At 64.4% G+C, this 57671-nt stretch carries 46 protein-coding genes, 1 other RNA gene and 7 pseudogenes (1 of these 54 running past the window's edge); 30 read left to right on the forward strand and 24 right to left on the reverse strand.

What is annotated here, in order from left to right; translation table 11 throughout:
- A partial coding sequence (locus tag E4K64_RS28855; protein ID WP_209311893.1) for a transposase occupies positions 1 to 382 on the forward strand: 382 nt, incomplete at its 5' end.
- Positions 383 to 531: 149 nt separating this feature from the next.
- Here the strand turns inward: E4K64_RS28855 and E4K64_RS28860 are convergent.
- Positions 532 to 1004, reverse strand: a pseudogene (locus tag E4K64_RS28860) (MarR family winged helix-turn-helix transcriptional regulator).
- A gap of 96 nt (positions 1005 to 1100) precedes the next feature.
- Here E4K64_RS28860 and E4K64_RS28865 point away from each other — a divergent pair.
- The 4 genes and pseudogenes from E4K64_RS28865 to E4K64_RS28880 form a co-directional block, all read left to right on the forward strand.
- On the forward strand, positions 1101 to 1469 hold the full coding sequence (locus tag E4K64_RS28865; RefSeq protein ID WP_235884807.1) for an antibiotic biosynthesis monooxygenase family protein: 369 nt from the start codon (positions 1101 to 1103) through the stop codon (positions 1467 to 1469).
- A 30-nt stretch (positions 1470 to 1499) separates the two neighbouring features.
- Entirely contained in the window at positions 1500 to 2147 is a 648-nt protein-coding gene (locus E4K64_RS28870) for a hypothetical protein (RefSeq protein ID WP_126261891.1), read from the forward strand.
- 75 nt (positions 2148 to 2222) lie between these two features.
- A pseudogene (locus tag E4K64_RS28875) lies at positions 2223 to 2408 on the forward strand (IS256 family transposase); the annotation flags it as partial.
- A 16-nt stretch (positions 2409 to 2424) separates the two neighbouring features.
- Positions 2425 to 2967 (forward strand): annotated as a pseudogene (locus tag E4K64_RS28880) (transposase); the annotation flags it as partial.
- Here E4K64_RS28880 and E4K64_RS41920 read toward each other — a convergent pair.
- From E4K64_RS41920 to E4K64_RS28900, 4 genes and pseudogenes are all read right to left on the reverse strand, one after another.
- Positions 2961 to 3542 carry a helix-turn-helix domain-containing protein gene (locus tag E4K64_RS41920; RefSeq protein ID WP_430642534.1) on the reverse strand — a complete coding sequence of 194 codons (582 nt, stop codon included), beginning with the start codon at positions 3540 to 3542 and terminating at the stop codon, positions 2961 to 2963. The pseudogene E4K64_RS28880 and the gene E4K64_RS41920 sit on opposite strands and share 7 nt — an antisense overlap.
- Before the next feature lie 431 nt (positions 3543 to 3973).
- Complete coding sequence (locus E4K64_RS41925; protein WP_126261892.1) at positions 3974 to 4129, reverse strand: adenylate/guanylate cyclase domain-containing protein; 156 nt, start codon at positions 4127 to 4129, stop codon at positions 3974 to 3976.
- Positions 4122 to 4703, reverse strand: a pseudogene (locus E4K64_RS28895) (ParB/RepB/Spo0J family partition protein); the annotation flags it as partial. The pseudogene E4K64_RS28895 and the gene E4K64_RS41925, both read right to left, overlap by 8 nt.
- A 173-nt stretch (positions 4704 to 4876) precedes the next feature.
- Positions 4877 to 6057, reverse strand: a pseudogene (locus tag E4K64_RS28900) (DUF932 domain-containing protein).
- A 154-nt stretch (positions 6058 to 6211) separates the two neighbouring features.
- Between E4K64_RS28900 and E4K64_RS28905 the strand changes: the two are divergent.
- From E4K64_RS28905 to E4K64_RS28915, 3 genes and pseudogenes are all read left to right on the forward strand, one after another.
- Entirely contained in the window at positions 6212 to 7138 is a 927-nt protein-coding gene (locus tag E4K64_RS28905; RefSeq protein WP_235884808.1) for a DUF6088 family protein, read from the forward strand.
- Positions 7119 to 8095, forward strand: a pseudogene (locus E4K64_RS28910) (nucleotidyl transferase AbiEii/AbiGii toxin family protein). The gene E4K64_RS28905 and the pseudogene E4K64_RS28910 overlap by 20 nt, the downstream one beginning before the upstream one ends.
- An 810-nt stretch (positions 8096 to 8905) precedes the next feature.
- Entirely contained in the window at positions 8906 to 10609 is a 1704-nt protein-coding gene (locus E4K64_RS28915; protein ID WP_126261893.1) for a recombinase family protein, read from the forward strand.
- On the opposite strand, the pseudogene E4K64_RS41930 reads toward E4K64_RS28915, so the two are convergent.
- The 6 genes and pseudogenes from E4K64_RS41930 to E4K64_RS28945 all read right to left on the reverse strand — a co-directional run.
- Positions 10591 to 10671, reverse strand: a pseudogene (locus E4K64_RS41930) (acyl-CoA thioester hydrolase); the annotation flags it as partial. The gene E4K64_RS28915 and the pseudogene E4K64_RS41930 sit on opposite strands and share 19 nt — an antisense overlap.
- Before the next feature lie 70 nt (positions 10672 to 10741).
- A complete protein-coding gene (locus E4K64_RS28925; protein ID WP_135166509.1) occupies positions 10742 to 11662 on the reverse strand; it encodes a metallophosphoesterase in 921 nt (306 codons plus the stop codon).
- A gap of 123 nt (positions 11663 to 11785) precedes the next feature.
- A complete protein-coding gene (gene ruvB, locus E4K64_RS28930) occupies positions 11786 to 12844 on the reverse strand; it encodes a Holliday junction branch migration DNA helicase RuvB (protein WP_126261895.1) in 1059 nt (352 codons plus the stop codon).
- Positions 12845 to 13002: 158 nt separating this feature from the next.
- On the reverse strand, positions 13003 to 13620 hold the full coding sequence (ruvA, locus tag E4K64_RS28935) for a Holliday junction branch migration protein RuvA (RefSeq protein WP_135166510.1): 618 nt from the start codon (positions 13618 to 13620) through the stop codon (positions 13003 to 13005).
- A 234-nt stretch (positions 13621 to 13854) separates the two neighbouring features.
- Entirely contained in the window at positions 13855 to 14382 is a 528-nt protein-coding gene (gene ruvC / locus E4K64_RS28940) for a crossover junction endodeoxyribonuclease RuvC (RefSeq protein ID WP_135166511.1), read from the reverse strand.
- 233 nt (positions 14383 to 14615) lie between these two features.
- Positions 14616 to 15362 (reverse strand): YebC/PmpR family DNA-binding transcriptional regulator, encoded by a 747-nt coding sequence (locus E4K64_RS28945; RefSeq protein WP_126261898.1) that lies wholly within the window; start codon positions 15360 to 15362, stop codon positions 14616 to 14618.
- Positions 15363 to 15580: 218 nt separating this feature from the next.
- Here E4K64_RS28945 and E4K64_RS28950 point away from each other — a divergent pair, with 218 nt between their 5' ends.
- The 5 genes from E4K64_RS28950 to E4K64_RS28970 all read left to right on the forward strand — a co-directional run bounded on the left by E4K64_RS28950 (position 15581) and on the right by E4K64_RS28970 (position 23587).
- Complete coding sequence (locus E4K64_RS28950; RefSeq protein WP_135166512.1) at positions 15581 to 17329, forward strand: methyl-accepting chemotaxis protein; 1749 nt, start codon at positions 15581 to 15583, stop codon at positions 17327 to 17329.
- Between the two features lie 108 nt (positions 17330 to 17437).
- Positions 17438 to 18862 (forward strand): methyl-accepting chemotaxis protein, encoded by a 1425-nt coding sequence (locus E4K64_RS28955; RefSeq protein WP_135166513.1) that lies wholly within the window; start codon positions 17438 to 17440, stop codon positions 18860 to 18862.
- A 743-nt stretch (positions 18863 to 19605) separates the two neighbouring features.
- A complete protein-coding gene (locus E4K64_RS28960) occupies positions 19606 to 20070 on the forward strand; it encodes a (2Fe-2S)-binding protein (protein WP_209311998.1) in 465 nt (154 codons plus the stop codon).
- 8 nt (positions 20071 to 20078) lie between these two features.
- Positions 20079 to 22247 carry a xanthine dehydrogenase family protein molybdopterin-binding subunit gene (locus tag E4K64_RS28965; protein WP_167772315.1) on the forward strand — a complete coding sequence of 723 codons (2169 nt, stop codon included), beginning with the start codon at positions 20079 to 20081 and terminating at the stop codon, positions 22245 to 22247.
- Complete coding sequence (locus E4K64_RS28970) at positions 22244 to 23587, forward strand: c-type cytochrome (RefSeq protein ID WP_135166516.1); 1344 nt, start codon at positions 22244 to 22246, stop codon at positions 23585 to 23587. Before E4K64_RS28965 ends, E4K64_RS28970 begins: the two co-directional genes overlap by 4 nt.
- 207 nt (positions 23588 to 23794) lie before the next feature.
- On the opposite strand, the gene E4K64_RS28975 is transcribed toward E4K64_RS28970, so the two are convergent.
- The 5 genes from E4K64_RS28975 to E4K64_RS28995 form a co-directional block, all read right to left on the reverse strand.
- On the reverse strand, positions 23795 to 24619 hold the full coding sequence (locus E4K64_RS28975; RefSeq protein ID WP_167772316.1) for a TIGR00282 family metallophosphoesterase: 825 nt from the start codon (positions 24617 to 24619) through the stop codon (positions 23795 to 23797).
- Complete coding sequence (locus E4K64_RS28980; protein WP_135166517.1) at positions 24597 to 25193, reverse strand: 5-formyltetrahydrofolate cyclo-ligase; 597 nt, start codon at positions 25191 to 25193, stop codon at positions 24597 to 24599. The genes E4K64_RS28975 and E4K64_RS28980 overlap by 23 nt, the downstream gene beginning before the upstream one ends.
- 190 nt (positions 25194 to 25383) lie before the next feature.
- Positions 25384 to 25544: non-coding RNA, 6S RNA (ssrS, locus tag E4K64_RS28985), on the reverse strand.
- 266 nt (positions 25545 to 25810) lie between these two features.
- On the reverse strand, positions 25811 to 26194 hold the full coding sequence (locus E4K64_RS28990; protein ID WP_028138455.1) for a cell division protein ZapA: 384 nt from the start codon (positions 26192 to 26194) through the stop codon (positions 25811 to 25813).
- The gene (locus tag E4K64_RS28995) at positions 26191 to 26511 is read right to left on the reverse strand and encodes a DUF4164 domain-containing protein (RefSeq protein WP_018318703.1); all 321 of its coding nucleotides are present in this window, start codon (positions 26509 to 26511) and stop codon (positions 26191 to 26193) included. Before E4K64_RS28995 ends, E4K64_RS28990 begins: the two co-directional genes overlap by 4 nt.
- A gap of 374 nt (positions 26512 to 26885) precedes the next feature.
- Here E4K64_RS28995 and tkt point away from each other — a divergent pair, with 374 nt between their 5' ends.
- From tkt to E4K64_RS29035, 8 genes are all read left to right on the forward strand, one after another.
- Positions 26886 to 28871, forward strand: coding sequence for a transketolase (gene tkt, locus E4K64_RS29000; protein ID WP_135166518.1), 1986 nt, complete (start codon positions 26886 to 26888; stop codon positions 28869 to 28871).
- Positions 28872 to 29019: 148 nt separating this feature from the next.
- The gene (gene gap / locus E4K64_RS29005) at positions 29020 to 30027 is read left to right on the forward strand and encodes a type I glyceraldehyde-3-phosphate dehydrogenase (protein WP_126261904.1); all 1008 of its coding nucleotides are present in this window, start codon (positions 29020 to 29022) and stop codon (positions 30025 to 30027) included.
- A 150-nt stretch (positions 30028 to 30177) separates the two neighbouring features.
- On the forward strand, positions 30178 to 31374 hold the full coding sequence (locus E4K64_RS29010; RefSeq protein ID WP_135166519.1) for a phosphoglycerate kinase: 1197 nt from the start codon (positions 30178 to 30180) through the stop codon (positions 31372 to 31374).
- A 54-nt stretch (positions 31375 to 31428) separates the two neighbouring features.
- Positions 31429 to 32496, forward strand: coding sequence for a class II fructose-bisphosphate aldolase (gene fba, locus E4K64_RS29015; protein ID WP_135166520.1), 1068 nt, complete (start codon positions 31429 to 31431; stop codon positions 32494 to 32496).
- Between the two features lie 298 nt (positions 32497 to 32794).
- Positions 32795 to 33820 carry a class I fructose-bisphosphate aldolase gene (locus E4K64_RS29020; protein WP_135166521.1) on the forward strand — a complete coding sequence of 342 codons (1026 nt, stop codon included), beginning with the start codon at positions 32795 to 32797 and terminating at the stop codon, positions 33818 to 33820.
- Between the two features lie 3 nt (positions 33821 to 33823).
- Positions 33824 to 34513: a thiamine phosphate synthase gene (locus tag E4K64_RS29025; protein WP_167772317.1), complete on the forward strand. Its 690-nt coding sequence runs from the start codon at positions 33824 to 33826 to the stop codon at positions 34511 to 34513.
- Positions 34514 to 34521: 8 nt separating this feature from the next.
- Positions 34522 to 35598 (forward strand): tetratricopeptide repeat protein, encoded by a 1077-nt coding sequence (locus tag E4K64_RS29030; RefSeq protein ID WP_135166522.1) that lies wholly within the window; start codon positions 34522 to 34524, stop codon positions 35596 to 35598.
- A gap of 99 nt (positions 35599 to 35697) precedes the next feature.
- Entirely contained in the window at positions 35698 to 36489 is a 792-nt protein-coding gene (locus tag E4K64_RS29035; RefSeq protein ID WP_135166523.1) for an inositol monophosphatase family protein, read from the forward strand.
- Between the two features lie 76 nt (positions 36490 to 36565).
- On the opposite strand, the gene E4K64_RS29040 is transcribed toward E4K64_RS29035, so the two are convergent.
- The 3 genes from E4K64_RS29040 to E4K64_RS29050 all read right to left on the reverse strand — a co-directional run bounded on the left by E4K64_RS29040 (position 36566) and on the right by E4K64_RS29050 (position 42177).
- Positions 36566 to 39724 (reverse strand): multidrug efflux RND transporter permease subunit, encoded by a 3159-nt coding sequence (locus E4K64_RS29040; RefSeq protein ID WP_135166524.1) that lies wholly within the window; start codon positions 39722 to 39724, stop codon positions 36566 to 36568.
- Positions 39725 to 39730: 6 nt separating this feature from the next.
- Complete coding sequence (locus E4K64_RS29045) at positions 39731 to 40924, reverse strand: efflux RND transporter periplasmic adaptor subunit (protein WP_135166525.1); 1194 nt, start codon at positions 40922 to 40924, stop codon at positions 39731 to 39733.
- A 233-nt stretch (positions 40925 to 41157) separates the two neighbouring features.
- Entirely contained in the window at positions 41158 to 42177 is a 1020-nt protein-coding gene (locus E4K64_RS29050) for an SAM-dependent methyltransferase (protein ID WP_135166526.1), read from the reverse strand.
- Positions 42178 to 42343: 166 nt separating this feature from the next.
- On the opposite strand from E4K64_RS29050, the gene E4K64_RS29055 reads away from it, so the two are divergent.
- From E4K64_RS29055 to E4K64_RS29070, 4 genes are all read left to right on the forward strand, one after another.
- Positions 42344 to 43360, forward strand: coding sequence for a flagellar motor protein MotA (locus tag E4K64_RS29055; protein ID WP_167772319.1), 1017 nt, complete (start codon positions 42344 to 42346; stop codon positions 43358 to 43360).
- Positions 43361 to 43521: 161 nt separating this feature from the next.
- Positions 43522 to 44550 carry a peptidoglycan -binding protein gene (locus tag E4K64_RS29060; protein ID WP_135166528.1) on the forward strand — a complete coding sequence of 343 codons (1029 nt, stop codon included), beginning with the start codon at positions 43522 to 43524 and terminating at the stop codon, positions 44548 to 44550.
- 124 nt (positions 44551 to 44674) lie between these two features.
- The gene (locus E4K64_RS29065) at positions 44675 to 45115 is read left to right on the forward strand and encodes a GNAT family N-acetyltransferase (protein WP_135166529.1); all 441 of its coding nucleotides are present in this window, start codon (positions 44675 to 44677) and stop codon (positions 45113 to 45115) included.
- A gap of 79 nt (positions 45116 to 45194) precedes the next feature.
- Positions 45195 to 45401: a hypothetical protein gene (locus tag E4K64_RS29070; protein WP_135166530.1), complete on the forward strand. Its 207-nt coding sequence runs from the start codon at positions 45195 to 45197 to the stop codon at positions 45399 to 45401.
- A gap of 97 nt (positions 45402 to 45498) precedes the next feature.
- On the opposite strand, the gene E4K64_RS29075 is transcribed toward E4K64_RS29070, so the two are convergent.
- Positions 45499 to 47349: an ABC transporter ATP-binding protein/permease gene (locus tag E4K64_RS29075; RefSeq protein ID WP_135166531.1), complete on the reverse strand. Its 1851-nt coding sequence runs from the start codon at positions 47347 to 47349 to the stop codon at positions 45499 to 45501.
- 197 nt (positions 47350 to 47546) lie between these two features.
- Here E4K64_RS29075 and rpmE point away from each other — a divergent pair, with 197 nt between their 5' ends.
- Positions 47547 to 47774 (forward strand): 50S ribosomal protein L31, encoded by a 228-nt coding sequence (gene rpmE / locus E4K64_RS29080; protein ID WP_011084323.1) that lies wholly within the window; start codon positions 47547 to 47549, stop codon positions 47772 to 47774.
- Positions 47775 to 48160: 386 nt separating this feature from the next.
- Here the strand turns inward: rpmE and rcdA are convergent, their stop codons facing one another.
- Positions 48161 to 48670 carry a protease adaptor protein RcdA gene (rcdA, locus tag E4K64_RS29085; protein ID WP_135166532.1) on the reverse strand — a complete coding sequence of 170 codons (510 nt, stop codon included), beginning with the start codon at positions 48668 to 48670 and terminating at the stop codon, positions 48161 to 48163.
- A gap of 588 nt (positions 48671 to 49258) precedes the next feature.
- Positions 49259 to 49450 (reverse strand): DUF1192 domain-containing protein, encoded by a 192-nt coding sequence (locus E4K64_RS29095; RefSeq protein ID WP_135166533.1) that lies wholly within the window; start codon positions 49448 to 49450, stop codon positions 49259 to 49261.
- Positions 49451 to 49565: 115 nt separating this feature from the next.
- Between E4K64_RS29095 and E4K64_RS29100 the strand changes: the two genes are divergently transcribed.
- Together E4K64_RS29100 and E4K64_RS29105 are read left to right on the forward strand one after the other, a co-directional pair.
- Positions 49566 to 50564 (forward strand): NAD(P)H-quinone oxidoreductase, encoded by a 999-nt coding sequence (locus E4K64_RS29100; RefSeq protein WP_135166534.1) that lies wholly within the window; start codon positions 49566 to 49568, stop codon positions 50562 to 50564.
- A gap of 139 nt (positions 50565 to 50703) precedes the next feature.
- Positions 50704 to 53580 carry an EAL domain-containing protein gene (locus tag E4K64_RS29105; RefSeq protein ID WP_167772320.1) on the forward strand — a complete coding sequence of 959 codons (2877 nt, stop codon included), beginning with the start codon at positions 50704 to 50706 and terminating at the stop codon, positions 53578 to 53580.
- 162 nt (positions 53581 to 53742) lie between these two features.
- Here E4K64_RS29105 and E4K64_RS29110 read toward each other — a convergent pair whose 3' ends face one another.
- Complete coding sequence (locus E4K64_RS29110; RefSeq protein WP_126259784.1) at positions 53743 to 54006, reverse strand: DUF7662 domain-containing protein; 264 nt, start codon at positions 54004 to 54006, stop codon at positions 53743 to 53745.
- 154 nt (positions 54007 to 54160) lie between these two features.
- Here E4K64_RS29110 and E4K64_RS29115 point away from each other — a divergent pair, with 154 nt between their 5' ends.
- Positions 54161 to 55657: a sensor domain-containing diguanylate cyclase gene (locus tag E4K64_RS29115; RefSeq protein ID WP_135166537.1), complete on the forward strand. Its 1497-nt coding sequence runs from the start codon at positions 54161 to 54163 to the stop codon at positions 55655 to 55657.
- 188 nt (positions 55658 to 55845) lie between these two features.
- Here the strand turns inward: E4K64_RS29115 and E4K64_RS29125 are convergent, their stop codons facing one another.
- A complete protein-coding gene (locus E4K64_RS29125) occupies positions 55846 to 56721 on the reverse strand; it encodes a UTP--glucose-1-phosphate uridylyltransferase (protein ID WP_135166538.1) in 876 nt (291 codons plus the stop codon).
- A gap of 222 nt (positions 56722 to 56943) precedes the next feature.
- Here E4K64_RS29125 and E4K64_RS29130 point away from each other — a divergent pair, with 222 nt between their 5' ends.
- Positions 56944 to 57671, forward strand: partial view of a lytic murein transglycosylase gene (locus E4K64_RS29130; RefSeq protein ID WP_135166639.1) — the 5' portion only. The gene runs 667 nt beyond the window's last position; 728 of the gene's 1395 nt are visible here — the first part of the coding sequence; the start codon lies at positions 56944 to 56946; the stop codon falls past the right edge of the window.

Here is a 57671-nt window from a genome sequence, read left to right on the forward strand (position 1 = left end):
TACGCATTCAAAACGCCGTCGCCGTGTCGAGTTTCTCGATTTCATGAACAGCCTCACCGCGGCCTTTCCGGGCCGGAAGCTTCACGTCATCCTCGACAACCTCAACACCCACAAGAAGAATGAGAACTGGCTCAAGGCCCATCCCAATGTGCAATTCCATTTCACGCCGACCAGTGCGTCGTGGCTCAATCAGGTCGAGGTATGGTTCTCAATCTTGCAGGGACAATCGCTCAGCGGCACCTCCTTCACAAGCCTCAAGCAGCTTCAGGAACACATCGATGCCTACGTCAACGCGTACAACGACAAAGCCGAGCCCTTCGTCTGGACCAAGAAAAAGGTCCGTCAACGCCGTTTCAAAGGCCGCCGTCTCACTCAGCTCTGATTCCGGGTACTAGGGTAGCGGTAACTGGGATTTCAGGGCTCAGTTTGAGAATGAAACGCTGCCGGGGCATGTATTTCGAGCCCGGCTGCGCGGCGGCGATCAAGGTGACGCGCTCTCATCCTGATTGTCGCGCCATACCCGGCAGCGTTCTATTTCGAGAAACTGGAGGCACAGCCGCCCGCGCCCTCAAGCTTATCTCGCAAGGCCGTGATCACGCGATGGACAATCCGTATATCCTTGACCGACAGCCCTTCTGAAAGATCGTTGATCCAGGGAGCCTGCATTCCATTGCGGCTTCGAAGGCGCGCTGTCCATTCTCAGTGAGCACGACGAGCTGCGCCCGTCGGTGATGCGGGTTGACCTCAAAAGATACGAGGCCCTCTCTGTGCAGATCATTGATAACGTTTTGACGATTGCCGCCGAGGTCACGTGCGAGCCAAGCGACCGGTTGGGGACGTTCGGCGGACACAATGGCGCCAAGCACCTGCCAGCGTGCGCTTGTTAGGCCAAGCGGGGCGACCAGACGGTCGCCGGCCGTCAGAAGTAGGCTGTGGAGCCTGAATAGATCGAAAACAAGGTCGGTCAGGGCGTCACTCTCGGGGGTTCGCTCGGCTTTTTTCATTTGTCACCATTGCTTTAATTGACATCATAATGGCGATCTGTTATGTAATCATAATACCAATTAGGCATCACATATTAAATAGCGATGGAGGCACTCATGTCGTTAATACGCCCACTGGACCCTTCCTTTCCGATCGACCGCCAGATTGCTATCGAGGCAAATTCGGTCGTCCTGGTGAACTTATTCACTCTCGACAAAGCCGATGAGGCGGCTTTTCTCAAAACCTGGCAGGACGACGCAGCGTTCATGAAGCGACAGCCGGGCTTCATTTCCACTCAGCTGCACAGAGCTCTCGGCGACAGCTCGACCTATCTGAACTACGCCGTCTGGGAATCCACCGCACACTTCCGCGCGGCCTTCACCCATCCTGACTTTCTAGCAAAAATCGCCACCTATCCGGCCTCGGCGATAGCTTCCCCTCATCTGTTCCAGAAAGTTGCCGTGCCCGGCATCTGCGTTGCCTAGCCCTGCTGTTTTTAGGAAGGGAAGATACTCATGATCAAGTTGATCCATCCTGTCGCTGGCGCCTTGGCTATCGCAACGATCGGCACTTTCGACGGTACTCAGCGAGCTGTTCGCGTCCCATCGACGTTGAAACGGTTCCCCCGGCCGACAGCGCCGAGGCGTTCTCATGATCCAATAGAGGAGCGCGCTATGTCCTGGAAGTGGAAGCCGAGTTGGTACATCTTGGGCGGCAAGGCCAGCATCGTGCAACCGGCCCTTCAATGTCTTGTCACAAAACGCTCGACTGTCCTTAAGATCGACGGCCGCCGCGCCCCCAAGCGGGCCCAGCCCGACCTGGTACTCGATCTGATCCGCAAGGCTGCAAACGCCCTTCTGCACCTAAGGCCGCGCAAGGTGCATCGCAGCCGGTTCAGCGAACCAAAAGGAAATCCGCGCAAGGCGAAGGGCGAAGCGCCATTGCAGACGTCAGCAGAGGTTGTGCGCACCTATAGTGCTGTCGTCGACGCGCTCACAGCCGCGATTCTCAATGCAGAGGCCGCCTTAAACTGGTTGGGCACTCAACCGCCAGATCTGGAAGAAGCCCGGCGAGCACTTAGTACTATCGCTAAGGACGGTAAGCGAGCAGGCGAAATTATCGCTCGACTTCGAGCGCCGAGAGCTATCGCTGAAAGTTGGTGACGGCGGGAATCGGAAAGGCGGCATATCGTGGGGGTGCTTGACGCCTCCACTTCTCCACCGAAGGAACGATATGCCGTGTCCAACGATAGCGTCATCCAGCTGATTCAGCCAGGAATCTTCGACGATCAACTCACAGAAGTCTTGCGCAACGGGGCACGTGCCCTTCTCGCCAAGGCGGTCGAGGCCGAAGTCGCAGACTTTCTCGGCCAGCATGCCGATTTGAAGACCGCGGACGGCCACCAGCGCGTCGTGCGCCACGGTCAAAGGTCTCCACCGGATCGAAGTCCAGGATAGCAAGGGCAATCCAGACCAGGCTGTCCTTGAAATCCGGTATCGTAAAATCCGTATTCTGCCACCGATAGGTAAGCAGTCGCGGTATCCAGCTTTGACTTTGACCGTGATCCACGCTGATGAAAGAGGAGCGCCAAAGAACAGAAAGAAGATTGAATGGAAACTCCTGACCGATCTTCCAGTGCAATCGCACGGGGATGCGATCGAGAAACTCGAATGGTATTCCTTGCGATGGAAGATCGAGGTCTTCCACAAGATACTCAAATCCGGCTGTAGGGCAGAGGACTCGCAACTGCGGACCGCTCAGCGATTGACGAATCTGATCTCGGTATTCTGCATTGTGAGCTGGCGCATTTTTTGGATGACGATGCTTAACCGTTCAGCACCAAATGCCTCACCGGAGTTTGTGCTGACCAAAGGTGAGATCCAATTGCTTGATCGGCTCGTCAAAGACAAGAATCCAGTCAGCACACAACGAAAGACATTGTCGCATTATCTCATCAAGATCGCCAGGCTCGGCGGCTATCTCGCCCGTGCCAACGATCCGCCACCAGGGAATCTGATCATGTGGCGCGGATGTCGCGATTCATCGATATCGCAACGGGAGCGACACTCTGACTCAAAAATGTGGGTAATCGTAAGCTTCATCGTATGCGTACCGTGCTTGCGCTTGAGCTCGCGGTGCACGGTCGTCCAATCAGGTTCGGCGATGCGGCGGTGACCCTGCCGGTTGCCATTGCCGGTCTTGGCGAACAGGCAAAGTTCCAGGGCCGCGTCCGTGAGCTCGTCGGGCAACGGCCAGGTCAGACCCGCGGCCTCGAACCGCCGGATCGCCAGCCGCACCGTCGAGGGCGCAGCTCCTACCCGTCGCGCAATCTCGCGGCTCGGCAGCCCGGCCGCCTTCATCCTGATCACATCGCGCACACGGCGCATCGCAAGCCTCTCCGTCGGCATCCAGGGTCCCCCTTCGCAAAGCCGAAAGGGTTGACCTATGGGAGCCAGAAGAGGCCTCGTCACCCGGGCGACATCATCTCGGAATGGGTGGGCGACTTCAAATCGGAATGCTGGGCGACATCGAGCGGAATCCACACGCGGTTTGCTCATCGCCTTCCCCAATGCCGACGACCCGCCGTCAGGGAATCACGAATCGCTCAAAAGCAAAATCCCAAAACGCAAGAAAGCATGGCCCAACACCCAGCTTTCCTGCAAAATCGAATACTTTATCGTGACAACTTCTGCCTATCTCTCAGGTCAATCCGCATTCTTCACGGACGACCCTTTAGCACTTGTTCTGCTGGCGCTTTGCCCGGTCCGGATTTGGCTTCAACTTCGCTCCTGGTGGCTACCATGAACCAGAAATCCTCCCTCCGCAAAACCATTCAATTTGTCTCACAGAGACCTGACGGCGAACAGCCGTGTGGTCAATCTCGAATCACGGCTTGAATGTCGTTTTTGCTGCTGCGGTTGCTGGCGCTGTCCAGAATCCGCAGTAGACCGCTCGTCTCAGAAGGCCCACAATAGGACGCTGGGTTCGATCAGTATCGTCCCTTCATCAAATAGGCGAGCATCTCACCCTTTCCTTTCAGTTCGACTGCGCCGCGTTCGACGAACAGGAACTGGTCTTTCAGCAATTTTCTGACATGGGCGGATACTTGGATCTCGCCGGGGAGGCCGCGTGACTCCTTGCGCATGATGGGAAGTCACCGTGAAGGCCATGAGCTGCTCGAGCGACATGCCGTCCTCGGCATAGATCTCGAGCAACGCGGGCGAGACCGCGGCGAGGCGCAGGCGCTGCTTCACCACGTTGACCGAGGTGAAGAAGGCGGCGGCGATGTCCTCCTCGGTCTGGCCCCTCTCGCGCAGAGCCTGGAAGGCACGGAATTGGTCGAGCGGGTGAAGCGGTGCGCGCTGGATGTTCTCGGCGAGCGAGTCGTCCTCGGCGAGAATGTCGGTCGCGGGATCGCGCACGACGCAAGGCACCAATGCGGGTCTTGGCGAGGCGCTTCTGCTTTACGAGAGCTCCAGCGCGCGGTACCGGCGCCCGCCGGCCGGTATCTCAAAAATGCCAGTCTCAGTGCCTTCGGAGTCGAGGACCGGCCGCACGTTGATGCTTTGGAGCAAGGTACGCCGAGCGATGTCCTCGGCCAACTCCTCGATGGAAATGCCGGCCTTTACGCGCCGGTCGTTTGACTGGCTGAGCACGAGCTTATTGAAGGGAATGTCGAGCGAGGACGAGAGGGTGATCTTCTGAACGGTATTCGCCATGGGTGATACTCCGCGACGGGCGGCCCAAAGACTCTCCTCTGGGCCTCCAACCCGTCACGAAGCGCAGCACCGCCCTCTTCCTCTGAGGGCAGCACCGGCCAACCGACGATCAGGAAAAACGGAAAGGCACGAAGCCGGAGACACGCCGTTCCGCATCTCAGGCTTTCCGGGTATCAGGCTGCGCGGTCGAGCAGCTTTTTCGCGCGCGCCTCCAGATCGAGACGTGCGTCCTGATGGGTCTTGCCCCGCGCAACCGCTGTGATGCCTTGCACGAAATCGAAGACGCTCTCGGGCTTGCGTCCTTCCTCGGACAGCACCGTTTCGATGAACTTCGCTGTCTCAGTCTTCGAGAAGCCGCGCTTGCGCAGGAACTCGCTACGGTCGTCGTCGGTGCGGGCGACGATCATTTCTCGCGCGGCCCTGATGCCATTGACGAAGGGGCATTGATTGGGAATTGGCAAAGCTCGTCAGCGCCGGCACCGCCTCGTGCGCGAAGCGTGAGGCGGCGTATTTGGAGTGGCGGATGGTGATCTCCTCGAAATCCTCTACACCCCAGAGATTGCTGTTCTGGCAGACGGCGCGGAGATAGAAGCTCGCCATCCCGAGTGTCTTGGCACCCACCTCGGAATTCCAGCAGTAGAAGCCACGGCGAGCCATCACGCAGCCGGCCGGCCTCGATCGGGTTGAGGTCGTCGACCAGGAACAGGAAGACGTCGCGGTTCGACGCGTAGAGAGTCGTCGTATCCTCGCTGATGTCGACATGCGGATTATAGACGCCGGTCGACCAGTCGAGCACGCCCGGGACTTTCCAGCGCGTGTCGCCCGAGCCATTGCCGGCGATGCGCTGAACGGCCGCCACGAGTTCGTGGTCAAAAATGCGCCCGTATTCGGGCCCCGTAACCGCGCGAAGATCGACGCGACCGTCTTCGATCTCGAGCGTCTTGACCTGCTCGCCTCGATGAGAGCTGAGGCCAAATTGGAGATTGATGCCAGCGAGCGGCGCCGGAAGCTGCCGGAGGTAGGCGGCCGGCGCGCCGACCAGGCTCGCGAGTTGGCCGAAGCTCCAGTGGGTCGGTGCGATAGGCGTATCGGAGCCGGGCAACGTTAGCACCAGCCGTTCCGCGTCGTTACGATCCGCCTCGACGCGGATCGCTGCGCTCTCCACCGTCCGGGTCCGGCTATGCGGGTCCGTCCGCGCACGGCGGCATAAAGGTCCGACAGGGACAGATAGCGCTCGTCCGCCGGCCGCGAGAACCACTCCGAGGATACGCGGCCAACGCTCACCGCGGGTCAGGTCCACCTTGTAGCCGCCGATGCGGTCGCGGCCCGTGCTAAGAACTTCGACTTGGGTCATGGGTCGTCTCCATGACGGGCGCCGGAGGCCTCTTCTCCAGCCCTCAACCCGTCCCGGAAAACCCGGTCAGCGCCCTCACTCTTTCGGGAGCATTGCGGGAACTCGGATGCCAGGGGAAGGCGTTCCCCCTCAAGTGACCTAGATTGTCCGAAATTTGTATACCTATTTCGGACAAGAAACTTGCCCTGTGTCCGAAAAAGAGCTGCAATTTTCGGACATGAACAGCCACCCGCCCGACCTCAAGACCGTCATGCTTGACCGCATCCGTGAGGACGCGCCGCGGAAGGTCTGGACGCCCAGTGACTTCGTCGACCTCTCCTCGCGGGACGCCGTTGATAAGACGCTGCAGCGGCTAGCGAATGCCGGAACCCTGAGGCGGATCGATCGCGGGCTCTACGATCAGCCTGGCTTCAACAGGCTCACCCAAAAACCTAACCCTCCCGATCCGCGCTCGGTCATCGACGCAGTCGGAAGACGCGACCGAACGCGGATGCTTGTCGACGGCATAACCGCGGCGAACGATTTGGGTTTGACTGACGCCGTCCCGGCCAAAATCGTGGTGCACACCGAGGCGTGTCGTCGCGCGATAAAGCTTGGTAACGTGACGATCACCTTTCGTCCGACCGCAGCCAGCAAGCTATTCTGGGCCGGGCGACCGGCCATGCGCGTTGTCCAAGCGCTTCATTGGCTGCGGGATCTCTTAACACGAGAGGGCGAGAACGATCAGGTCGAGCGCAAGCTCGCCAGGCTTTTCGAGGGTCCGACAGCGGGGCCGCTGCTCAAAGCCGATCTCACCGCCGGCATGTCGGCTCTTCCGACATGGATGCGGGTGTTTCTCAAACCGCTCATCGAAACCGATGCTGGCCTTGGTCGCCGGCATAACGATGATGATCGTGATGATGCTAATCATGCTGGCGGTGATCATGATCGTCATCGACAAGGAAGAGGCGACGGTGATGATGGTCAGCGTCACCCTGCCGTCGCACGTCCGAAGCCGAAACCACGCTCCACGCGGAAGAAGCCAACCGCCAATCGCGCGGCACAACTCGGAGGGTGTAGGCATGAACCCGGCTTTCGATGAGGTTCTCGTGGCCGGGTCGGGGCTGCGCCTCGGTACGGCATCCCAGAATATCGAGAAGGACTTTTGGGTCTGCTGGACGCTGGATGCCTTATTCCATGGCCTGAAGACGGGAGGACCGCGCCTCCTTTTCAAAGGCGGAACATCCTTGTCTAAAGGGTTCGGTCTGATCAATCGTTTCTCCGAAGATATAGACGTAACGGTGTTTCGGGATGATATCGGCGAGCCGGCGACCATCGAGGAGCTTGACGCGCTCAGCGGCAAGAAACGTCGGGAGCGGCTTGATGCAATCAAGGACGCCTGCAAAGCTTACATTAATGGCTCGCTGCGCGCTGAGTTGACGCGGATCCTCCAGCATCGGCTTCAGGCTGCCGGCCTCGATGCCGGTGCAGCACGCGTGGAAGCCGACGAGGCCGATCCCGACGGGCAGACGCTGTTGATCTGGTATCCCGCGGCGACACCGCGGTCGGATTATGTGCGGGCGGCGATCAAGATCGAGTCAGGCGCAAAATCCGCGCTCGACCCAAATAGCGATGTGCCGATAACGCACCTTCTGGGACAAGGTCGTCATCCTCCATGGGTTGCGCCGCTGGTTCGACCAGCGCGGCGAGCTGCGCGGCGGCGGTCAACGCGTGTCCCGTCACTACTACGACCTGCACCAGCTAGTTCGGGACCCGATCGGAGAAGCCGCTATGGCTGACACAGAGCTCGGCGCGGACTGCGTCGGCGCATGCCCGCATGTTCTTCAATCGACCGGACTTTGATCTTGCGAGTGCGGCGCCCGGTTCGTTCGCGCTGGCCCCACATGACGCGATGATCGACCAGTTGCGCGTCGATTACAGAGCCATGAAAGGCATGATCTTCGGCGAACCGCCAAACTTTGAAGCTGTGCTCGCCAGCATCAGTTCGCTCGAAGCTCGCCTGAATCAGAACGGAGGGGGCCAACGAGAGGCGCGATGAAGCCATAAGCGTCCACTCCGACGAATTGCGCCCGCTTTTCCTGAGGCGCGCGCCGCGCCGATAAATGACGCTCGGTATCAAGGGAAGTACTAAGAAATTAGCCCGAACCGATGCTCCCTTTGTCTGACTGCCCGCGAGGCTAATGCGAGCGGGTCGCCGAGCGCAGCGGAAGCCTCCCTGCCCATCAACTCGTCGCCGTCACGCGCAAGTATTTTTACTCCGCTCTGCTTAGCAGATCTGCTCCCGCCCACGACCACCATCGCGGGAGTGCGCTAACGCTCGATCCCCGGCATTGATGTATCTGAAGAATCTCATTTTCATTTGCCGCTGCAGCGGCCAACATGAATTGGCTCACAGCCCGCAGATCGAGATTTAAGCGAGCGCTTCAAAAAGGGCAAAATTCATGCGCCATCCTGATCCTGCAATGATCCCGGTCGGGTTGTGGCCACAGCCAACGGAAGCTGTGGCCAAAGGACGATCTAGATCGGATTGTCGCGCCGGCGAAGGTCATGAAACCACGGAAAAGGGACGGGAGGGATCGAGCCTGGAATCAAGCGCTGCAAATGATTGCCGCCCGGCTGTCGCGCGGGCCGGCACTTTACGTTAACATCCGCTGGCCAGCTTGTAATGCGCACCCGAATCCGATCGCCTCGGGAGCAAAGGGCGATCATCCGACCGCTTGACCCTTCCCACCCTCAGAGCTGGGACAATCCCGATAATGAGGAAATTTGGCTTGAGCTGGCGCGCGCCATTGGGCGACAGATTGCACGGGACGAAAAGGATGTCACGGGCAGCCGATAGGGGAACGGCATGACGGCAGGGTCACCCAAAATGAGAGCCGTACTATACGCCCGCTATTCCAGCGACATGCAAAAGGCGACCTCGATTGACGGTCAGCTATTGCTCTGCCGAAAGGTCGCCGAACGCAATAACCTAGATGTCATCGATGAATTCGTCGATGCCGCAAAGTCTGGTCTTACCGAAGATGCGCGGGACGGCTATCAACGATTGCTAAACGGTGTTCGAAACCATGACTTTGACGTGGTCATCGTTGAGCATTTCGACCGCTTGTCGCGCGATCCCGCAACGATCCAGCGCCTAAAGCAGGTTTTCGAGTTCAACGGCGTTGAGCTGATGGATCAGAAAGGCATTTACGCCACCGCTACCGATATCAGCATCGCAAGTCTCTATAACACGATTTACAAACCGCAGCTTGCCGACAAGGTTCGGCGCGGCCATGACAACGCTGTCGCTAACGGAAAAATTCCGGGCTCATACGCGTATGGCTATCGGCCGAGGCCTGGTGCGCCCGGCGAGCGCCTGATCGATAAGAACGAAGCAAAGATCGTACTCCGCATCTTCAAGGAATATGCTTCGGGCCGTTCAACCCGAAATATTGCAGCTGACCTCTCCCACGAAGGTGTGCCCTCGCCTGGCGCCACCCGTCACAAGGACAAGGCCGGTCGCACCACTTGGAATCATCAGTGCATCACTGGCGGTCGTCATGGTCGCGGCATTATCGGCAACGAGTTGTATATCGGCGAGATACATTGGAACGTTCGCTCGACAATTCTCAACCCGGAAACGCAGAAGAAACAGAAGCGCCGCAATCCGGAAGAACGGCACATCATCGTCAAGAATCCCGAGCTACGGATCATTCCGCAAGCACTCTGGGATACGGTGCAGAAGGTTCGCAGCGCGCGCGCTGTCCATATGTTCGGGCCGACCGGCAAGCCGCAGCGCCGCTCAATGATTCCGCGCAACAATGAGCACCCGCTTGCCGGTGTCCTCCGGTGCGGCGTTTGCAACGGCCCTATGCGAATTGCGCAATCGTCCCGGAATGGCGCGCCGCGCGCCGCATGCGCCAACGCGCATCAGCGAGGCACCTGCGAGCACACCCGTAGCTTTGACATGGACGTTCTACTTGAGGATGTTTCCGTCAAGATTGACGTGAAATTGCTTTCGCCAAAAGCCATTGAAGAGGCGATGAGTGCTTGGCAGGAGGAACGCAAGAAAGATCGAAAAAAAGTTAGCGAACGCACCAATCTCGAGCGTCGACGCCGTACGCTAACTGCCGAGATAGAGCGCCTATCATATGCCATCGCAAACAGCCGTCGTAAACCCGATGAGCTGCTCAAGCGGATCGATGAGTGCGATATGGAGCGCGAAAACGTTGATGCGCGCTTGCGGCTGCTGGGCAACGGCAGCGAGAACGTGAGCCCGTTTGACCACCCGAAGTTCGGCGAGCTTTACCGTTCGGAAGTTAAAAAATTGCTCACCGCGCTCAAGATAAATTCGAAAGCGATCGAAACCCGCGTCGCCTTCCGTAACTTGATTGACTGCATTTTGGTGCATCCAGTTCGCAAGCGGATGCCCTACGAATATACGCCCTACCTGAAAAGTGCCGCCCTTTGCGGCATGAAGCTTTTCCCGGAAAACCGACGCAAGGGAGAAAAAATCGACATGTTGGCCTACTACGATAACGGCAAATCAGGGAAGTCCGTGTCCTCGTAATAGACGCGGACCTGCATGTGATGGCGGCCGTCGCGGATCTCGCCGTCGAGATGAGCTGTCACGTCGCGAGCCTCTTCGCTTGTCGCTAACCGGCCCGTTTTTGCGCAAAAACAGCCGGCGGCGCAAGCGGGGCTAGGACACAGCCGGCCCTGTCCTTCCCAGCGTCACCTCGACGATCTCGGGCGGCACGCCGAATCGGACCGGCATGATGCTGCAACCGAGGCCGCCGGAGACAATGAGATCGCATTTCAGCCTGATATGGCCATAGGCGAGCCGGATGCCCTGCTGCTTTGCGACGGCGGGGGACCAGCCGAGCAGGCGGACCTGGCCGCCATGGGTATGGCCGGATAGTTGCAGCGCGACGCGCGCGGGCACGCGCGGCGCGATATTGGGCTCATGCGCCAGCAGGATCACAGGCGCATCGTCGGTGACCTTGGCGAGCGTGGCGTTGAGATCGTCGGCGCCGAAGTGCGCCATGCTGCGCAAGCGCCGCGCCGGCAGGAAGGCCAGCTGATCACCTAAGCCGGCGAGCCAGAATGGGCGGCCATCCTTGGTGAGGCGGACCGCGTCGTTCTCGTAGACAGGAATGCCGGCTGCTTCGAGCGCACGATGCGCCATCGTCGGCCCGCGCCCCGTGCGCTGCACGGTCTTGTCGTCCCAATAATCGTGATTGCCCATGACGGCATGGACGCCGAGCGGCGCCTTGAGGCCGGCGAGCACCCTCGCCCATTCCCTCGACGGAATGAAGCGCGTGACATGATGGAGACCGGCGACATAATCGCCGAGCAGCACGACGAGGTCGGCGTTCAGCGCATTGGTGCGCTCGACGATGCCCTCGATCCGCTCCAGCGACATCCAGGGATCGCAGGCATGGATATCGGCGATGGCGGCGATCTTCAGCGGCAGATCCGCCGGCCATTGCCGCGGCTTCGGATGATAGCGGGTGACGCGGAGCCGCAGCACCGGCTCGACGCCGACGCCATAGGCGGCGGTCGAGACACCGAGGACGGACAGGCCGCCGATGGAACGAATGAAATGACGACGCGTGATCATGAAAATCCGATCGAGATGCGCCTTCTTGATGGGGTCCGATTGGAGCGGAATTGGGGTGCGCTCGTGCAGATCGTCTGCACGAGATGACCGGAAATTGATGACAGAAGGCTGGATTAGCGCAGATCAGTCGTCGCTCTCGTCCGTCCCGAACAGGCCGAACTGTGCCGCAGCATCGCGCGAGGGCTCGGCGATGCCGAGATGGCGGAAGGCATGCGAGGTGAGCAGGCGGCCGCGCGGAGTGCGCTGGAGGTAGCCGCACTGGATGAGGTAAGGCTCGATGATGTCCTCGATCGCATCGCGCGGCTCGGACAAGGCGGCGGCCATGGTCTCGACGCCGACCGGGCCGCCGCCATAGTTTGTCGCGATGGTCGAGAGATAGCGGCGATCCATGGCATCTAGCCCAGCGGCGTCGACCTCGAGCGCGCTCAGCGCGTGGTCGGCGATCTTGCGATCGATCTTGTCGGCATCGGCTGCGGAGGCAAAATCGCGCACGCGCCTGAGCAACCGCCCGGCGATGCGCGGCGTGCCGCGGGCGCGGCGCGCGATCTCGTTGGCGCCGTCAGAGGTCATGCCGACATTGAGCACGCGCGCGCCGCGGCTGACGATGCTCTCCAGTTCCTCGATGGTGTAGAAATTCAGCCGCACCGGAATGCCGAAGCGGTCGCGCAACGGATTGGTGAGCAGGCCCGCGCGCGTGGTGGCGCCGACGAGCGTGAATTTCGACAGCTCGATCTTGACCGAGCGCGCCGCCGGACCCTCGCCGATGATGAGGTCGAGCTGAAAATCCTCCATCGCGGGATAGAGCACCTCTTCCACCGCCGGGCTCAGGCGATGGATCTCGTCGATGAAGAGCACGTCGCGCTCTTCGAGATTGGTGAGGAGCGCGGCGAGATCGCCCGCCTTGGCGATGACAGGGCCCGAGGTGGCACGGAAGCCGACGCCGAGTTCCTTCGCGACGATCTGCGCCAGCGTGGTCTTGCCGAGGCCCGGGGGGCCTACGAACAGCACGTGATCCAGCGCCTCGCCGCGCTTGCGCGCCGCCTCGATGAAGATCGAGAGGTTCTTGCGCGCCTGCTGCTGGCCGACGAAATCCGACAGCGATTGCGGACGCAGCGCGGTGTCACCGACATCGTCGCTGCGGCGCTCGGGCGAGACCATGCGGTTGGCCTTGGGGTCGCTCACTCAGCGAACTCCTCGTAGGGTGGGCAAAGGCGCGCTTCGCGCCGTGCCCACCATGTCTCCAGTCGGTTGAAAGATGGGGGGCACGCTTCCGCCTTCGCTCTTCGAGCTACGGCGGACAAGTCGCTTTGCCCACCCTACGAGACTGACCATTGCCGCGCTCACTTCGCCAATTCCTTCAGGCCGAGCCGGATGAGCTGCGCCGTCCCGGCGCCTTCACCCGCGCTGCGCGAGGCCGATGCAATCGCAGCAGCCGCCTGCGGCTGGCCGTAGCCGAGATTGACCAGCGCGGAGATCGCATCGGCAACCGGACGTGGTGCGCGCTGATCGTCGACGGCACCGGCAAGATGCACGACGGCGGGATCGACATTGGCGAAGGCCGGCGCCTTGTCCTTCAGTTCCGTGACGATGCGCTCGGCGACCTTGGGGCCGACGCCGGGCGTGCGCGCCACCGCCGCCTTGTCGCGCAGCGCAATCGCATTGGCGAGATCGGCCGGCACCAGCGTGCCGAGCACGGCGAGCGCGACCTTGGCGCCCACGCCCTGCACGGTCTGGAGCAGGCGAAACCATTCGCGCTCCTGGTCGGTGCGGAAGCCGAACAGTTTTATTTGATCCTCGCGGACATAGGTCTCGATCGACAGCACGGCGGCCTCGCCCGGCGAGGGCAGATGCTGCAGCGTGCGCGAGGAGCAGTGCACCTGATAGCCGACGCCGCCGACGTCGAGGATGACGAAATCCTCGCCGTAGGAATCGATCAGGCCCTTGAGCTTGCCGATCATCGCTGCGCACCCATCGCTTGAAGGACGCTCGGCATCGTCTGTCCGTTCCCTCCCCCCTTGTGGGGGAGGGTTAGGGAGGGGGGTGCCACACGGGGATTGTCTCGAAGGCGTGAGGAATGCGCGCCAGGCTTGACGGCGGCACCGCCGCTGCGGCTACCCCTCTCCCCGACCCTCCCCCACAAGGGGGGAGGGAGCACACCGTCCACGCGGCTCATCTGTGCCTCACAACGCGCATTAGAGACCCGCCACCTTCAGCCTAAGCGCGGTGCTCTGGCGGTGATGGGCGTGGGTGATGGCGATGGCGAGCGCGTCGGCGGCGTCGGCTGACGGCGGCTCGGCTTTCGGCAGCAGAATCTTCAGCATCATCGCGATCTGGGCCTTCTCGGCGTGACCGGCGCCGACGACGGTTTTCTTGACCTGATTGGGCGCGTATTCGGCGACCGGGATGCCGAACATTGCGGGCGCCAGCATGGCGACGCCGCGGGCCTGACCGAGCTTCAGCGTCGCGACGCCGTCCTTGTTGACGAAGGTCTGCTCGACCGCGGCTTCGATCGGCTGATGGTTCGAGAGCACGGCCGCGAGCCCTTCATGGATCGCGAGCAGCCGGCTCGCCAGCGGCAGGTCGTTCGCCGGTTCCACCGAGCCGCAGGCCACGTAGATCAGGCGGTTGCCGTCAGCCTCGATCACGCCCCAGCCGGTGCGGCGCAGGCCGGGGTCGATGCCGATGATGCGAACGGGGCCACGAATCGGGAGCGCAGTCATGGGCCAGTGATAGCGGCTGGCCGGGCGCAGGGAAACAGAAACAGAACGGAAGTAACAGGGGAAGTGGGGCCCTCGCCGAAGAGTGCCGCGCTGTCCATCATGCACTCCAGTGTCATACCCCGCGAAAGCGGGGTATCCAGTACGCTGCGGCTTCTCCGTACCTTACTGGCTTCTCTGGAATGCTGGGTCGCCCGGTCAAGCCGGGCGACGACAGCGGAATTCGGTGCTGGCGATCAGCCGCCCATCTTCGCCATCAGCGCGTCCGACACCTCGAAATTGGCGTAGACGTTCTGGACATCGTCGTGCTCGTTGAGCAAATCCATCAGCTTGAGCAGCTTCTCGCCGGTCTCGTCGTCGACGGCGACCGTGTTCTGCGGCTTCCAGATCAGCGCGGCCTTGCGCGGCTCGCCGAACTTGGCTTCCAGCGCCTTGGCGACGTCGCGATAGCCTTCGGTCGAGGCGTAGATCTCGTGACCGCCTTCGCCGGAGACGACGTCGTCGGCGCCGGCCTCGATCGCGGCATCGAGCACGGCGTCGTCGGAAGCGACGCTGCGGTCGTATTCGATGATGCCGGTGCGGTCGAACATGAAGGAGACCGAGCCGGTTTCGCCGAGATTGCCGCCGGACTTGGTGAAGAAGGAGCGGATGTCGGAGGCGGCGCGGTTGCGGTTGTCGGTCAGCGCTTCGACGATGACGGCGACGCCGCCGGGGCCGTAACCCTCGTAGCGGATCTCGTCATAGTTCTCGCCGTCGCTGCCGAGCGCCTTCTTGATGGCGCGCTCGATGTTGTCCTTCGGCATGTTCTCCTGCCGCGCCGCGATCACGGCGGCGCGCAGACGGGGGTTCATGGCGGGGTCGGGCGTACCGAGCTTGGCGGCGACCGTGATTTCCCGCGCCAGCTTGCCGAACAGCTTCGACTTCTGGGCATCCTGCCGCCCCTTGCGGTGCATGATGTTCTTGAATTGGGAATGTCCGGCCATGCGTGGTCTCTTGGGAAATCGTCAGCCAAAGGTGAGCGTGGGAAGCGCGGCCTTATAGGCCGCCACCCCACCGGAATCAAAGGGATCTGCTGCTCCAAGGTAGCACTGTAAAGATAGCCGCCGTAATGGCCGGCGCCTAGAGATCGGGCATTGTTAACCCTGATTTCATTCCAGCCTGCGAAAATAGCGCCCGACCGTTCCCCGACAAGAGAGAGCTGATGGCGTTCGGACTATTTCGGAAGCGTCTGCCGGACCGGGCTGCGCCCGCGACCGCCCCGGCGGCTCCGCAGCCGGCGGCCCATTCCGAGCCCACTCCCGCGGCCGAGACTGATTCGGCGCGGGAAATCCTGGAGCTGTTGGAACTCGAGCTGGGCGCCATGATCCGCCAGCTCGAACGCGCCGCCAATTCGGTGGCCGGCGGCGCTGAGGCGACCGCGGCGACGCTTGCCGCCATCCGCGACCGCACCGATGCCCTGACCGGCCGGACCAATGCCGCGCAATCGACCGCCTCCACCTTCGCCCATGCCGCCGACAAGTTCACCCAGTCCGCGCTGGGAATCGGGGCTCAGGTTCGCGAGGCCGGCAAGCTCGCCGACGAGGCCAGCGCCGCGGCGCAGGAAGCCCGCGCCAATGTCGACCGCTTGCGCGAATCCTCTGCCGCCATCGGCAACGTCGTCAATCTGATCGCGCAGATCGCGCGGCAGACGACGCTGCTCGCCCTCAATTCGACGATCGAGGCCGCACGCGCGGGTGCTGCGGGAAGAGGCTTTGCGGTCGTCGCAACCGAGGTCAAGGCGCTCGCCGTGCAGACGCAAAGCGCGACCGAAGAGATCACAAAGAAGATCGACGCGCTCCAGCGCGACGCCGCCGGCTCCGCGGATGCCGTGCACCGCATCTCGCAGGCGATCGAGGCGATCCGCCCGGTCTTCGAGACCGTCAACGGGGCGGTTGCCGAACAGAACGCCACCACCAGCGAAGTCTCCGGCAATGCCGCGAGCGCCTCGGAGTTCATCGTCTCGGTCGGCGAGAGCGCGGCCGAGATCGATGCCGCGACCAAGGCGGCCGAGAGCCACGGCGAGAACGTCGCCAGTGCCGGCAAGGCCGTCACCACCTTCGCACAAAAGCTGAAGTCGCGTTGCGCCGTGCTGCTCCGCCAGAGCGAGCATGACGATCGCCGCAAGACCGAGCGGCTGCCCTGCCATCTCAAGTTCGAGAGCACGCGCGGCGTGATGCCGGTCTATGAAATCTCGATGGACGGCGTGCTGATCGGCGGCGCGGACGTCAGCCGTCTCGCACCGCAAGCTATGATCGAGGGCACCCTCGAAGACGTCGGTGCCTGTCGCCTGCGCGTGATCGAGCAGTCCAAGGCCGGCGCCCGCGCGCAGTTCGCCGGCCCCAATGCCGAGCTCCGCGAAAAGATCGAGGACAAGCTCTGGTCGATCCACGAGGAGAACACCGAGTTCGTCACCCGCGCGATGGAGGCGGGCAACGCGCTGACCAGGATCTTCGAGCAGGCGGTTGCGCGCGGCGAAGTCAGGATCGACGATCTCTTCGACACCGACTATGCCGAGATCGCCGGAACCAATCCGCAGCAATACCGCACGAAATATCTCGGCTGGGCCGACCGGGCCCTGCCGCCGTTCCAGGAAGCCTTTCTGGCGAAGGACCAGCGCATGGCGTTCTGCGCCATGGTCGACCGCAACGGCTTCCTCCCGGTGCACAACAAGATCTATTCGCATCCGCAGCGGCCGGGCGACGTCGCCTGGAATACGGCCAACAGCCGCAACCGGCGGATATTCAACGATCCGGCGGGGCTCGCCGCCGCGCGCAACCTGCGATCGTACCTGGTCCAAACCTATGCGCGCGACATGGGCAATGGCACCACCGTGATGATGCGCGAGATCGACGTCCCGATCCGCGTGCAGGGCCGGCACTGGGGCGGATTCCGCACCGCCTACAAACTCTAGTGCACGCTCAGGCAAGACGCCGCCCCCGAATCATCCTCTAAGTCGCCGCTGGAATCGGAATGCCGCGGGAGGGCCGGCGAACGGCTCTGATTGGAGGAAGCCCAGGACATGTCCGCCGCACAACTTGCAGTATTGGACACCGCATCCAACCGCACGCTCGCCGAACGGCTGATTGATCAGCTCGCCGACCGCATCGGCGGCCTCGGCGTGGAGCTCGCCGATATCGCCGGCAACGTCCAGGAAGTCGCAAACCGCGTCGCCAACCAGTCGGAACGGTTCCATCATCTTCAGAAGACGGCCGAGACGATGGTCTCGGCCAACCACGACATCGCCAATGCATCGCAGGCCGTGCAGACCACCACGTCAGCGGCGGTCGGCGAGATCGCGCAGTCGCGCGGCGCCGTCGACACCGCGGTCAGCCACATCTCCGAGCTCGTCGCCGCGGTGGAGCGGATCGAGGCGCGCCTCAGCGCGGTCGGCTCGGCGCTGGCGCAGGTCGCCAAAGTGTCCGGCTCGATCGAGGCGATCGCCAAGCAGACCAATCTGCTCGCGCTGAACGCGACCATCGAAGCCGCCCGCGCCGGCAATGCCGGCCGCGGCTTCGCGGTGGTCGCAAGCGAAGTGAAGAACCTCGCGGAAGCCACCCGCCAGGCCACGCATCAGATCTCCGACACCGTGCGCGATCTCGACGGCCAGATCGAAGGCCTGATCGGCGAGAGCAGCGACGCCTCCCAGCGCGCCAAGACCGCGGGCGAAGGCGCCCAGCAGATCTCCGGCATCATCTCGCGCGTTCAGCAGGGATTCGCATCCGTGGAAGCGGAGATCGGCAGCGTCACGCGCGCGGCGACCTCCAATCTCGGACATTGCGACACCGTCATCAGCGAGCTCAACGAGCTCGCCAGGGGCGTCGACCTGTCCTCGCGCGATCTCAAGAACGCAGACGAGCGGGTGGCCAAGCTGCTCGACACGTCCGAAGGCCTGATCGCGCTGATCGCCGACAGCGGCGTCGAGACCTCGGACACGCCGCTGATCCGAATCGTGGTCGACACCGCGAGGCGGATCTCGGCCGAGTTCGAAGCCGCCATCGATCGCGGCGACATCACGCTCGACCAGCTGCTCGACGAGACCTATCGCGAAATTCCCGGCACCGATCCGAAGCAGTACCTCACCAACTACGTCGAATTCACCGACCGCGTGCTGCCCGCGATCCAGGACCCGATCCAGAAATCGGATCCGCGCATCGTCTATTGCGTCGCCTGGGCGCGGAGCGGCTATCTGCCGACCCACAATCCGAACTACCGCCTGCCGCAGGGCAAGGACCCCGTCTGGAATAACGCCAATTGCCGCAACCGCCGCCTGTTCAACGACCGCACGGTGAAGAAGGTCGCAGGCAACACCAAGCCGTTCCTGCTCCAGACCTACCGCCGCGACATGGGCGGCGGACAGTTCGTGTTGATGAAGGATCTGTCCTCGCCGATCGTGGTCCGCGGCAAACATTGGGGCGCCTTCCGGATGGGCTTTCGGCAGAGCTGACGGCTCTCGCGACGGCGCTCTGGCCTCCCCAAGACAAAAAGTTCGAAAACAACCCCATGCACAGTAGACGGGGCGTGCGGAATCAATGGCTTAGGCGGGCACCAGGAGGGCGATGAAATCAGACCCGGTCGCGGTTCGCCTCTTCCCGACGTGGAGGCGGTTCGAGTGCTGAGATGCGCCCCACACTTGACCCGTCAGGCAAAACAGGGGCATATTGCGACTATTCCGAAATTACCCCCCTCTTCCCTCTCCCCTTGTGGGCGAAGGTGGCGCGAAGCGCCGGATGAGGGGTCTGTCTCCGCGGGCAGAACTGCTCGATAATGACGAGGGTCATACGCGGATAGAGACCCCTCACCCCAAACGTATTCGAGTTGACTGACGTCGCCGCCCTCTCCCACAAGGGGAGAGGGCACAACAATGTCGGCCGTTCCCCGCCGCCCCACTTTCCCAATCGCACGAGTTTCGTCTTTGCATGATTTTGCGCGTTCGCACGATCATCTGCGGTGGTCGATCCCGCACGCGACGAAAATGGGTCAAAACATGACGATTATCATATCAATTAGCCCAAAACCTTTGCAGCGATCGCCGCACAAATTCGTGAACGTCATGGCCTCACGCCTCGTTCGCGCAAATATGCATTGTCGGAAATTTCGACGCTTCATCGTTTCGCATCGATATGATTATGGTCGCGCAAAATTCGTCGACGTGATCGCCGCACGCGATCGCCGAGCAAGGGAATGCATATGGCAACGACACTCACCATCAATGGCGAAACGAAATCCTTCGACGCGCCACCTGAAATGCCGCTGCTCTGGGTGCTGCGCGACATCCTCGGAATGACCGGCACCAAGTTCGGCTGCGGCATCGCGCAGTGCGGCGCATGCACGGTGCATGTCGACGGCAAGGCGGTACGCTCCTGCGTGCTGCCGGTCAGCGCGGTCGAGAACCGCGCCATCACCACCATCGAGGCGGTCGGCAATACGCCGTCGGGCGCGAAGGTGCAGAAGGCCTGGTTGGAGGCCGAAGTGATCCAGTGCGGCTACTGCCAGTCCGGCCAGATCATGTCCGCCGCAGCACTGCTGGCGTCAACGCCGAAGCCTGACGATTCCGACATCGACGCCGCCATGGCCGGCAACATCTGCCGCTGCGGCACCTATGTGCGCATCCGCGAGGCCATCAAGCAGGCCGCCAACGGCCGTCAGTCGTGAGGTCCGCCATGAACGCACATAACAACGTCTCCCGCCGCGCGCTTCTGACCGGCGGCCTCGCCACCGGCTTCCTGCTCGCCTTCCACCTGCCGCTGCGCGCCGCCGTCAACGAGCCGGTGCAGCCGGAGGACAAGACCGACGGCAAGTTCGCGCCGAATGCCTTCATCCGCATCGACCCGGAAGGTGCGACGACGCTGGTGATGCCGCAAGTCGAGATGGGACAAGGAATCTATACCGCGATCTCGATGATCCTGGCAGAGGAGCTCGACGCCGACTGGTCAAAGGTCCAATTGCTGCACGCACCCGCCAACGAGAAACTGTACGGCAATCCCATTTTCATCATTCAGGCGACCGGAGGCTCGACATCGGTCAGGGCGTTCTGGAAGCCGCTACGTGAAGCCGGCGCCAGCGCACGCGCCATGCTGGTGCAGGCCGCGGCTGCACAATGGGGCGTCGATCCCGCCAGTTGCACGACATCGAAAGGCGAGGTGACCCACAAGGCGAGCGGTCGGACCGTCTCCTACGGTGCGCTGGCCGCCGCAGCAGCAGGCCAGACGCCGCCCAAGACTCCCGCGCTCAAGGACCCCAAGGATTTCGTTTATATCGGCCAGCCGTTCAAGCGGCTCGACACCCCCGACAAGGTCAACGGCAAGGCCGTCTACGGCATCGACGCCATCGTCCCAGACATGAAATTCGCGACGCTGGCGCAGTGCCCGGTGTTCGGCGGCAAGGTCGGCAAGGTCGATGACCGTGCCGCGAAGAAGATTCCGGGCGTGCGAAAGATCGTCGTGCTCGACGATCTCGTCGCCGTCGTCGGCGATCACATGTGGGCGGCGAAAAAAGGCTTGGACGCGCTCGACATCGAGTGGAACGAGGGACCGAACGCAAAGATCAATTCGAAAGCGATCTGGGACGATTTGCGCGCCGCCAGCGCAAAGGACGGCGTGGTCGCCAAATCAACCGGCGACATCGCCAAGGGTCTCGCGAGCGGCGAGAACTTCGAAGCTTCGTTCGAGCTGCCTTTTCTCGCCCACGCAACGATGGAGCCGTTGAACGCCACGGTGCATTGCAAGCCCGATTCATGCGAGATCTGGACCGGAACGCAGATCATGGCGCGTGTGCAGTCCGAGGCGGCCAAGGCCGCCGGGCTTCCGGTCGAGAAGGTGATCGTCAACAACCACCTGCTGGGCGGCGGCTTCGGCCGCAAGCTCGAGCCCGACATGGTGGTCGCGGCGGTTCGCATCGCCAAACAGGTCGACGGGCCGGTCAAGGTGGTGTGGACCCGCGAGGAAGACATTCAGCACGACGTCTATCGGCCGGTGTATCGCGACACGATCGCAGCGAGCCTGTCCGGCGGCAAGATCGTCGGCTGGAAATACAAGATCACCGGCGCTGCGATCATCGCGCGCTGGCTGCCGCCGGCGTTCCAGAAGGGCATCGATATCGATGCGATCGATAGCGCCACCGACGTGCCCTACGAGATCCCGAATGTCCACGTCGAATACGTGCGGGCCGAACCGCCGGCGATACCAACGGGGTTCTGGCGCGGGGTCGGCCCCAACAACAACGTGTTTGCGGTCGAATGCTTCATCGACGAACTGGCGCGCAAGGCGGGCAAGGACCCGGTCGAGTTTCGCCGTGGCATGCTGGCCAATCAGCCGCGTTTCCTGTCCGTCCTCAATCTCGCGGCAGAAAAAGCCAATTGGGGTCAACCCTTGCCCGCGCGCGTCGGACGCGGGGTGTGCTTGCAGCCGTCGTTCGGGAGTTTCATTGCAACCGTCGTGGAGGCTGAGGTCGACGAGCAAGGCGAGATCAATCTGCGCCGTGCGACCTCGGTGGTGGATACCGGCATCGCCGTCAATCCGGATACCATCGTGGCTCAGGTCGAGGGCGGGCTGATCTTCGGCCTGACCGCCGCGCTCTATGGCGAGATCACCATCGAGAAGGGGCGCGTCCAGCAATCCAACTTCAATGACTACCGGATGTTGCGGATCAACCAGACGCCGAAGATCGAGGTTCACGTCGTCAAGAGCGGCGAGGCACCCGGCGGAATTGGCGAGACCGGCACGACGGCCGGACCGCCGGCGCTGCGCAACGCGATTTACGCCGCAACCGGCGTGGCGCTGCGGCGCCTGCCGATCGATCGGAAACTGCTGGCTGCGGGGAGAAAGGCATGAGCGGCAAGATGCGTATCCTCACAAGCGTCGTCGCGATCGCCATCGTCGCGGCAGCGGTCGGCGTCTTCATCATCCGCGGGCCCGGCCCGCTCGACTTCGCCGGCGGCACGAAAGTGGCGCTGGCGGATTACCGCGCCGGCAAGCCGACCGGCGTGCCGGCCAAGCTCGAGAAGGCTAGCATCGTCGAGCGCGGCGAATATCTCACCAAGGCCGCCGACTGCATGGTCTGCCACACCAAGCCGGGCGAGAAGGACTATTCCGGCGGGCTCGCCTTCAAGCTGCCGTTCGGCACGCTCTATTCCACCAACATCACGCCGGACAAGGACACCGGCATCGGCAATTACAGCGACCAGGATTTCCTGAACGCGGTCCAGCACGGCAAGCGCCGTGACGGCGCGCGGCTCTATCCGGCGATGCCCTACACGTCCTACACCTTCATGACCGACGAGGACGTGCTGGCGGTGAAGGCCTATCTGTTCAGCCTGCCGGCGGTGCGCGCCAAGGCGCCCGACAACACGCTGTCGTTCCCGTTCAACCAGCGCTGGACGATGATTGTCTGGTCGGCCGTGTTCAATCCGGACACGCGCTTTGCGCCCGACACATCGAAGAGCCCGGAATGGAACAGGGGCGCGTATCTCGCGGAGGCGCTGGCGCATTGCGGCGAGTGCCACACGCCGCGCAATCTCGGCTTCGCGCTGGACAACCGCAGGAAGTTCGCCGGCGCCATCACGGCGGGCTGGCGCGCCTTCAACATCTCCTCGGACAAGGCGACAGGTCTCGGCAACTGGAGCGACCAGGATCTGATCTCGTATCTGTCGCTCGGCCATGCGCCGGGTCATGGCTCGGCCTCGGGCCCGATGGGTGAGGCGGTCGACCACAGCTTGAGCAAGCTTGCCCCCGAAGACATCAGCAGCATCGTTGCTTACCTGCGCAGCGTGCCGCCGCAGCCCTCGCCCGACCTGCCCGCCACCACGGCACCGGTCGCCCCCGCCTCGCACCGCGACGGCGTCACGGCGAACGCCCGCGGCAAGCAGGTGTTCGCCAGCGCCTGCGCCAGCTGCCACGGCTGGAGCGGCGAGAGCCCGGTCTCGCCGGTGGCGACACTGACCGGCACCTGGGCCGTCAACGACCCCGCCGCCACCAACGTCGCGCAGATCGTGCTCTCGGGCACCAAGCGCCACACGCCAGACGGCGCGCTGTCGATGCCCGCGTTCGGCAAGGCGTATACCGACGACGAGATCGCGGCGGTGGCGAACTATGTCACGGCGCGGTTCGGTGCAAAGGGCTCGAAGCTGACGGCGAAGGACGTGGCGGAGCTGAGGGAGCAGACGGCGGAGTAGCGTCTGGCGAGATTGATGCGTGATCGCGCGTCAATTTCCGTTGTCGTCCCGGACAAGCGTAGCGAAGCGGAGCGCAGATCCGGGATCCATAACCACAGGATTGGGTTTGGCGAAGGCCCGTAGTTACCAGCTTCGCGCAACAACTTCTCCCTGGGGTTATGGGTCCCCGCCTTCGCGGGGACGACACCTAGGGTGGAGCGTGGTTCTTCAGCTCAACCAGAACTTCGGCGTTGCCGGCTCCAGCCGGCCGCCCATGCGCACTGGTGCAATCTTGAGCGCGAGTCCCGTCGCATCATCCGTTTCCACCGCAACACCGCTCAGCGTCGCAGCGCCCGCGGCTGGCTCGAAACGGCCCGACGGAATGCCCGACGTGAACCTCCGCAGCGGCTCTTCCTTCTGCATGCCGATGATGGAATCGTAGTCGCCGGTCATGCCGGCATCGGTCATGTAGGCGGTGCCGCCCGACAGGATCTGGTGGTCGGCGGTCGGGACATGAGTGTGCGTGCCGACGACGAGGCTGGCGCGACCGTCGCAGAAGAAGCCGATGCCCTGTTTCTCGCTCGAGGCCTCGCAATGGAAATCGACGACGATGGCGTCGGCAGCAACGCCGAGCGGGCAGGCGCCGAGCTCACGCTCCAGCGCGGCGAAGGGATCGTCGAACGGGGTCATGAAGACGCGGCCGAGCGCGTTGACGACGAGCGCATGCTTGCCGTTCTTGGTCTCGACCAAAGCGGCACCGCGGCCGGGCGTTCCGCGCGGATAGTTGGCCGGACGCACCAGGCGCTCGGCCCGCTCGATGAACACCAAGGCTTCGCGCTGGTCCCAGGAATGGTTGCCGAGCGTCACCGCGTCGGCGCCGGCATCGAGAAACTCCTGATAGATCGCCTCCGTGATGCCGAAGCCGCCGGCGGAATTCTCGCCGTTGACGACGACGAAATCGAGCGACCAGTCCCTGACCATCCCGGGCAGATATTCGGCGATGGCACTCCGCCCGCTACGGCCAACGACATCACCCACGAAGAGAATGCGCAACTTCAGAACTCCGGAAATCGAACACGTCCGATTCCGTTAGCACATAATCCAGCGCCACGTCGTGCGATAGTGCCGGAACTGCCTTGATCTCCTGCGCTGCAAAAGCCAGCCCGATGCCGACGATCTGCTTGGCTTTGCGCAAATGCGCGAAGGTGAAATCGTAATGCCCCGCACCGTAGCCGATGCGATGGCCGAGACGATCGAATGCCGCCAGCGGCGTCAGCATGACGTCCGGAATGACTTCAGCGGCCGCCGGCGACGGCTCGGGAATGCCGAGCGGGCCGAGCATCAGGCGATCGTTCGGATGGAAGATGCGAAAGATCAGCGCTTGGCCGCGCGCGGTGACGCAAGGCAGCGCCAGCTTCGCGCCCTGCTCCGCAAGCGCCTTCATCAGCGGCATCGGATCGATCTCGCTGCGGATCGGCGAATAGCCTGACACGATGCTGCCGGGCAGCAGCTCGAACGGCAGCCCGCGCTTGGCGAGCTTTGCGGCGGCGGCAGCGCGCTTCTTCTCGCTCAGCGCGTCGCGCGCCGCCAGGGCTTTGGCGCGGAGTTCGGCTTTGGTGTTCGACATGTGCGCTTGCTCCGAACGCGGAGCCTTGCTCCGCTGTCATCGTCCGCGCATGCGGACGATCCAGTATCCCAGAGGCGGTGGTGAATCACACAAAGGCCGCGGCGTACTGGATTCCCCGGTCAAGCCGAGGCATGACACCTACTGAACTTGCCGCAGTCTTTTCGACAGACACGGACCGAAAAGCAAACAGTGCGAAGCCGCGTACGCCGTTGAAGCACTCGATCCCGGAGTTCCCTACGAAAGTAGGTGGGCACCATATGTCCGGGCCCACGGGCCCGGCCAGGGACAGTTCCCTAAAGGATCGATAAGGCCCCGGGGATATATGGCTCCTGACGCGCGTCGCAGCCTCGCTCGGACAATGTAACAACGATACTGACGAATCGCTAGCCCGGCGAGAGCGCGGAGCTTCGGCGTAATGACGCGAGCTGCCAGCCACGGCGGAAGTGCGCTCCCTCCCCCGCTTGCGGGGGAGGGTTGGGGAGAGGGTGTCTCCGCAGGCGAGAACCCCCAAGAGGTGAGAGCCCTCACCCGCGCCTTCGGCGCGACCTCTCCCGCAGGCGGGAGAGGTCGAGCCCGTCGCCACATCGAGGACGATAACTCAGAGCCTCTTCCGCGGCCTACCCGATCGCAATCCCATTGCCCACCGTCCGATTCAGGACCTGGGTCGATTTCTCGATGCGCTCGGCTGCCGCGTTCAGCGCGTTGACCACGGCGGTCTGCGTCAGCCGCGCCCGCTCGACGGCGGCGTTGCGGAAATCCCGGAGCTCGGTCAGTTCCTGCTCCATGGTGCGAACACGGTTGCCGGCGTCGACCAGCTCGTCGCAGACGGTGAGCGCGGCCATCACGGTGAGGCGGGCATCGCCGATCTCGCCGAATTTTCCGCGCAGCGACTGGATCCGCGTCTCCAGGCTCTCGGCGAGCTTGAGCAACCGCACCTCCTGGCCCTCCTCGCAGGCCATGCGGTATTGCCGGCCATTGATGGTGACGTTGATGTGGCTCATCCATCCTCTCCGGTATCGAGCACCGAGCGTATCGTGACGATCGCGGAATCCAGCCGGTCGGAGATCTCGCGGTTGGTGCGCTCGAGCTTGCGCGCCTTCACCAGCGCGCCATCGAGCTCGTCGGCAAGCCGCGAACGGTCCGCACCCAGCGCCTGAATGCGCGCCGCGAGCTCGTTCTCGTCGCGATCGGCATCGCGCCGCCGCTCCACCGCGCTTTCGAGCGCGTCGAGCGCCGCCATCAGCCTGCGGGTCGCGATCTCGATCTCGACCGCGGAGGACTCCGTCATGGCGGCACTGTTGGACACGCGATCGTTCATGTAGTCAGCGGCGGAACCTGGCGGCCTTTGCCCAGTGGCCTTTTCCTGGGGCTTGCCGCCCGGCAAAAGACTCGGTTCGGCAAGCGGTTAGAAGCAGAAATTTACGTGGCAAGCTAGCCAAGCGCAACGCCGCCGCGAAACTATGCACCGATCAATCGGACCGACGTCATCCCGATTCGTCAGTTCCGCCGCGCACGCGCCTCGCGGAAAGCCGATCTCCACAGAGGCAACTTTTGCGGCCAAATCAGCGTTTGACTGCCTTGGACTCCCGGAACCGAGGTGCTATCCCAGCCCCGACCTTCAGTGGCCGCCAGGCTCCTCCCCGCGCGGGCGTACATCGCCTCCAAGCGCCTCATTTCAGACGGACTTCAGACATGACGCAGGTCGATCACACCCGTATGGCCAACGCGATCCGCGGCCTTTCGATGGACGCTGTTGAGAAGGCCAAATCGGGTCATCCCGGCCTGCCGATGGGTGCCGCCGACATCGCCACGGTGCTGTTCACGCAATTCCTGAAATTCGACGCCACAGCGCCCGCCTGGCCGGACCGCGACCGCTTCGTGCTCTCGGCCGGCCACGGCTCGATGCTGCTCTATTCGCTGCTGTATTTGACCGGCAATGCCGAGATGACGCTGGACCAGATCAAGCAGTTCCGCCAGGTCGACTCGCTCACCCCCGGGCATCCCGAGAATTTCCGCACCAAGGGCATTGAGACCACGACCGGTCCGCTCGGCCAGGGCATCTCGACCGCGGTCGGCATGGCGCTCGCCGAGAAGATGCTCGCTGCCGAGTTCGGCAAGAAGATCGTCGATCACCACACCTACGTGCTCGCCTCCGACGGCGACCTGATGGAAGGCGTGTCGCAGGAAGCGATCGCGATGGCGGGGCACTGGAAGCTCAACAAGCTGATCGTGCTTTACGACGACAACGGCATCTCGATCGACGGCCCCACCTCGCTCGCCGATTCCGTCGACCAGGTGAAGCGCTTCAAGTCGGCGGGCTGGGCCGCCGAGAAGATCGACGGCCAGGATCAGGCCGCGATCGCCGACGCCATCACGCGCGCGAAAAAATCCAACAAGCCGACGCTGATCGCCTGCCGCACCACCATCGGCTTCGGCGCGCCGAACAAGGCCGGCACCTCGAAGGTGCATGGCGAGGCGCTGGGCGCCGACGAGCTCAAGGCCGCCAAGGAGAAACTCGGCCTCTCGCTCGAGCCGTTCGCGGTCGCCGAGGACGTGCTGAAGGCGTGGCGCGCGGCCGGCAGCCGCGGCGCCGCGGCGCGGCAGGAATGGGAAGCACGGCTCGGTGAGCTCGGCAGCCGCAAGCGCGCCGAGTTCGAGCGTCGTCTGCGCCATGAGCGTCCGGCCTCGCTGGCCAAGGCGCTGCGCGCGCACAAGAAGGAGCTGCTCGAGAAGCCACTGACGGCGGCCACGCGCAAATCGTCGGAGGCGGCGATCGAGGCGATCGCGGCCGCCATGCCGATGGAATTCCTGGCCGGCTCGGCCGACCTCACCGGCTCCAACAACAACAAGGCGAAGTCGGCGACCGCCTTCTCCGCCAAGACGCCGAAGGGCCGTTTCATCCATTACGGCATCCGCGAGCACGGCATGGCCGCCGCGATGAACGGCATTTTCCTGCACGGCGGCTTTGCGCCGAACGGCGCGACCTTCCTGGTGTTCACCGACTATGCACGGCCTGCGATGCGCCTTGCCGCTTTGATGGGCTCCGGCGTCGTTTACGTTATGACCCATGACTCGATCGGGCTGGGCGAAGACGGCCCGACCCATCAGCCGGTCGAGCATCTCGCCGCGCTGCGCGCCATTCCGAACATGCGCGTGTTCCGTCCGTGCGATTCCATCGAGGTCGCCGAGTGCTGGGAGCTCGCGCTCAATCGCGTGGACGGACCGACCGTGCTGGCGCTGACGCGGCAGAATCTGCCGCAGCTGCGCACCACCGCACCGAACGACAATCCCTGCGCGGCCGGCGCCTACGAGCTGGTCGCCGCCCAGGGCGAAGCCAAGGCGACGCTGTTCGCCTCCGGCTCCGAGGTCGAGATCGCGGTCGCCGCCCAGAAGCAGCTCGCCGAACGCGGCATCGCCTCACGGGTGGTCTCTGTTCCCTCGCTCGAGCTGTTGTTAGCGCAACCAGAGGCCAAGCGCGCGGCCATCATCGGAAATGCGCCGGTGAAGGTGGCGATCGAGGCTGCCGTGCGCTGGGGCTGGGATGCCGTGATCGGCCAGGATGGCGAATTTATCGGCATGCATTCCTTCGGCGAAAGCGGCCCTGCAAAGGAGCTTTACAAGCACTTCGGCATTACCGCCGAGGCTGCGGTTAACGCTGTGCTGAAGCGCGTTTCCTGAGAGTTGAGCTTGCCGCAAAAAAGGACTACGTAATCCCTCATATGATCAAGCACCGCCCGGCCGAACCGGGCGCCCGCCCCTAAAAAACCCTCGCAGGCGCGCATAGCGCGTTGTGCGGGATGACAACGGTCATTGAAGGAGACGAAACATGGCAGTCCGCGTCGGAATTAACGGTTTTGGCCGCATCGGTCGCAACATCCTGCGGGCTATCGCCGAGTCCGGCCGCAAGGACATCGAGGTCGTCGGCATCAACGACCTCGGTCCGGTCGAGACCAACGCCCATCTGCTCCGTTTCGACAGCGTCCATGGCCGCTTCCCCGGCACCGTCACCGTCGACGGCGACTCGATCAACCTCGGAGGCGGCAAGATCAAGGTGACCGCCGAGCGCGATCCCTCGAAGCTGCCCTGGAAGGATCTCGGCGTCGACATCGCGATGGAATGCACCGGCATCTTCACCTCGAAGGACAAGGCATCCGCGCATCTGACCGCCGGCGCCAAGCGCGTGCTGGTCTCCGCGCCCGCCGACGGCGCCGACGCCACCATCGTCTACGGCGTCAACCACGAGACGCTGACGAGGGATCATCTGGTCGTCTCCAACGGAAGCTGCACCACCAACTGCCTGGCGCCGATTGCCAAGGTGCTGAACGACCTCGTCGGCATCGAGACCGGCTTCATGACCACGATCCACGCCTATACCGGCGACCAGCCGACGCTCGATACGATGCACAAGGATCTCTACCGCGGCCGCGCGGCGGCGATGTCGATGATCCCGACCTCGACCGGTGCGGCGAAGGCGATCGGCCTCGTGCTGCCCGAGCTGAAGGGCAAGCTCGACGGCGTCGCGATCCGCGTGCCGACCCCGAACGTCTCGGTGGTCGACCTCAAGATCGTCGCCAAGCGCGCCACCGACGCCAAGGAGATCAACGCGGCGATGAAGCGCGCCAGCGAGCAGCAGCTCAAGGGCATCCTCGGCTACACCAATGCGCCGAACGTCTCGATCGACTTCAACCACGACCCGCACTCCTCGACCTTCCACGAGGACCAGACCAAGGTGCAGAACGGCACGCTGGTGCGCGTGATGTCCTGGTACGACAACGAGTGGGGCTTCTCGAATCGCATGGCGGACACCGCCGCCGCGATGGCGAAGGTGATCTAACTCCGCTCTCGTGTCCCGGACGCGATGCAGCGTGAAACGCTGCTTCGCAGATCCGGGACCCATCTCAACCGTGGGACTCGCCGCAACATGGGTCCCGGTTCTGCACGGCGGCACTTCGCGCCGCGATGCGTCCAGGACAAGGGCTCTCCGATGACCAACAAATTCCGCACCCTCGACGACGTCGACGTGAAGGGCAAGCGCGTGCTGCTGCGCGTCGATCTCAACGTGCCCATGGACAATGGCCGCGTCAGCGACGCGACCCGGCTCGAGCGCGTCGCGCCGACCATCACCGAAATCTCGGACAAGGGCGGCAAGGTCATCCTGCTCGCGCATTTCGGTCGGCCGAAGGGGCGCGATGCCAAGGACTCGCTCAAGCCCGTTGCCGAGGCGCTGTCGAAGGTGGTGAAGAAGCCGGTTGCCTTCGCCGACGATTGCATCGGCGAGCCCGCGGCCAAGGCTGTCGCCGGTCTGAAGGATGGCGACATTCTCTGCCTCGAAAACACCCGCTTCCACAAGGAAGAGGAAAAGAACGATCCGGCCTTCGTTGCGGAATTGGCGAAGCTCGGCGACATCTGGGTCAATGACGCGTTCTCGGCCGCGCACCGCGCCCACGCCTCGACCGAAGGCCTCGGCCACAAGCTGCCGGCCTATGCCGGCCGCACCATGCAGGCCGAGCTCGACGCGCTGGAGAAGGCGCTGGGCTCGCCGACCAAGCCTGTTATCGCCATCATCGGCGGCGCCAAGGTCTCGACCAAGATCGACCTGCTCGAAAACCTCGTGACCAAGGTCGACGCGCTGGTGATCGGCGGCGGCATGGCCAACACCTTCCTGCACGCGCAAGGCGTTGCGGTCGGCAAGTCGCTGGCCGAGAAGGATCTTAGCGCCACCGCGCTGCGCATCATGGAGAAGGCGGACGCCGCCAATTGCGCCATCATCCTCCCCGTGGACGCCACCGTTGCCTATCACTTCGCCGCCAACGCGCCCTCGCACGCCTATGGGCTCGACGCGATCCCGGCCGACGGCATGATCCTCGACGTCGGCCCGCAATCGGTCGCCCGCGTCCACGCCGCGATCGACGACGCGGCGACGCTGGTCTGGAACGGCCCCCTGGGCGCGTTCGAGATGCAGCCGTTCGACCGCGGCACGGTCGCGGCCGCCAAGCACGCTGCCGAGCGCACCAAGGCCAAGAAGCTGATCTCGATCGCGGGCGGCGGCGACACCGTCGCGGCGCTCAACCAGGCCCATGTGGCCGGTGACTTCACCTATGTCTCGACCGCCGGTGGCGCGTTCCTCGAGTGGATGGAAGGCAAGCCCCTGCCCGGCGTCGAGGTGCTGCGCGTCAAGTAACTCAAGTCGGCAAACATCGCGGCCTTGAAAGGCCCCAACGGGAGAAAAAGACAGATGGCTCGGATCACGTTACGTCAACTGCTCGACCACGCGGCGGAGAACGATTACGGCGTACCGGCCTTCAACATCAATAATATGGAACAGGCGCTGGCGATCATGGACGCGGCCAACCAGGTCGACGCGCCCGTCATCATCCAGGCCTCGCGCGGCGCGCGCTCCTACGCCAACGACGTCATGCTCAAGCACATGATGGACGCGGTGACCGAGATCTATCCGCACATTCCAGTCTGCGTGCATCTCGACCACGGCAACGAGCCGGCGACCTGCATGACCGCGATCCAGGCCGGTTTCACCTCGGTCATGATGGACGGCTCGCTGAAGGCCGACGGCAAGACGCCCGGCGACTGGGCCTACAATGTCGGCGTCACCAAGACCGTGACCGACATGGCCCATCTCGGCGGCATCTCGGTTGAGGGCGAGCTCGGCGTGCTCGGCTCGCTCGAGACCGGCATGGGCGACAAGGAAGACGGCCACGGCGCCGAAGGCAAGCTCAGCCACGACCAGCTCCTGACCAATCCGGACGAGGCCGTGAAGTTCGTCAAGGAAACCAGGGTCGACGCGCTCGCGATCGCGATGGGGACGTCCCACGGCGCCTACAAGTTCACCCGCAAGCCCGACGGCGACATCCTCGCCATGAACGTGATCGAGGAGATCCACCGCAAGCTGCCGAACACGCATCTCGTGATGCACGGTTCGTCCTCGGTGCCGCAGGAGCTGCAGGACATCATCAACGCCTATGGCGGCAAGATGAAGCCGACCTGGGGCGTGCCCGTGAGCGAGATCCAGCGCGGCATCAAGAACGGCGTGCGCAAGATCAACATCGACACCGACAACCGCATGGCGATGACCGGCCAGATCCGCAAGGTGCTCAAGGACAGCCCGGAAGAGTTCGATCCGCGCAAGTACCTGAAGCCGGCGATGGAGGCCATGACCAAGCTGTGCAAGCAGCGCCTGCAGGAGTTCAACACCGCGGGGCAAGCTTCCAAGATCAAGAAGGTGCTGACCACCGCCGAGATGGCCAAGCGCTACGCCAAGGGCGAGCTGGATCCCCGCGTCGCGTAAGCGATCGCGAAGGTGGCGTGATGTATCCCTCCCTCTCCCCGTTCTTACGGGGAGAGGGTCGGGGTGAGGGGCTCTCTCCGCGAGTTGTGGCCTACCGACAGACCTGTACCCCCTCACCCGGATCGCTCCGCGATCCGACCTCTCCCCGCAAGCGGGGCGAGGTGAAGGGTCGCCCAGCCCGGCCAGTCATTTTACCCGACGCCCCCCCTTTACCCTGCGACGAACGTTAGCTCGGCAATTGCCCGAGAACGGTCTATTTTCACGGGCAAGGGCAGAATCGTTTTGGGAGGACCTCTCGATGAATCTGACTGAGCTCAACAGGATCGCGACCGCCATGGTGGCACCCGGCAAGGGTATCCTCGCCGCCGACGAATCCTCCGGCACCATCAAGAAACGCTTTGACGCAATCGGCGTGGAATCGACCGAAGAGAACCGCCGCGACTATCGCGAGATGCTGTTCCGCGCCAAGGACGCCATGAGCCAGTACATCTCCGGCGTGATCCTCTATGACGAGACGATCTGGCAGGACGCCAAGGACGGCACGCCGCTGATCAAGCTGATCGAACAGAGCGGTGCCATTCCCGGCATCAAGGTCGACGAGGGCACGCAGGCCCTGCCGATGTGTCCGGGAGAGCTCGTCACAGTCGGGCTCGACAAGCTTGCCGAGCGGCTGAAGAAATATTACGAGCGCGGCGCGCGCTTCGCCAAATGGCGTGCGGTGATCGACATCGGCAGCGGCATCCCCTCTATGACCGCGATCAGCGTCAACGCCCACGCGCTGGCGCGCTATGCCGCGCTGTGCCAGGCCGCGCAGATCGTGCCGATCGTCGAGCCTGAGGTGCTGATGGACGGCGACCACGACATCGATCGCTGCTATGAGGTCACGGGGCGCGTGCTCAACAAGACGTTCCAGGAATTGAGGGTCCAGCGCGTCGTGCTCGAAGGCATGGTGCTGAAGCCCAACATGGCGATCTCAGGCAAGAAGTGCGCAAAGCAGGCTTCCGTCGAGGAAGTCGCCGAGAAGACGATCCGGCTGCTGAAGGCCTGCGTGCCCGCGGCGGTGCCCGGTATCGCCTTCCTCTCCGGCGGCCAGTCGGATGAAGAGGCAACCGCGCATCTCAACGCCATGCACAAGCTCGGCCCGCTGCCCTGGGGCCTGACCTTCTCCTACGGCCGCGCGCTGCAAGCGGCGCCGCAGAAGGCCTGGTCCGGCAAGGCCGAGAACGTCGCGGCCGGCCAGCGCGCCTTCAGCCATCGCGCGCGAATGAACGGCCTCGCAGCCAAGGGTGAGTGGCAAAGCAGCCTGGAACAGAAGGCAGCCTAGATCTTGTCGAACAAACCGCCTCCGCCGCGACCGGCGCCGCGCCTTTACCTTGCGACGCCTGTCGTCGATGATCCCGCTGCGCTTCTCGCCGAGCTGCCGGGCCTGCTCGGCTCTGCCGACATCGCGGCCGTGCTGCTGCGGCTGAAGGAGACCGACCACCGCAGCATGATCTCGCGCATCAAGGCGCTGGCGCCTCCGGTGCAGAAGGCGGGCGCCGCGCTGCTGGTCGAGGGCCATGCCGAGCTGGTCGCGCGCGGCGGCGCGGACGGCGCGCACCTGCCCGGCATCGCGGCGCTGAAGGAGGCGCTGCCGTCGCTCAAGCCCGATCGCATCGCCGGCGTCGGCGGGCTGACGACGCGGCACCATTCCATGGATGCGGGCGAGATGGGCGCGGATTACGTGCTGTTCGGCGAGCCCGATGCGAAAGGCCAGCGTCCCTCGGCGCAAGCGATCGCCGAGCGGCTGGACTGGTGGGCCGAGCTGTTCGAGCCGCCCTGCGTCGGCTTTGCCATGTCGCCCGAAGAAGCCCACGACTTCGCCCTCAGCGGCGCCGATTTCGTGCTGGTCGGCGACTTCATCTGGTCCGATCCGCGCGGGCCCAAGGCCGCGCTGATCGAGGCGGACGCCGCGATCAAGAAGGCGCACGCGACGGCGACGGCGAGCCAGAATCCTGCCGGCGGCGAGCACGGCTAGCGCCCGATATGAAGCTCCCCTGCATCACCATGCTGGCTACGTTGCTGCTCACGGTACCGGCGGCCGCGCAGCTCCAGATCACCCCGCCGGCCACCGTACCGAGCGCTGCGCCTGAGAAGCAGAAGCCCAAGCCGCCCGCGCCCGCCAAGAAGAAGGAGGCTGCGCCGAAGCCTTCGGCCTCGCCCAAGCCGGCCCCCTCCTCCAAGCCGACGCCGACCCCGACGGTGATCCCGGCGCCGCCGACCGATAATTCCAGCGCCGATCTGGTGTACGGCGCCTATCAGCGCGGCCAGTACAAGACGGCGTTCGAGCTCGCCACCGCCCGCGCGCAGGCCGGCGATCCCAAGGCGATGACCATGCTGGGCGAGCTCTATTCCAACGCCATGGGCATTCGCCGCGACTATGCCAAGGCGGCCGAATGGTACAAGCGCGCCGCGGACGCCGGCGACCGCGAGGCGATGTTCGCGCTCGCGATGCTGCGCATTTCAGGCCGCGGCGGCCCGGTCGACAAGGGCGAGGCGGTCAAGCTGATGGCGTCCGCCGCCAAGCTCGGCGAGCCCAAGGCGGCCTATAACCTCGCTCTGCTCTATCTGGATGGCCAGACCCTGCCGCAGGACGTCAAGCGCTCGGCCGAGCTGCTGCGCCAGGCCGCCGATGCCGGCCTGGCCGAGGCGCAATACGCGCTCGCGACCTTCTACAAGGAAGGCACCGGCGTTCCGAAGGACCCGGAACGCGCGGTGCGGCTGCTCCAGGCCGCCTCGCTCGCCGACAATGTCGACGCCGAGGTCGAATATGCCATCGCCATGTTCAACGGCAGCGGCACGCCGAAGAACCAGCCGGCCGCCGTCGCCCTGCTCCGCAAGGCTTCCCGCCAGGGCAGCGCGATCGCACAGAACCGGCTGGCGTGGGTGCTGATCAACGGCGTTGGCACGACCATGGACAAGGTCGAGGGCTTCAAATGGCACCTGGTGGCCAAGACCGCCGGCAAGGGCGACCCGGAGCTCGACAAGCAATTGTCCGACCTGCCGGCCGAGGACCGCGCCAAGGTGGAGGCCGCCGCCAAGAAATGGCTCGGAAACAAATGACTTGACCCAATGACTTGACGCCAGCGCCCCTGCAGGGCACCCAAGGCGTCAAACAGGCGCGATGTCCCGCCCTTTTCCCCCGATCAAGACCGAAAGCTCATGCTGTATTCCGCCACTATCAACGTCATGGTCAAGGCTGCGCGCCGTGCCGGCCGCAGTCTCAAGCGCGATCTCGGCGAGATCGAGCATCTCCAGGTCTCGCTGAAGGGGCCGGCGAATTTCGTCTCGCTTGCCGACAAGCGCGCCGAGGAGATGCTCTATCAGGACCTCGCCAAGGCCCGCCCCGGCTACGGCTTCATCGGCGAGGAAGGCGGCACGCGGGAAGGCAGCGACAAGAGCCATACCTGGATCGTCGACCCGCTCGACGGCACCACCAACTTCCTGCACGGCATCCCGCAATTTGCGATCTCGATCGGGCTGTCGCGCGAGGGCACGATCATCGCCGGTGTGATCTACAACCCCGCCAATGACGAGCTCTACATCGCCGAGCGCGGCAAGGGCGCCTTCCTCAACGACCAGCGCCTGCGCGTCGCCGGCCGCCGCCAGCTGAGCGAATGCGTGGTGGCCTGCGGCCTGCCCCATATCGGCCGCGGCGACCACGAGGAATTCCGCCGCCAGATGACGGCGATCCAGGACCGCGTCGCAGGGCTTCGCCGCTTCGGCGCGGCCTCGCTCGACCTCGCCTTCGTCGCCGCCGGCCGCCTCGACGGCTATTGGGAACGCAATCTGCAATCCTGGGACATCGCCGCCGGCATGCTGATGGTGCGCGAAGCCGGCGGCACCGTCAGCGACATCAACACGCCCGGCGATGCGCTGGTGACCGGGGACGTCGTGTGCGGCAACGAGTTCGTGCATGGCGAACTGGTGAGGATTTTGCGGAAGGCAGCGTAAGGCGGGAGCCCGCGCTCCACATTCCGCAGTCATTCCGGCTTGCGCTGCGCGCGCCCCGGAATGACGGAAGAGCGCCTCAATGGCCCGTGTGTGCCCGCGCCGGCGGGCCGTGGGGCTCGCGTTCCTTCGCCGCGACCGGCTCCCTGTCCCCCGCCAGCACGCGCTGCACGGAGACGAAGAACACCGGCACCATCAACAGCGCCAGGATCACCACGGCGATCATGCCGCCCATCACGACTGAGCCGAGCGCCTGCTGGCTGGCGCCGCCGGCGCCATGGGCGATCGCCATCGGCAGCACGCCGCAGATGAAGGCAAGGCCGGTCATCAGGATCGGGCGGAAGCGCAGGCGGCAGGCCTCGATGGTGGCGTCCACCAGCGGCTTGCCCTCTTTCCGCAGGTCCTTGGCGAACTCGATGATCAGGATCGCGTCCTTGGCGGCAAGGCCGATGATGGTGATCAGGCCGACGGTGAAATAGACGTCGTTGGGCAGGCCGCGCAGCATCGCCGCGGTCACGGCGCCGACGATGCCGAGCGGCACGGTGAGCAGCACCGCGAGCGGAATGGTCCAGCTCTCGTAGAGCGCGGCCAGACACAGGAACACCACGAACACCGACAGCGCCAGCAGGAACGGCGCCTGCGAGCCGGACAATTTCTCCTGCAGCGACTGCCCGGTCCATTCATAGCCGAAGCCGCGCGGCAATCTTCCTGCGAGCCGCTCCATCTCGGCGATGGCGTCGCCCGAGGTGAAGCCGGGCCTGGCTTCGCCGGAGATGCGCACCGCCGGATAATAGTTGAAGCCGGCGATCTGCGTCGGGCCGCGCGCCCATTCGACCGTGGCGAAGGAGGAGAACGGCACCAGCTGGCCGCGGCTGTTCTTGACGTTGTAGTTGAGGATGTCCTCGGTCCGCATGCGGTCGCGAGCGCCCGCCTGCACCACGACGCGCTGCATGCGGCCGCGGTTCGGGAAGTCGTTGATGTAGTTCGAGCCGAGATTGGTCGAGATCGTGTTGTTGATGTCCTCGAAGGTGACGCCGAACGCGCCGGCCTTCTCGCGGTCGATCACGAGATTGACCACCCCCGCCTCGGGCAGGCCTTCGACATAGACCTTCTGCAGCACCGGGCTCGCATTGGCCTCGGCGATTAACTGGTCGGCCGCGCGCATCAATTGCTGATAACCCTTCTGGCCGCGGTCCTGGAGGCGGAACGAGAAGCCCGAGGAGTTGCCGAGATTGTCGATCGGCGGCGGCTGCAGCGCCGAGATCTTCGCGTCGCGGATCGACGAGAGATCGCGGTTGATGTCGTTGACGATCGCTGCGGCGGAATCCTTCGGCCCGCGCTCCGACCAGTCCTTCAGGGTGATGAAGGCCTGCGCGGTGTTCATGCCCTGGCCGGAGAAGCTGAAGCCGGTGAGGAAGGTGACGTTGTCGACGCCGGGCCGCGCGGCAAGATATTTCTCGACCTTCTCGATCACGGCCTCGGTGCGGCCGTAGGACGAATCCGACGGCGTCTGCACGTCGGTGGTGACGAAGCCCTGGTCGTCGACGGGCAGGAAGCCGCCGGGCAGATTGACGAAGGCCCAGGACAGGCCGACCAGCAGCGCGGCATAGACCAGCATCAGGCGGCCGGTGCGCTTCAGCGAGAAGCCGACGGTGCTCGCGTAGCGAAACCGGCAGGCCTCGAGCAGATGATTGAACCGGCTGAACACGAAGTTGGTCGAATGGCCGTGCCCCTTGGAGATCGGCTTGAGCAGCGTCGCGCAAAGTGCCGGCGTCAGCGACAGCGCCAGGAAGGCGGAGAAGCCGATCGCGGCCACCATGGTCACCGAGAACTGGCGGTAGATGATGCCGACCGAGCCCGGGAAGAATGCCATCGGCACGAACACCGCCATCAGCACCAGCGTGATGCCGATGATGGCGCCGGTGATCTGCGACATGGCCTTTCGCGTCGCCTCCTTCGGCGACAGGCCTTCCTCGGCCATGATGCGCTCGACGTTCTCGACCACGACGATGGCGTCGTCGACGAGGATGCCGACCGCGAGCACCATGCCGAACATCGAGAGCATGTTGATGGAATAGCCGGCGAGCAGCAGCGTGGTGCAGGCGCCCAGAAGCGCCACGGGCACCACGATGGTGGGAATGATGGTGTAGCGGATGTTCTGGAGAAACAAGAACATCACCACGAACACCAGCACCACGGCTTCGACGAGTGTCGTCAGCACCTTCTTGATCGAAGCCTCGACCACGGGCGTGATGTTGTAGGGAATCTCGTAGGTGATGTTGGCCGGGAAGAAGCGCGACAGCTCCTTCATCTTCTCTTCGACCGCGCTCGCGGTCGCCAGCGCGTTGCCGGTCGGCGACATCAGGACGGAGAGACCGGCGGTCGGCTTGCCGTCCAGCCGTGTATTGAACTGGTAGCTGAGACCGCCGATCTCGATGCGCGCGACGTCGCGCAGGCGCACGGTCGAGCCGTCGGCATTGGCGCGCAGGATGATGGAACCGAACTCTTCCGGCGAGGAGAGCTGGCCCTTGACCAGCACCAGCGCGGAGGTGCGCTGGTTCGACGTCGAGGGCTCGGCGCCGATGCTGCCCGAGGCGACCTGCGCGTTCTGCGCGGCAATGGCCTTGTTGACGTCGTCGGCGGTGAGCCCATAGCCGACCAGCTTGGCCGGATCGACCCAGACGCGCAGACTGCGCTCGGTAGAGTACAGCGTGGCACGGCCGACGCCGGGAATGCGCCGGATCTCGCCCAGCACGTTGCGGATCATGAAGTCGCCAAGCCCGACCTCATCCAGGCTGCCATCGGTCGAGTTCAGCGTGATGATCTGCAACACCGCGCTGGAGGCTTCCTCGATCAGGATGCCCTGCTGCATCACCGCGCGCGGCAGGCGCGCCTCGACGCGCTTGATGCGGTTCTGCACCTCGACCGAGGCGGCGCTGGTATCGGTGCCCGGCTGGAAGTTGGCGATGATCTCGACCTGGCCGAGCGAATCGCTGGTCGATTCGAAATTGAGGATGTTGGCGGCGCCGTTGAGCTCCTCCTCGATCAGCCGCGTGACGCTGTTGTAGAGGTTCTCCGGCGAGGCGCCGGGATAGCTGGTCGAGATCGAGATCGAGGGCGGCGCGATGATCGGATATTGCGCGATCGGCAGCAGCGGCACGGCGATCGCACCGATCAAGCAGATGAACAGCGCGACCACCCAGGCAAAGATTGGCCTGTCGATGAAGAAACTCGCCATGGCGCGTTACCGCGTGAGCTGCTGGGCGTGCCGATTGTCCGCGGTCGCGTCCGCTTCCGACCAGGATTGCGGCTTGACCTTGTCGCCGGCCGCGAACTTCTGGAACCCTTCGACCACGACCTTGTCGCCGGCCTTCAGGCCTTCGGTGACGAACCAGAGTCCGTCCTGCACCGATCCGGTGCGCACCGCCTGCACCGCGATGTGGTTGTCGTCCTTGACGACGAACACCTCGCTGCCGCCGCCGCCATTGCGCTGGATCGCCTGCTGCGGCACCGCGATCGCATCGGAATCGAGACCCTGGTCGATACGAACGCGGACATACATGCCCGGCAGCAGCTCGCGCTTGGGATTGGGGAACTCGCCGCGCAACGTCACCTGCCCGGTCTGGGCATCGACCTTGGCGTCAGAGAACAGCAGCTTGCCGTCGAGCGAATAAAGCGTGTTGTCGTCGAGCACCAGATGCACCTTGGCGGCATCGGAGGCGATGCGCTCGAGGTCGCCGGTTTCGAAGGCACGGCGGAGCTGGTTGAGCTCGGTCACCGACTGGGTGAAGTCGGCATAGATCGGGTCGAGCTGCTGGATGGTGGCGAGATTGGTCTCATTCTGCACCGCGAGGGCGCCCTCGCTGACAAGGGCCGCGCCGACCACGCCGTCGATCGGCGCGCGCACGGTGGCGTAGTCGAGATTGAGTTTGGCCCGCGCAAGGTCGGCCTTGCGGCCTTCGACCTCGGCATGGGCCTGGCGTTCGGCCGCAATCGCCTTCTCGTTCTCGGCTTCCGGGGCGGCGCGATCCTTGGTGAGGGTGGCGATACGGTGCGCCTGCTGCCTCGCCTGCATCAACGCGGCCTCCGCCTTGGCAAGCGCGGCTTCGTTGGCCATCACCTCGACCTCGAACGGGCGCGGATCGATGCGGTAGAGCGCATCGCCCGCCTTGACCTCGCTGCCCTGGCGGAACAGGCGCTCGACCACGATGCCGGACACGCGCGGCCGCACGTCGGAGACACGCGTCGGCGCGATGCGGCCGGGTAGCTCGCGCACCACGGCGCGCGGCTGCGGCTTGACGATGACGATGCTGACGTCAGGGTGGGCCGGCGGAGCGGCAGACACCGCCGAGCTGGATTCCTCGCAAGCGCCCAACAGCGGCGCTAAGGCCGCGAGCATCATTGCAACGCATGCCGATCGCGCACGAAGTCCTGACATGAAGTGGGGTGCCCCGATATTGTTGAAACTGATCACGCTCCGCGCGGGGCCCGTTCTGGACCGTTTCGCACGCGGCTGATGCCGACAAAATAGAAGGCCGCTGCTGCGATGCAACGCACGGCACAGGCGGCTCATTGTCACACAGTGTATGATATTGAGTTCAGACGACTTTTCCCGTGTCACTTGATTGTGAGTCGCGTTCCATCAGCGCGTGCTGCGACGGAACGGCGCAATCACTCGGCGGCTTTCATCCGGTAGTGGCTGACGCCCCATTCGGTTCCACGGGCGTAGCCGAACAGGCACGACGTCGCGAGCAGGAACCAGCGCCAGCGCCGCAGCCAAAGCGCGGTCTCCTCGCCATAGACCTTGCGCAGCGACGCCTCGATCGCGTCGCGATGCGTATCGAAATTGGCGAGCCAGTCGTTCGCGGTGCGCTGATAATGCGTGCCGCTCCAGCACCATTCCTTCTCGACCGTGAAGATGTCGTCGAATTGCCTGACGAGGTGATGGCTTGGCATCAGCCCGCCCGTGAAGACGTGCTGCGCAATCCAGTCGTCACGATCGAGCCGGTCGAACAGATGCGAGCCGGAGCGATGGGTGACGATTTGCATGAAGAACCGCCCCTCGGGGGCGAGCCATGACCGCAGACGCGTCATCAGCTTGCGCCAGTTCATCATCTGCTCGAACATCTCGACCGAGACGATGCGGTCGAACTGGCCGTCGGGGGCGAACACGTTCATGTCCGCGGTGACCACGCGCAGGTTCAGCAGGCCGCGCCGCTGCGCCTGTTCCTCGACATAAGCGCGCTGCGCCTGCGAGGTCGACACCGCCGTCACCTTGGCGTGCGGAAATTGCCGCGCCATCCACAGCGACAGCGAGCCCCAGCCGCAGCCAAGCTCGAGGATGGTCTGGCCATCGGCAAGTCCGGCATGCTCGACGGTCTGGCGCAGCGCCTCCTCCTCCGCCTCCTGCAAGGTGGTCGCGTCGGTCTTGTAGAAGCAGCAGGAATATTTGCGGCTGGGGCCGAGCACGGCGGCGAAGAACGCAGCGGGCACCTCGTCACGCCCGGCCGCGGCGCCCTCGGCGATCGGCCGCAGCATCATCCGGCCGGCGAAGGCGGCATCGGCGGCTGCGTCATGGCCGGCGAGGCGCGTTGCGGTGCGGGAGCACAGGCGCTGGATCGCGGCGCGGATCACGACGTCCGGCAGCGGCACGCGTTCGGCAGTCCCGATAATCGCGGAAACGACGCTCATGCGCCCCCCGAATAGCGAACTTCTGCAGATACCCGCTTATCAAAGCGCCGCTTCCGGTCCGGGTTCCCGAACCGTCCCCGAAATCAGCGTATCCGGCGCTTTTTTTGGGCTGGCGCTGTGCCATAGTGCGCACCGCAACCAAGCTTCGTAATGGATGATACCGGCCATGCCGCCAGGCACTTCGCCCCGCTCCACCATGGATATCGAGTATACCAAACTGTCCTCGCCCAGCGTTTTCCTGGTCCGGATGCTGGTCTTCCTGGTGCTGTGCACGCTGGTGGGCGTGGTGCTCTACAAGCAGATCATCCAGGCCTTCTTCGCCAATCCCGGGCTCAATGCCCTGATCGGAGGGGTGCTGTTCATCGGCATCATCCTCGCCTTCCGGCAGGTCATCCGGCTCTATCCCGAAGTGTCCTGGGTCAACAATTTCCGGATCGCCGATCCCGGCCTGGCGCCGGCCCGGCACCCGAAGCTGCTGGCGCCGATGGCGGCGATCCTCGGCGGCGAGCGCTCCGGGCGGATGACCATCACCCAGACCACCATGCGGCATTTGCTCGATTCGATCGCGACCCGCCTGGACGAAGCCCGCGACATCTCGCGCTACATGACCGGCCTTTTGGTCTTCCTCGGCCTGCTCGGCACCTTCTGGGGCCTGATCGAGACGGTCGGCTCGGTCGGCAAGGTGATCGACGGGCTCAAGGTCGGCGGCGATTCCGGGGCGCTGTTCGACACGCTGAAGGAGGGTCTCGCCGCCCCGCTCGGCGGCATGGGCATCTCGTTCTCCAGCTCGCTGTTCGGCCTCGCCGGCTCGCTGATCCTCGGCTTCCTCGACCTGCAATCGAGCCAGGCGCAGAACCGCTTCTACACCGACCTGGAAGACTGGCTGGCCACCACGGTGCGCGAATATGGCAGCGGCGAGGTGGCGGTTGCGGCGGGCGGCGGGGCCGCCGGCGGCGAGCTGCAGGCCGCGGTCGAACGGCTGCGCTCCGTGCTCGAGGAGGGCGGCACCAGCCGCGGCACCACGGCAGCGATGGCGAGCCTGGCCGAAGCGATCCAGGCGCTGGTCTCGCACATGCGCACCGAGCAGCAGATGATCCGGGAATGGGCCGACGGCCAGGGCGAGCAGAACCGCGAGATCCGGCGCCTGCTGGAGCGCCTCGCCCGGCAGCCGGAGAAGAGTTGAGAAGAAAGTGGAGGGTCTCGTGCCCCGGACGCGGCGCAGCACGCAGTGATGCGCCGCTGAGCCGGGGCCCAGAATCCTCTGAACGATAGTGGGTCCCGGCTCAGCGCAGCAGCGTTGCACGCTGCAGCGCGTCCGGGACACGAGAGTGGAGATCGACGGACATGGCTCTAGCGCGCGGCCGCCGCAGCGACGGCGCCTTCAACTACTGGCCCGGCTTCGTCGACGCGCTGTCGACGCTGGTGCTGTCGATCGTGTTCCTGCTGTCGGTGTTCCTGGTGGTGCAGTTCTTCCTGTCGCAGGAGGTCACCGGCAAGGACAAGGCGCTGGAGCAGCTCAACGCCAAGATCGCGCAGCTCAACGAGCTGTTGTCGCTGGAGAAGCTCGGCAAGCTCACGCTCGACGACCAGGTCTCGCAACTCAAGGCCGGGCTCGCCTCGGCCGAGAGCGAGCGCGACCGCATCAAGGGCCTCTATGACGGCCTGGCGGCCGCCGGCAATGACGCGCAAGGCAAGACCTCCGAGCTCGGCAAGGCGCTGGATTCGGAGAAGGCGGTCTCGGCGCGGGCGCTGGCGCAGATCGAGGTGCTGAACCAGCAGATCAGCGCGCTCAGGCGGCAATTGGCGGCGCTGGAAGAGGCGCTCGACGCGAGCGAGAAGCGCGACAAGGAATCGCAGAACCGCATTGCGGATCTGGGGTCTCGCTTGAATGTCGCCCTGGCGCAGCGGGTGCAGGAATTGTCGCGCTACCGCTCCGAATTCTTCGGCCGCCTGCGCGCCATCCTCGGCAACCGGCCCGACATCCGCATCGTCGGCGACCGCTTCGTATTCCAGTCCGAAGTGTTCTTCGACACCGGACAGGCGATGCTGCTGCCCGAGGGCCGCGCCGAGCTCGACACGCTCGCGACCGCGCTGATCGAGCTCGACAAGAAGATCCCAAGCGAGATCCCCTGGGTGCTGCGTGTCGACGGCCATACCGACGTGCGCCCGGTCAACGGCCCGAACTTCAAATCGAACTGGGACCTGTCGGCGGCACGCTCGATCTCGGTGGTGCAATATCTGATCTCGCTCGGCGTGCCCGCGCAGCGGCTGGTCGCGGCCGGCTTCGGCGAGTTCCAGCCGCTCGATCCCGGCAACACGGAGGAAGCCTACAAGCGCAACCGCCGCATCGAGCTGAAGCTGACGGAGCGGTAGCGGTGAGGGCCGCGCGATACTTACCACACCGTCATGGCCGGGCTTGTCCCGGCCATCCACGTATTTGCTTCCGCGTGCGCCGCTGCTCGTGGATGCCCGGGACAAGCCCGGGCATGACGACCACATGATCCACCTCCGCCCCTATCGCCCCGAGGACGAAGCCGCCGCGATCGAGCTCTGGCATCGCACCTGGCAAGAGGCCTATCCGCAGATCGACTTCGCGGCCCGTCTGGAATGGTGGCGCGAGCGCTGGCGCAAGGATCTGGTGCCCAAGGCCTCGATCGTGGTGGCGGAACAGGACGGCGTGCTGACCGGCTTCGTCACCATCGACGGCCAGGGCTATCTCGACCAGCTCGTGGTCGATCCCGCGCATTGGGGCTCGGACGCGGCGCGGTTGCTCGTCGATGAAGCCAAGCGCTTGTCGCCCTCGGGCGTGACGCTGCTCGTCAACAAGGACAATGCCCGCGCCATCCGCTTCTACGAGCGCAACGGCTTTGCCCATGCCGGCGACGATGTGAACCCGACCTCCGGACGGCCGGTGCTGAAGATGGTGTGGCGGGCGTGAGGCCCGTCACGGTGGGATCCCGCGACGTCCGTTAATCGTTGCAGCGAAGCAGCGAAGACAAGTGGGACGGAGACGGTCGATGAATCTGCGCGATCTCGCAAAGGGCTCCTCAGTCTTCCTGGGCGTCATCGTCGCCGGCTATCTGTCGACGAGCTATGTCGACCGGCGCTTTGCCTCGCAGCTCGATACGAGTGGCCTTGCCGCGCCGGCTTGCGTCGGCGAGGACGGCAGCTGGAAGAACTGGCTGTGGCCGAATGTGCCGGCGCTGTCGCCGAAGTGCCCCTGACCGGCGGCAGGCTCCGCCCAAAATATCGAAAACAACCCCATGCACAGTAGACGGCGCAAGCAAAATCAATAGCTTACGTACCGCCCCCGGAGCGCCTTCAAGCGCCCTCGAACTGCAGCCGGGCCAGCCGCGCATAAAGTCCGTTCGCGGCGACGAGCTCGGCATGCGTGCCCTGCTCGACGATCCTGCCCTGGTCCATCACCAGGATGCGGTCGCAGGACAGCACGGTGGCGAGGCGGTGCGCGATCACCAGCGTGGTGCGGTGGCGCATCAGCTCTTCCAGCGCGGTCTGCACCAGCGTCTCGCTCTCGGCATCGAGGGCGGAGGTGGCCTCATCGAGCAGCAGCAGCGGCGCATCGCGCAGGATGGCGCGTGCGATCGCGATGCGCTGGCGCTGGCCGCCGGACAGCGTCACGCCGCGCTCGCCCAGCGGGGTGTCGAAACCTTCGGGCAGGCGGCGGATGAATTCGGCGGCATGGGCGAGCTCGGCGGCGCGTTCGACCTCGGCATCGGTCGCATCGGGCCGGCCGAAGCGGATGTTCTCGCGGGCGCTCGCGGCGAACACCACGGATTCCTGCGGCACCAGTGCGATGCGCGCGCGGAAATCCCGGGGATCGGCGGATTTGACCGGCACGCCGTCGAGCGAGATCGTGCCGCTGCGCGGGTCGTAGAAGCGTAGCAAGAGGTGAAAGATCGTGCTCTTGCCGGCGCCGGATGGACCGACGATCGCGACCTTCTCGCCGGGGCGCACGGTGAATGACACGGCATCGAGCACATTGGTGTCGCGCCGCGCCGGATAGGCAAAGCTGACCTGATCGAAGCCGACCTCGCCGCGTGCCGGCACCGGCAGCGTGCGCACTGAGGCGGGCGCGGTGATGTCGGGCTGCACATGCAGGATCTCGAACAGGCGCTCGGCCGCGCCGGATGCCGCCGAGACCTCGCCCCAGACCTCGCTGAGCTGGCCGAGGCCCGCCGCGGCGAACACCGCATACAGCACGAACTGACCGAGCCGGCCCGGCGAAATCGCGCCGGTGAGGACGTCATGCGAGCCGATCCAGAGGATCGCGACCACGCTGGCGAACACGATGAAGATGATGATGGCCGTGAGCACGGCGCGCGCCTGGGTCGAGGTGCGCGCGGCCTCATAGGCCTGCTCGACCTCGCCACCGAAACGCTTCTCGGCGAACCCTTCGCTGGTATAGGCCTGCACGGTGCGGATCGAGCCGACCAGCTCGCCCGCATAGGCCGAGGCCTCGGCGAGCGTGTCCTGCGCATTGCGCGACAGCCGCCGCACCCAGCGCCCGAACGCGACCAGCGGCAGCACGATCAAGGGGATGGCCAGCAGCACGAAGCCCGACAGCTTCGGGCTCGTGATCACCATCATCGCCGCGGCGCCCAGGAACATCATCAGATTGCGCAGCGCGATCGAGACGGAGGCGCCGACGGCCGATTTGAGCTGGGTGGTGTCGGCGGTGAGCCGCGAGATCAATTCGCCGCTACGCGCGGAATCGAAGAAGGCGGGGGAGAGCGAGAGCAGATGAGCGAAGACGTCGCGCCTGAGGTCGGCGACGATGCGCTCGCCGATCGTCATCACGAGGTAGTAGCGCGCGGCGCTGGCGAGCGCGAGCACGCCGACCACCGCGAGCATCACCGAGAAGTAGCTGTTGATCAGCTCGATGCCCTCGGGCGTCAGGCCGAAATCGATCATCCGGCGCACCGCGATGGGCACCAGCAGCGTGGTCAGGGCCGCGACCGTGAGTGCGACGAAGGCCAGCGCCGCCCGGCCGCGATAGCGGCTGACATAGGGCGCCAGCGCGAGCAGCGGCCGCAGCTTGGCGCGGCCCTTGGCCGGCTCTTCGAGCAGCTCGGCTTCGATCGAGGGGGTGTCCGCGGCGTTCATTCCGGGCTGATCGACATATTGGTCATCAAGCCGTTCCACTGCGCTCATGAGATCTGGCCCATTGCATTCGTTTGCTCCCAATAGGCCGGTGCAAGAGTAGTGGCAAATCCGGGATGTCCCTTAGGGGCAAACCCGGTTCACCCCTGCAGCATGGCTTGTTTTGCCTGATATCGTGAGGTATAGAGCCGGCCAAATCCGTCATTCGCGAGCCACCAGAACAGGCGCCGGGCGCCGAGGAATTTGCCATGAAAGCCGAAATTCATCCGGATTATCATACGATTAAGGTCGTGATGACCGACGGGACCGAGTACCTGACCCGCTCGACCTGGGGCAAGGAAGGCGACACGCTGAACCTCGACATCGACCCGAAGTCGCACCCGGCCTGGACCGGCGGCAACGCTCAGATCATGGACCGCGGCGGCCGCGTCTCGCGCTTCCAGAAGAAGTTTTCGGGCTTCCTGAAAAAGGATTGATCCGGCCCGCAAGGCTGGAGACGAAAAACGCCCCCGGGAAACCGGGGGCATTTTTGTTTTTGGGGGGCACCGTCGCGCTGCTACCAGACCCGTCATCCTGAGGCGCCGGAGCGAAGCGGAGGCCTCGAAGGATGAACGGCCGAGATGCAGCCGGGCCGTCGCCCTTCGAGGCTCGCCGAAGAGGCGAGCACCTCAGGGTGACGGTTCAACGTCCAATACATGGACGGTTTCGTAGGGTGGGCAAAGCGACTTGTCCGCCATAGCTCGAAGAGCGACGGCGGAAGCGTGCCCACGAAACCGTTGTTTGGTCCCAAGCGAGGCATGGTGGGCACGGCGCTGTGCGCCTTTGCCCACCCTACGGCAGCGTGCCCCTACGGCACCTTGGCCTACCGTTCGAACGCGGCCTTCAGCGCGTTGAGGTGCGGCACCAGCGGATTGCCGATTGCGACGTGCTCGGCCGGCGGCGTGTGGATGGTGGTGTCGAGGCGGCGCACCCGGGTCTGCAGGCTCATCGAGCGATGGATCAGGTCCTGGAGCTGCGGGGGCAGCTTCTCGATGGTGTCGGCGGGGCCGGGATCGGCGGCGCTGAGCTTGACCTTGGTCTTCTCGCGATTGGCTTGGCTCAGCGTCATCTCGCCTTCCTTCACCGCGCGGTGCAGCAGCAGCCACGAGGCGAGCTGCATCAGGCGGGTGGTGAGGCGCATGCTCTCGGTCGCGTAGGTGAGGCTGACGGCACGGTCGAGCGCCTTGGCCTCGGTGCGGCCGGCACCGTCGAGATAGGCCGCGGTCTCTTCGACCAGATCCATGCCCTCGCGGAACAGGACGCCGAACGCCGCAGAATTGGTGAACCTCTCGCTGAGTTGAACGAGAGCGCCGTCGGCCTGCAAACGTTCCATGGTTAACGCCTCTTACGCAACTGTTTGACTGTCCGGCTTTGGCGCCGGCTTATGATGAACAAATCATTGCGCGGGCGAGACGCGGAGTCCAGCGACAAGCGCGGATATGGTTTCCGCGGGTCATTCCCGGGAATTCAACCGCAACGCGATGCAAAACAGCAAAAAAAAGAGCCGCCGGAGACCGGCGGCTTTGAAAGTTGATAACAGGGAGGCGTCAAACAGAGTGGACAGGAGCCACTCGGTGTCCAAACGAGGACAGTTCCAGTCATAAACGCGAAAGCTTAATCTGGAGTAAACGAGCGATTTTTTTGAGGGTTCGTTAGCCATATCGGCCAGTGGCCGAGTGGGATGCGGAACAAAGTCCTTTGTCATTCCGGGGCGCGACGAAGTCGCGAGCCCGGAATCCATACCCCCAGGAAGACGGAGTGGCCCGCCTGCCAGTTTCAGCGGCTTGTGGTTATGGATTCCGGGCTCGGCGCGTCGCGCCGCCCCGGAATGACGAGACGAGATAATCGACGAGGAGTAAGTCCCGGATCTGCGCGCGCTTGAGGCGCGCTTGTCCGGGACGACCGCTGTTGATGTGGCGGCCTACTTCTTGAAAAAATGATCCGCCGCATCGCGCGAGGCGCGCTTTTTGGTGGCGGCTTCTTCCAATCTTGCGATCTCGGTCTTGAGCAGGACGACGCGCTCGGTCAGTTCCTCGACCGACAACAGTGAGAGATCCTGTCCGATCTCATGTGTGATCTTCTTGCGCGGGCGGTCGTCGTCTTCCGTCGCCATTCTCGTACCTCCCAAAGTTCACGCCGGCCCACAACGCTGAGGCGGTTGCCAGCCCGGATCGCGCTGGCTAAGCAAGGGCCTGGTTCATCCCCGCACCTTTGCTCAAGGACACATCATGGACAAGCTGCCCGCGCAAATGACCGTGGTCGCCATCTCCAAGCCTGGCGGACCGGAGGTGCTGATCCCGGAACAGCGCAGCCTTCCGCAGCCCGGCCCGGACGAGATCCTGGTCAAGGTGATGGCCGCCGGGGTCAACCGGCCCGACGTCGCACAGCGCTCCGGCGCCTATCCGCCGCCGCCCGGCGCCAGCGACCTGCCCGGCCTCGAGATCGCCGGTGAAGTCGTGGCTGTCGGCAGCAACGCCAAGCGGCACAAGATCGGCGACAAGGTGATGTCGCTGGTCGCCGGTGGCGGCTATGCGCAGTACTGCATCGCCCAGGACGCCCAGGCCATGAGCGTGCCGCCGGCACTGTCGATCAAGGAAGCCGGCGCGCTGCCGGAGACCCTGATGACGGTCTGGCACAATGTGTTCGAGCGTGGTGGCCTCAAGGCCGGCGAGACGCTGCTGATCCATGGCGGCTCCTCCGGCATCGGCACCATGGCGATCCAGCTGGCGAAGGCGTTCGGCGCCAAGGTGTTCGTCACCGTGGGATCGCAGGACAAGATCGACGCCTGCCTCAAATTAGGCGCCGACCGCGCCATCAACTACAAGACCGAGGACTTCGTCGCCGTGGTCAAGGAAGAGACCAACAAGGAAGGCGTCAACCTGATCCTCGACATGGTCGCCGGCGACTATGTCGACCGCAACTATGATGCCGCCGCGGTCGACGGCCGGATCGTGCAGATCGCAACCCTCAACGGGCCCAAGGTCAGCGTCAACATCGCCAAGGTGATGGTCAAACGCCTCACCCATACCGGCTCGACCCTGCGCCCCCGTACGAATGCGGATAAGGCGGCGATGGTGGCCGCAATCGAGCAGAAAGTGATGCCGCTTTTGCGCGAAGGCCGCGTCAAACCGCTGATGGACAGCACTTTCCCGCTGGAAAAGGCCGCCGACGCCCATCGGCGCATGGAGACGAGCGCACATATTGGCAAAATTGTGTTGGAGGTCTAGGCCGCTGACCCACTGGGCGAGCCGGAAACCCTTTGATTTTCCTCGCTTTCGTGGCATCTATCGCGACGCACCGAACCCCTTCGGTCCGGTCTGAAATCATCTTCTACTCAGAGTTTGCGTCGAACGCGGAGAACCGACCTTGCGTCTGATCAGGTGCCTCGCGCCCATCGCGCTGGGCCTCATGATGCTCGTTGCCGCGTCCCCTGCACGCGCGCTCGACGCTGTCAGCGTGCGTAGTGACGCGCCTGCGATCGACCTCACCGGCGTGCTCGAGCACCAGCGCAGCGATGCCGATCGCATCCAGGTCTCCACCGCGCCGGGCACCGACGGCATCGTCCGCCGCATCGAGGTGCGCGCCCGCGAAGGCGGCCAGAACTGGGTGGTGTTCGCGCTCGCCAACAACACCGACGACCAGCTCGACCGCCTGATCGTCGCCCCGCATTACCGCATCGTCTCCTCAGGGCTCTTGTGGCCGGATCTCGGTCTGTCGCGCATCGCCACCATCACGCCCTCGACCGGCGACCGGCCGGAGCGGCAGGAAAGCCCGACCGCCGACGTGTTCCGCGTCACGCTCGACCCCGGCGCCGTCATCACCTTCGTCGCGGAGCTGCGCACCGACAAGCTGCCGCAGCTCTATCTGTGGGAGCCGGAAGCCTACAAGGACAAGGTCAACTCGTTCACGCTGTACCAGGGCATCGTGATCGGCATCTCCGGCTTGCTCGCGCTGGTGCTGACCATTCTGTTCGTGGTCAAAGGCAGCATCATGTTCCCGGCCGCCGCGGCGCTGGCCTGGGCGGTGCTGGTCTATATCGGCGTCGACTTCGGCTTCTGGGGCAAGGTGCTCGACATGTCGAACAACGCCGAGCGCATCTGGCGCGCGGCGGGTGAGGCGATTTTGGCCGCCACGCTCCTGGTGTTCCTGTTCGCCTATCTCAACCTCAGTCGATGGCATGTGCGCTATTCGCACATCACGGTGGGCTGGCTCGCCTTCCTGGGATCGCTGGTCGCGCTTGCCTTGTTCGATCCGGCGGTGGCCTCCGGCATCGCGCGCATCTCGCTGGTGCTGATCGCCTTCGCCGGCTTCGCGCTGATCGTCTATCTCTCCACCCACGGCTTCGACCGCGCCGTGCTCCTGATCCCGACCTGGTTCCTCCTTGTCGTCTGGGTGATCGCGGCCGGCATGACGGTTGCGGGCTCCGTGACCAACGACATCGTCGGCCCGGCCCTGCTCGGCGGCCTCGTGCTGATCGTGATGCTGATCGGCTTCACGGTGATGCAGCACGCCTTCGCCGGCGGCGGCGCCACCACCGGCGTCGTCTCCGACATCGAGCGGCGCGCGCTGGCGCTGGCCGGTTCTGGCGACCTGATCTGGGACTGGGACGTCTCCGCCGACAAGGTTTTCACCAGCCCCGAGACCGAGGCCCTGCTCGGCCTCAAGCGCGGCACGCTGGAAGGGCCCGCGGCCTCGTGGCTCGAAGTGCTGCATCCGCTCGACCAGGACCGCTTCCGCGCCGCGCTCGACAGCGTGCTCGACCAGCGCCGCGGCCGCCTGGTGCAGGATTTCCGCCTGCGCACCCCGGACGGCCATTTCATGTGGTTCGCGCTGAAGGCGCGCCCGGTGGTCGGCTCGGACGGCGAGGTCTCGCGCGTCGTCGGCACGCTCACCGACGTCACCGAGCTGCGCAATGCCGAGGAACGCCTGCTGCACGATTCCGTGCATGACAACCTCACCGGCCTGCCCAACCGCAAGCTGTTCATGGACCGGCTGGGCGCCGTCGCGAATTTCGCCAAGACCATGCCGACGCTGCGGCCGACGCTGATGGTGATCGACCTCGACCGCTTCAAGCAGGTCAACGATTCCGTCGGCATCGCGGTCGGCGATTCCATCCTGCTCACCCTCGCCCGCCGCCTCACCCGCATCCTGAAGCCGCAGGACACGCTGGCCCGCATGGCCGGCGATCAGTTCGGCCTGATCCTGCTGTCGGAGCAGGACCCGGCCCGCATCACCGCCTTCGCCGAGACCATCCGCAAGACCATCCGCGCGCCGATCGCCTTCAACGACCGCGAGATCTTCCTCACGGCGTCGATCGGCCTTGCGCTCTCCGATCCGCAAACCCAGCTCACCGACGAGATCATCAAGGACGCCGAGCTTGCGATGTATCATTCCAAGCGCATCGGCGGCGACCGCATCGACGTCTACAAGCCGGCGATGCGGGCGCGGAAGACCGATCGCCTGACGCTGGAGAGCGAGCTGCGCCGCGCCATCGAGCGCCAGGAGCTGACGATTCTGTACCAGCCGATCGTGCGGCTGGAGGATCGCTCCGTCGCCGGCTTCGAAGCGCTGGTGCGCTGGGATCACCCGAAGCTCGGACGCATGGCGCCGTCGGAATTCATCTCCATCGCGGAAGAGACCGGCCTGATCGTCGACCTCGGCATGTTCGTGCTCGACCAGACCGCCAAGCAGCTATCGGTGTGGCAGCGCGCGATGCGCTCGCGCGAGCCGATCTTCGCCTCCGTCAACGTCTCGTCACGGCAATTGCTGCGCCATGATCTGATCCACGACATCCGCACCGTGCTGTCGCGCTCCTCGGTGGCGCGCGGTACGCTCAAGCTCGAGTTGACGGAATCGCTGGTGATGGAGAACCCGGAGCACGCCGCACAGATGCTAACGCGGATCCGCGAGCTCGGCACCGGGCTCTCGCTCGACGATTTCGGCACCGGCCATTCCTCGCTGGCCTATCTCCAGCGCTTCCCGTTCGACACCATCAAGATCGACCAGTCCTTCGTGCGCACCACCAACCGCGGCACCCGACCGGTGATCCTGAAGTCGATCATCGCGCTCGCGCACGACCTCGGCATGGACGTGGTGGCCGAGGGTGCCGAGACCGATTCGGACGCGGTCGAGCTCTACCAGATGGGCTGCGAATACGCCCAAGGCTTCGCCTTCGGCGAGCCGATGGACGCCGATGCCGCGATGCGGCTGCTGACGGAAGTGCGGCTCGAAGCGGCGAGCTGACGGCTCTTTACCCTCCCCTGAAGGCAGATCCCGTAGGGTGGGCAAAGGCGCTCTTGCGCCGTGCCCACCATTCAGAGGTTGTGGGCACGCTTTCGCTTTGCCCACCCTACGATACTGTTGGATGTGGAGAGACCTGCACCCGCCTCACCGCGTGCCGCTGGGCTACCGCCGTCGATCGCTTTTCTGCTTCCTGAACCGCACGCTCGCACCATCAGGCATCCGTGTCGCGACGAAGCCCGCGGCGAGGCAGGCTTCGCGCTGCGGCATCTGGATGTCGGGGCTGCGCAGGCTGTCCCACCACGAGGCACGATTGGCCGCGCGCGGCAGGGCCGCGCCGATGATCTCCTCGATCTGCTCGAAGCTCAGCACCAGCTCGTCCTGCTTCTGCCGCATCAGATAGTCGCGCAACGCGTCGTAGTCGTTCACAATTGTCCTCTCGTCCCAAAGCGGGTCCGCTCACACGGGGTCAGCACAAAACCGTGAGCTGCGTAAACCGATTCTTAACTCACTACGGCAGCGCCGTCCCGCTTTAAACATCGCGCAAGCTTTCGGGCGCATCCAATTATGTCGGGAGCAAGCGATGCTATCTGGATGGCGCGACGCCATGGGCCGCCGGCCGTGGCGGATTTCGGCGAAACTGCTGATCATCTCGTCCGTAGTGACGGTGATCGGCTTTTCCGCCATTTGCGTCAACGTGATGCTCGACATGCGCCGGGGCGAGGAGGCGCTCGCCCGCCAGACGCTGGAGAACCTCGCGACCACCATCCAGTCCGACGTCAGCCGCAACGTCGAGATCTACGATTTGTCGCTGAAGGCGGTCGCCAGCAACATGCTGCTGCCCGAGCTCGCGACGGTGTCGACGCCGATCCGTCACCTGATCCTGTTCGACCACGCGACGACGGCCAGGCATTTCGGCGCCATCCAGGTGTTCGATGCCGAGGGCCGGCTGACCATCGACGCCTCCACGCTCGATCCCCTTCCCGAGAACCGGAGCGAGGAGGATTACTTCAGGGTTCATCGCGACAATCCCGGCATCGGGCTTTTCATCAGCCGTCCCATGCTGTTTCGCGGCGCTTACGCGATCGTGCTGAGCCGGCGCATCAGCGACACCGACGGCGGGTTCCTCGGCGTCGTCGCCGGCTCGATCCGCTTCAGCTATTTCCACGAATTCTTCGAGCAGCTGAAACTCGATTCCGAAGACACCATCACCATCCTCAAGCGCGACCGCACCATCATGATGCGGCGGCCGTTCGATCTCGACATCATCGGCACCAACCTGAACGATCGCCGGAGCTGGAAGGCCGACAATCTCCAAATCGGCGCCGCCTATTCGGGACAGGGCCCGGTCGACCCGACGCCGCGGCTCTATGTCCGCAGCGGCGACAGCGGACCGCTGTTCGTGGTGGCGGGCAAACCCCTGGCGGCCGTATTCGCGCTCTGGCAGAAGGAGGCGTTCCGCATCGGCGCCGTGGTGCTGGCGCTCGCGCTGTTCGTGCTGGGATCGACGCTCGTGCTGGCGCGCGAGATCGTCCGGCGCGCCGAGGCCGAGGGCAAGCTGGAGGAGATGGCGACGACCGACGCGCTCACCGGCCTGAAGAACCGCCGCAAGTTCGATTCCGTCATCGACGTCGAATGGCGGCGCGCCATGCGCCAGAAGACGCAGATCGCGCTGGTGATGATCGATGCCGATCACTTCAAGGCCTACAACGACACGTTCGGTCATCAGGCAGGGGACCAGGTGCTGGTCGGCATCGCCATTTGCATTTCCGATTCGGTGAGCCGGGCCGGCGACTGCGCCGCGCGCTACGGCGGCGAGGAATTCGCCGTGCTGCTGCCGAACACATCGGCCACCGACGCCTTCAAGGTCGCCGAGGCGATCCGGACCAAGGTGCAGGGCTGGTCCGATGAGCAGGTGATTTTGACAGCGTCCTGCGGCGTCGCCAGCCTGGTTCCCACCGCCGGCATGGACTGGTCGATCCTGGTCGCCGCCGCCGACAAGGCGCTCTACGCCGCGAAAGCTGGCGGCCGCAACCAGTCGGTCATTGCGAGCCTGCCGCAGCTGTCGCTGGTGGCGTGAGGCTTGGCCCGGTGTGACGGCGTGACACGCGTTACACCACAGCTGTCGTCCCTGCGAACGCAGGGACCCATAACCACAGGGAAAAGTTTGGCGAAGACGCGTCGTTCGGTACTACGGCCGAACGCGATCGATGGTTCACGCGGTATGGGTCCCTGCGTTCGCAGGGACGACACCGAATATGTGGAGCGCTACTGCCCCAGATACTTCTTCATCTCCGCGATCAAGCCGTCACGCAGCTCCGGGCGCTTCAGGCCGTAGGCGATGTTGGCGCGCAGGAAGCCGGGCTTGGAGCCGCAATCGTGGCGCTCGCCCTCGAACTCGACGCCGTAGAACTTCTGCGATCTGGCAAGGCCGATCATGGCGTCGGTGAGCTGGATCTCGCCGCCGGCGCCGCGCTCCTGCGTCTCCAGAATCTTGAAGATCTCCGGCTGCAGGATGTAGCGGCCGGTGATGGAGAGGTTGGAGGGCGCAGTGCCCTTGGCCGGCTTCTCGACCATGCCGTCGACCTCGAACATCTTGCCGTTGCGTTTTCCCACGCCGCAGATGCCGTATTGATGCGTGAGATGGTCCGGCACCGCCTCGACCGCGACCAGATTGGATTTCTCGCCGAGCGATGATGCCATCTCGATCATCTGCTTGAGGCAGCCGGGCGTGTTGAGCACGAGCTCGTCGGGCAGCACGACGGCGAACGGCTCGTTGCCGACGATGTCGCGTGCGCACCAGACCGCGTGACCGAGGCCAAGCGGCGCCTGCTGGCGCGTGAAGCTGACGGCGCCCGCTTCGGGCTGGTTCTGCGCCAGGATGTCCTGCTCGGTCTTCTTGCCGCGCGCCGCAAGCGTCGCGTCGAGCTCGTACATCCGGTCGAAATGATCTTCGATGACGTTCTTGTTGCGGCCGGTAACGAAGACGAAGTGCTCGATGCCGGCCTCCCTCGCCTCGTCATAGACGTACTGGATCAGCGGCTTGTCGACGATGGTCAGCATTTCCTTCGGCATCGCCTTGGTGGCGGGCAGGACACGGGTGCCGAGGCCGGCGACGGGGAATACGGCTTTGCGGATTTTCATGTGATTGATCGAATACCTGAGAGCACATGGGAACGGCGCTGGGAACGCAGCAATGGCATCTTGCTAACCTGTTTGCAGCCGGCAACAAAGGCGGATGTGGGGCCTCACCCGCGCAGAGTTAAGAAAAAGGCCGCCACCAAAATTTCACCTTTGTTAAGCTATTGGCAACCGTAACCAGGCCTCCTGATGGCGGATTTTTGAAAGCCCGACGGGTGGGACATGATGCGATCGGTGGCAGGGCAGGCAAGACGGACGGTATCCGCGACCGGCGCGATGATGGTTGCGGCCGCTTTGCTGCTGCCTGCCGGCGCGCACGCTCAGGCGCAGAACGGCCTCTCCAACCTGTTCGGCGGCATCTTCTCCGGCCCCAACGCGGCGCCATCGCAAGCCCCGCCGGGACCCGGCGGCGGGCAAACGGGAGCATTGCCCTGGAGCGGCGAGGACGGCGCCTCCGGCCATCCCTTGATGACCGCCGCGGCGATCCGCGAGGCCGCCGGCAATTTCAACAATTGCGTCGCCGGCATGTGGCCCGATGCCGCACGGCGCGGCGTGACGCAGGAAAACTTCGAGCGCTTCACGGCCGGCCTCAGCCCCGATCTGCGCATCATGGACCTCATGGATTCGCAGCCCGAGTTCACCAAGTCGATCTGGGACTATCTCGACATCCTCGTGAACGACAACCGCCTTGCCAAGGGCCGCGAGATCCTCGCCAAATACAAGGCGCAGTTCGACGCCACCGAGAAGGCGACCGGCGTCGATCGCTACATCATCGCCTCGATCTGGGGCATCGAGTCCAACTACTCGACGCAGATGGGCGACCGCAGCGTGCTGCAATCGACCGCGACGCTCGCCTGCATCGGCCGCCGCCAGGCCTATTTCAAGGACGAGTTCCTGTCGGCGCTGGAGATCGTCAACCGCGGCGATCTCAGGCCGGAGCAGATGCGCGGCTC

It is taken from the genome of Bradyrhizobium frederickii, assembly GCF_004570865.1.
Classification (GTDB): domain Bacteria; phylum Pseudomonadota; class Alphaproteobacteria; order Rhizobiales; family Xanthobacteraceae; genus Bradyrhizobium; species Bradyrhizobium frederickii.

What these genes read in the sequence shown, in the direction of transcription:
- E4K64_RS29040 (WP_135166524.1), bottom strand. Translation starts at nt 39,724, where the DNA reads ATGGCGAGTTTCTTCATCGACAGGCCAATCTTTGCCTGGGTGGTCGCG.
- E4K64_RS28950 (WP_135166512.1), top strand. Translation starts at nt 15,581, where the DNA reads ATGGCGTTCGGACTATTTCGGAAGCGTCTGCCGGACCGGGCTGCGCCC.
- E4K64_RS28925 (WP_135166509.1), bottom strand. Translation starts at nt 11,662, where the DNA reads ATGATCACGCGTCGTCATTTCATTCGTTCCATCGGCGGCCTGTCCGTC.
- E4K64_RS28990 (WP_028138455.1), bottom strand. Translation starts at nt 26,194, where the DNA reads ATGAGCCACATCAACGTCACCATCAATGGCCGGCAATACCGCATGGCC.
- E4K64_RS29075 (WP_135166531.1), bottom strand. Translation starts at nt 47,349, where the DNA reads ATGAGCGCAGTGGAACGGCTTGATGACCAATATGTCGATCAGCCCGGA.
- E4K64_RS28955 (WP_135166513.1), top strand. Translation starts at nt 17,438, where the DNA reads ATGTCCGCCGCACAACTTGCAGTATTGGACACCGCATCCAACCGCACG.
- E4K64_RS29115 (WP_135166537.1), top strand. Translation starts at nt 54,161, where the DNA reads ATGCTATCTGGATGGCGCGACGCCATGGGCCGCCGGCCGTGGCGGATT.
- ruvC (WP_135166511.1), bottom strand. Translation starts at nt 14,382, where the DNA reads ATGACTGCGCTCCCGATTCGTGGCCCCGTTCGCATCATCGGCATCGAC.
- fba (WP_135166520.1), top strand. Translation starts at nt 31,429, where the DNA reads ATGGCTCGGATCACGTTACGTCAACTGCTCGACCACGCGGCGGAGAAC.
- E4K64_RS29095 (WP_135166533.1), bottom strand. Translation starts at nt 49,450, where the DNA reads ATGGCGACGGAAGACGACGACCGCCCGCGCAAGAAGATCACACATGAG.
- E4K64_RS29020 (WP_135166521.1), top strand. Translation starts at nt 32,795, where the DNA reads ATGAATCTGACTGAGCTCAACAGGATCGCGACCGCCATGGTGGCACCC.
- E4K64_RS29070 (WP_135166530.1), top strand. Translation starts at nt 45,195, where the DNA reads ATGAATCTGCGCGATCTCGCAAAGGGCTCCTCAGTCTTCCTGGGCGTC.
- tkt (WP_135166518.1), top strand. Translation starts at nt 26,886, where the DNA reads ATGACGCAGGTCGATCACACCCGTATGGCCAACGCGATCCGCGGCCTT.
- E4K64_RS29065 (WP_135166529.1), top strand. Translation starts at nt 44,675, where the DNA reads ATGATCCACCTCCGCCCCTATCGCCCCGAGGACGAAGCCGCCGCGATC.
- E4K64_RS28870 (WP_126261891.1), top strand. Translation starts at nt 1,500, where the DNA reads ATGATCAAGTTGATCCATCCTGTCGCTGGCGCCTTGGCTATCGCAACG.
- gap (WP_126261904.1), top strand. Translation starts at nt 29,020, where the DNA reads ATGGCAGTCCGCGTCGGAATTAACGGTTTTGGCCGCATCGGTCGCAAC.
- E4K64_RS41925 (WP_126261892.1), bottom strand. Translation starts at nt 4,129, where the DNA reads ATGCGCAAGGAGTCACGCGGCCTCCCCGGCGAGATCCAAGTATCCGCC.
- E4K64_RS29035 (WP_135166523.1), top strand. Translation starts at nt 35,698, where the DNA reads ATGCTGTATTCCGCCACTATCAACGTCATGGTCAAGGCTGCGCGCCGT.
- E4K64_RS28865 (WP_235884807.1), top strand. Translation starts at nt 1,101, where the DNA reads ATGTCGTTAATACGCCCACTGGACCCTTCCTTTCCGATCGACCGCCAG.
- E4K64_RS29010 (WP_135166519.1), top strand. Translation starts at nt 30,178, where the DNA reads ATGACCAACAAATTCCGCACCCTCGACGACGTCGACGTGAAGGGCAAG.
- E4K64_RS28980 (WP_135166517.1), bottom strand. Translation starts at nt 25,193, where the DNA reads ATGTCGAACACCAAAGCCGAACTCCGCGCCAAAGCCCTGGCGGCGCGC.
- ruvA (WP_135166510.1), bottom strand. Translation starts at nt 13,620, where the DNA reads ATGATCGGCAAGCTCAAGGGCCTGATCGATTCCTACGGCGAGGATTTC.
- E4K64_RS29125 (WP_135166538.1), bottom strand. Translation starts at nt 56,721, where the DNA reads ATGAAAATCCGCAAAGCCGTATTCCCCGTCGCCGGCCTCGGCACCCGT.
- E4K64_RS28960 (WP_209311998.1), top strand. Translation starts at nt 19,606, where the DNA reads ATGGCAACGACACTCACCATCAATGGCGAAACGAAATCCTTCGACGCG.
- rpmE (WP_011084323.1), top strand. Translation starts at nt 47,547, where the DNA reads ATGAAAGCCGAAATTCATCCGGATTATCATACGATTAAGGTCGTGATG.
- E4K64_RS29030 (WP_135166522.1), top strand. Translation starts at nt 34,522, where the DNA reads ATGAAGCTCCCCTGCATCACCATGCTGGCTACGTTGCTGCTCACGGTA.
- E4K64_RS28915 (WP_126261893.1), top strand. Translation starts at nt 8,906, where the DNA reads ATGACGGCAGGGTCACCCAAAATGAGAGCCGTACTATACGCCCGCTAT.
- E4K64_RS29050 (WP_135166526.1), bottom strand. Translation starts at nt 42,177, where the DNA reads ATGAGCGTCGTTTCCGCGATTATCGGGACTGCCGAACGCGTGCCGCTG.
- E4K64_RS28945 (WP_126261898.1), bottom strand. Translation starts at nt 15,362, where the DNA reads ATGGCCGGACATTCCCAATTCAAGAACATCATGCACCGCAAGGGGCGG.
- E4K64_RS29100 (WP_135166534.1), top strand. Translation starts at nt 49,566, where the DNA reads ATGGACAAGCTGCCCGCGCAAATGACCGTGGTCGCCATCTCCAAGCCT.
- E4K64_RS28965 (WP_167772315.1), top strand. Translation starts at nt 20,079, where the DNA reads ATGAACGCACATAACAACGTCTCCCGCCGCGCGCTTCTGACCGGCGGC.
- E4K64_RS28995 (WP_018318703.1), bottom strand. Translation starts at nt 26,511, where the DNA reads ATGAACGATCGCGTGTCCAACAGTGCCGCCATGACGGAGTCCTCCGCG.
- E4K64_RS29055 (WP_167772319.1), top strand. Translation starts at nt 42,344, where the DNA reads ATGCCGCCAGGCACTTCGCCCCGCTCCACCATGGATATCGAGTATACC.
- E4K64_RS41920 (WP_430642534.1), bottom strand. Translation starts at nt 3,542, where the DNA reads ATGAGCAAACCGCGTGTGGATTCCGCTCGATGTCGCCCAGCATTCCGA.
- rcdA (WP_135166532.1), bottom strand. Translation starts at nt 48,670, where the DNA reads ATGGAACGTTTGCAGGCCGACGGCGCTCTCGTTCAACTCAGCGAGAGG.
- E4K64_RS28970 (WP_135166516.1), top strand. Translation starts at nt 22,244, where the DNA reads ATGAGCGGCAAGATGCGTATCCTCACAAGCGTCGTCGCGATCGCCATC.
- E4K64_RS29045 (WP_135166525.1), bottom strand. Translation starts at nt 40,924, where the DNA reads ATGTCAGGACTTCGTGCGCGATCGGCATGCGTTGCAATGATGCTCGCG.
- E4K64_RS29060 (WP_135166528.1), top strand. Translation starts at nt 43,522, where the DNA reads ATGGCTCTAGCGCGCGGCCGCCGCAGCGACGGCGCCTTCAACTACTGG.